Raw genomic sequence first — 56773 nt, forward strand, 5'->3', positions numbered from 1 at the left:
AAGCACTTGCCGATGCTGGAGTTGATGTACCTGTGCCTGTCCCTCGGTTTCGAGGGCAAGTACCGTGTGCAGGCACGCGGCATGCTCGAACTCGAAGGCATCCGCGACGCCCTGTACCGGCAGATCCGTCAGTTGCGTGGCGACGTGCCACGCGAGTTGTCGCCGCACTGGGAAGGCCTGGATGATCAGCGCCGTAACCTGGTGCGCATCGTGCCGGCATGGATGGTGGTGTTGTTCACTGTCGTTTGTCTGGTGGTGATGTATTCGGGCTTCGCCTGGGTCTTGGGCGAGCAGCGCGACACCGTTCTGCAACCTTATCAGCCGCTTGATCCAGCCGCGGTCCAACCGCAGTCGCAGCCGTAAACAGGGACGTGTGATGAAAAAGTTTTTCAAGAAAGTCGGCGCCTTCCTGCGCCAGACCTGGGTCTGGACCTTGCTGCTGGTGCTCTTTGTAGCGCTGCTGGTGTGGTTCGTCGGCCCGTTGTTGGCAGTCGATGATTACAAGTTCTGGGAAGGTTCGACCGCCCGCCTGCTGACCATCGCCGTGCTGTTCCTGATCTGGGGCCTGACCATGGTCTTCGTCAGCTGGCGCGCCGGTATCCGCAAGAAAGCCGTCGAGGAATCCGAAGACGGCCAGGATCGCATCCGCCGCGAAGAGCTGATCGACGACGAGCAGAAAGAGTTGAAAGCGCGCTTCAAGGACGCGCTGAAAACCCTCAAGACGTCGAGTCTGTATCGCGGCCGCAGCGAGCGCTGGCGCAGTGACTTGCCGTGGTATCTGCTGATCGGTCCGCAGGCCTCGGGCAAGACCAGCCTGCTGGACTTTTCCGGTCTGGAATTCCCGATCAACAAGATCGACCGCAAGCTGACCCGCGACACCCTCGGCACCCGTCATTGCGACTGGTACTTCGCCGACCACGGTGTGCTGATCGACACCGCCGGGCGTTACACCACGCAACCGGATGTGGAAGTCGACGGCAGCGCCTGGACGACCTTGCTGGAGCTGCTGCGCAAGCGTCGTCGCGGCCGTCCGCTGAACGGCGTGCTGGTGACCATTCCTGTGGAAACCCTGCTCGGCGGCAGCGAGCAGGACATTGATACCCTGGCGCGCCAAGTACGCGGTCGTCTGCAAGATGTGCATCAGAAACTGCACGTCGATGTGCCGGTGTATCTGGTCTTGAGCAAGGCTGACAAGCTGCTCGGCTTCGACGAGTTCTTCGATCAACTGACCCGCGAAGAAAGCGATCAGGTGCTCGGCACCAGTTTCCGCAAGGATCAGGTCGGCACCGACGTGGCTGTGCTGCGCAACGAGTTCGAAGAACTGCTGCGTCGCCTCAACAGCCAAGTGATCATGCGCATGCACTCCGAGCGCGATACTCAGCGCCGTGGCCGCATCCTCGACTTCCCGCATCAGCTGGGGCAGATCGGCGAGCGCCTGTGCCTGTTCGTCGACATGGCGTTCACCGGCAACCGTTATCAGCGTGCCACGCAACTGCGTGGTTTCTACCTGACCAGTGCACCGCACCTGACCCAGGAAATGGATTCGACCACCGCCGGCATCGGCGCCAGCCTCGGCATGAACGCCGGTGTGCTGCCGACCCTGCGCAGCGGTCGTTCGCGTTTCATCCATCACCTGCTCAGCCGGGTGATTTTCCCCGAGGCCGATCTGGCCGGTCTGGACAAGCGCGAGCGCAGCCGCATTCATTGGGGCCAGCGTGCGCTGTACGTCGGCGCACTGGCGGCACTGGCGCTGTTCGGCATGCTGTGGGCGGGCGGTTTCTCGGCCAACTACGAGCGTCTGGAAAACCTGCGCAATCTGGCGCAGAACTGGACGCAGCAGCGCAGCGCATTGACGACGCGCGATGATGCGATGGGCGTGCTGAAAACCCTCGACACCAGCTACGCCGCGACGCAGGCGTTCCCGAAAAAGGGCGACGTTTCCTATCACGAACGTGGCGGCCTGTATCAGGGCGAAGACGTCAATCCAGTGGTCAAAGAGGCTTACGAGCGCGAGCTTGAAAAGCAACTGCTGCCACGGGTTGCAACCATGCTCGAAGGGCAGATCCGCGCCAACATGAAGGACCGCGAAAAGCTGCTCAACAGCCTGCGCGCGTACCTGATGTTGAACATGAAAGACCGTCGCGATGCCGTCTGGCTCAAAGACTGGGTCGCCACTGACTGGTCGCAGCGCTACACCGGCAACACCGCAGTGCAGAACGGTCTGAACGCGCACCTCGAACGCCTGCTGAAGCAGCCATTTATCTACCCGCTGAACGACCAGTTGGTCACCCAGGCGCGTCAGGTATTGCGCAGCGAATCGCTGGCCACCGTGGTGTACCGCATGCTCCGCGAGCAGGCGCGCAACCTGCCGGAATACCGCTTCAGCCAACACCTCGGCCCGCAAGGTTCGCTGTTTATCGGCACCGAGTACGTGATTCCGGGCTTCTACACCCAATCCGGTTATCAGCAGTATTTCTCGGTACAGGGCGCAACGCTGGTCACCGACATCCTGCGTGACAACTGGGTGCTGGGCGAAGGTGCGGGCATCAGCGACATGGACTTGCGTCGCCTGATGGTCGAGCTGGAGCAACTGTACTTCCGCGACTACGCCAACTACTGGAGCGAAGCCGTTGGCCAGGTTGCACTGCCGCCGATCAGCGACGCCGGTGAAGGCGCCGAGCAACTGGCGGGCCTGACTTCGGCCAACTCGCCGGTGCTGGCGCTGTTGACCGAAGTACGCGAAAACACCCGCTTCCCGGCAGCCGCCGATCCGGTGGATGAAGCCGGCGATGCAGCCGATGCGTTGGCTGGGCAGAAAGGCAAACTGGGTAAAGTCGGCAAACTGGCGTCGGCCGTGGCGGACAAGGCTTCGGCCCTGAGCGTGGCGAAGAGCCTGCCGGACACCGCGAAGAAGTCGCTGCAGCGTCGCTTCGAACCGCTGCATCGTCTGCTCGATGACAACAACGGCCCGGGCGCTGACCTGACGCCAGCGTTCAACGCGCTCAACGACCTGCAACTGCAACTGTCCGGCCTGGCCCGTTCCAGCACGCCGGAACAAGCCGCGTTCGAAATGGCGAAAACCCGCATGAGCGGCCAGCGTGATGCGCTGACCAACCTGCGCGCGGCTTCGGGTCGCCTGCCGCGTCCACTGAGCGTTTGGTTCAACGTGCTGGCCGAAGACTCGTGGCGTCTGGTGCTCAACGATGCCTACCAATACCTGAACGGCCGTTATCAGAACGAGCTGTACAGCGTGTATGGCAAAACCATCAGCAAGCGTTATCCGTTCAGCGCCAGCAGCACCAGCGACGTGGCGATCAGCGACTTCCGCGAGTTCTTCAAGGCTCAAGGCATCGTCGACCGCTTCTTCGACAGCTACATGCGTCCGTTCGTCAGCGGCGATCCGGGCAACTACCGCATGCGCAGCGTCGACGGCCACAGCTTGCCGGTATCGAAGGTCTACCTCGATCAGATGGCAGCGGCGCTGACGATTCGTCAGAGCTTCTTCTCGATCAACCCGGCCGAACCGACCGTGCAGTTCAAGCTTGAGCCGTACACCCTCGATCCGGCGGTCAGCCGTTCCGAGTTCAAGTTCGGCGACAAGACCATGGAATACCGCCACGGTCCAATCCTGCCAATGACCTTCAAATGGCCGACCGATGCAGAAGACGGTCGCACCAGTCTGGTCATGGACAAAATGGCCGGGCGCCCGATCGGTATCGAGAAGAACTCCGGCCCATGGTCGCTGTTCCGTCTGTTCGACTTGATGCAGACCGAGTACCTGACCGGTCGCGACGTGCTGGTGCTGAAGGCTGACGTAGGTGGCCTGCGCGCCAACTACCTGCTGAGCAGCCAGCGCACGCCGAACCCGTTCGACATGGGCGTGCTGCGCACCTTCCGTATGCCGGTGCAGCTCTGATGCTGGTGGCCAGTGCCTGGCGCAGCGCGGCGCGTACCGACCCGGGCAAGGTGCGGGCGCGCAACGAAGATGCCTTCCTCGACAATCCGCAGCAGGGGCTGTGGGTGGTCGCGGACGGCATGGGCGGTCATCAGGGTGGCGACATCGCCAGCCAGTTGATCGTCGCCAGCCTGGCTGAACTGCCGCAACACGAGGACTTCGACGAACGCCTCAAAGCCATCCGCCAGTGCCTGCACTGGTTGAACCGGCGTTTGGGCCAAGAGTTGACGGTCACCGCCGGGCGTCACGACAGCATCATGGGCAGCACCGTCGTGGCGCTGCTGGTGGAAGGCAATCGCGCGGCCTGCATCTGGGCCGGCGACAGCCGCTGCTATATGTGGCGCGGGCAGCGTTTGTATCAGCTGTCCAAAGACCATTCGCTGCAACAGCAACTGATCGACGAGCAGCAAATGAGCGTCGAACAAGCGGCAGCACACCCGGCGGCTCAAGCCTTGACCCGAGCCGTCGGTGCTGCCGACACACTGACCCTGGATGTGCTGGAACTCGAAGTCTATCCGGGCGATGCGTTTTTGCTCTGCAGCGATGGTTTGTATCAGGGTCTGAGCAGCGATGCCCTCGGCAACGCCCTCAGCCTCAGCGCGCCGCATGTGGCGCTGGAACGTTTGTTCGACGGCGCCCTGCGTGGCGCCGCGCGCGACAACCTGACTGCCGTGGTGATCCGCCAATGACTGAAATCGAATCCTCAGTCGATGACTTGCTGATGAGCGAAGAGCAGGCCAACAACCTGACCTACTTCGCCTTCGCCAAGGCCAATAAAGCAGAACCGTTGCTGGCGCCAACCAAGGCCAGCATCGGTGTTTTGCCAGATGTACTCGCCGGTCGCTACCACCTCGAGCGTCTGCTCGGGGCCGGTGGCATGGGCGCCGTTTACCGGGCGCGGGATCTGCTGCACGAACAGTTCGGTGATCCCGATCCTTACATCGCGCTGAAAATCCTCAGCGAAGAATTTGCCGAATCGCCGGACGCCAGTGCCTTGCTCTACAGCGAGTTCGCCCTGACCCGACGCCTGCGCCACGACAACGTCGTGCGTGCGCACACCTTTGAAGTCGACACCGATTGCCAGCGGGCCTTCATCACCATGGAATACATGCGTGGCCTGACCCTGGACAAATTGCTCTGCGAGCGGCCCCTCGGCCTGCCGTGGCAAGAACTGCGCGACATCGTCCTGCCGCTGCTCGACACGCTGGCCTACGCCCACGGTCGCGGCGTGCTGCACGGTGACATGAAACCGAGCAACGTCATGCTCAGCGAAGATGGCCTGCGCCTGTTCGACTTCGGCCTCGGCCAGGCAGAGGAGGGCGTGATGCCCGGCCTGCCGCATCTGAGCCGCGAACGCTTCAACGCCTGGACCCCAGGCTACGCCGCCCCCGAACTGCTTGAGGGCCAACCGTTGTCGGCCAGCGCGGACGTGTACGGCGTGGCCTGCGTGATCTATGAATTGGCGGGCGGCAAACACCCGTTTCGCCGCTTGCCCTCGACCCAGGCTCGCGACGAGCACCTGGAGCGCGAGCTGCAAGCGCCGCAGAATCTACCGAAACACTGTTGGCCAGCGCTGCAAACGGCGCTGAGCTTCGACCCGGCAGCACGCACCATCACTGCCCAACAATTGCGTGACGCCTTGGGCGCCACTTCGTCCTGGCTGCAACGTCTGCGACTTCGGGCGTAACGGATGACATTCGAACAGGGAGCACTTTATGTTCAACCCAGCTAACGAAACCCACTTCAGCCTCAAGGTCGAAGACTACGTCGGCGACCTGCAAGTGCTGTCGTTCACCGGCACCGAAGGCATCAGCCAGCCGTTTCGTTTCGACCTGGAATTGGTCAGCGAAAACCCTGATCTGGACCTCGAACAACTGCTGCACAAGCAGGCGTTTCTCGCATTCGATCCGCAAGGCTCTGGCATCCACGGGCAGATCTACCGCGTCGCCCAAGGTGATGCCGGCAAGCGCCTGACCCGCTACAAAGTGTCGATGGTGCCGCAACTGCAATACCTGCATCACCGCACCAACCAGCGCATCTACCAGCAGATGTCGGCGCCGAAAATCATCGCGCTGATCCTCGACGAACACGGTATCAAAGGCAATGCGTATAGCTTCCAGCTCAGCCAACCGTGCCCGGATCGCGACTACTGCGTGCAGTACGACGAAACCGACCTGCACTTCGTCCAGCGCCTGTGCGAAGAGGAAGGCATTCACTACCACTTCCAGCACAGCGAAAAAGCCCACCTGCTGGTGTTCGGCGACGACCAGACCATATTCCCCGACCTCGGCCAGCCGACCGCGTACGTGCAAGGCAGCGGCATGGTCGCCGAAGAACCGGTGATCAAAGGCTTCAAACTGCGCCTGGAAACCCGTACCAGCCGCACCACGCGCCGCGACTACGACTTCGAAAAACCGCGCCTGCAAATGGAAGCGGCTTACAGACCCGACGGCGCTGCCGACAGCGAAAACAGCGAACCGGATCTCGAAGACTACGATTACCCGGGCCGCTTCATCGACCGCGCGCGCGGCAAATTCCTCAGCCAGCGCGCCCTCGAACGCCACCGTGCCGACTACCGCCAGGCCGAGGGTCGTGGCGACCAGACCAAACTGGTCAGCGGCCACTTCATGGAAATGTCCGACCACCCGCGCAGCGAGTGGAACGCCCTGTGGCTGCTCACCGAAATCTTCCACGAAGGCAAGCAGCCGCAAGTCCTCGAAGAAGGCGTGACCAGCGACACCACCGACAACAAGGACGATTTCCATCAGGGCTACCGCAACACCTTCCTCGCCACCCCGTGGGACGTGTTCTACCGCCCGGCCCTCGAACACCCGAAACCGCGCGTGCTCGGTAGCCAGACCGCCATGGTCACCGGCCCCAAAGGCGAAGAAATCCACTGCGACCAATACGGCCGCATCAAAGTCCAGTTCCACTGGGACCGCGAAGGCCTCGCCGACGACAAAACCAGCTGCTGGCTGCGCGTCTCCAGCTCCTGGGCCGGCGACCGCTACGGCGCCATCAGCATCCCCCGCATCGGCATGGAAGTCCTCGTCACCTTCCTCGAAGGCGACCCCGACCAACCCCTCGTCACCGGCTGCCTGTACCACAAAGAAAACCCGGTGCCGTATGCACTGCCGGCGAACAAGACGCGCAGCGTGTTCAAAACCCTCAGCTCCCCGGGTGGCGGCGGTTACAACGAACTGCGCATCGAAGACAAGAAAGGTGCAGAGCAGATCTACATCCACGCCCAGCGCGATTGGGATGAAAACGTTGAGCATGACCAGAAGATTCGGGTCGGCAATGAACGTCACGACACGGTGGTGAAAAACACCTACACCGAGCTGAAAGCTGAAGAACACCGCACCACGATTGCTGATCGCAAGGTTGAAGCGAAGCTGGATGACCACCTGACGATTGGGCAGAACCAGCATGTGAAGCTGGGGACTGCGCAACTGACCAGCGTGGGGAAAGAGATACACCTCAAGGCTGGGGACAAGATTGTTATTGAGGCGGGGACGGAGCTGACCATCTTGGGTGGTGGGAGCTTTATCAAGCTCGATGGCGGTGGGGTGACGGTGGTTGGGCCGGTGATCAAGATCAATGCTGGCGGTTCGGCCGGGTCGGGTACTGGCATTGGCATCAAGCCGCCGATATTGCCGGGCGCTGCCGACAAGGACATCGCCGGCGCCGTACCGCCGCAGGCGCTGCCGAACGCACCGCTGCCGCCACCACCGGTGTGCAAGGAATGTCTGGCCCGGGCCAAACGTAACGCTCAAGCCCTGGCCGCACGATAAAGGACGACTTCATGAACACAAGCAATGCGCGCTGGCTCGACGAGTTATGGGTCAACGCCCAACAACTCAAACAGCAGCACCTCGACGTGCTGGTCGACGCCACCAGCCTCGACTACCCGCTGCTGCAACAGCTCGCCGAACAACCCGAAGCGGCGAAACTGGCCAAGCTGTTTGAAAACACTCCCGAAGTCGCCATCGCCGACTTCGGCCCGTTGCTGCTGCGCGTCGACATTGGCCAACGCGACTGGCTGAAAACCTTCATCAACGCCGTCGACTGCAATAAACATGTCGTTGTTGTATTCAGCCCATGGCAATTCGAAGCGCTCGCCGATCACCTGCGCGGCTTCCTTCAAGCCCAATGGAACCAAGGCCGCTCCGAAGGCGTGCTGCGCTACTACGACCCGCGCATGCTGCTGCCGGTCACCGAAACCCTGACCCCGGTACAAAGCAACGCCTTCCACGCCGCCGTCATCTCCTGGCACTGGCTCGACCGCGACCAACAACCGCAAAGCCTGCCCGGCAACTACGTCCGCCACGCCCAAGTACCCGCCGCCGGCCCGGTGATGTTCGATCACCCCCAAGTGGCCAACCTGCTCGCGTGGACAGAAGCAGATGCCTACCGGGTCGATCGCTGCGCAGTGCCCCAGAACTATGGCTTGAGTCGTAACGAGAGTTTGATTCGGCACTTGTATCGCAGCCAATTGGCGGCGAATCAGAAGGGATTGAAAGAGCCGGAGGAGCGCGAGCCGTTTATTGAACAGTGGTTGGTGGAGAACTCGTCGTTTGTGATCGATGAGCCGCCGAAGGCGTTGATTTGATGAATGCGATTGCGCGTGGGTCGGTGCGGGGGGCGATGTCTTCCGGGCTGGTCTGTGTGTGGGTTTTACTGGGGGTGTTGGCGTTGAGTGGGTGTCGTGGTGGGCCTGAGATGGTGAGTGCTCCGGTTACTGGCTATAACCATACCTCTGCTGCTATTAATCGATTTGCTGTTAATGGTGCTAGCGGGCCGAATCTTGGCCCATATTTAGGTGGTGGAGCTGAAGTTTGTTGTGGGGTTCTTCCTCGAACGTGGTCGCCCCGCGTTAAGGTTGTAGTGGAGTGGCAGACAGATCCTGATCCTCACGCGTCTGCTACTTGGACTGAGCGCCAGTACTCTGACGCATGGCGTAAGCGAATGAGGGAAAAAAAACTAAACTACTTAAATCATAAAGCCGTAGTTGAAGTTCCGAAATATGGCAAGAAAGTTTGTGCGTTGCAAGTGCATTTTCTAAACTGCGACCAAGTCAAAGTTTCTACTACTTGTTTTATTCCTGAGCATCCGAATTACCCCGATAAAGCCTATTTCGAAGTCAAGGAGGCGGACGAATGCCCGGTTTCTTGAACATCTTAGAGAGCTACCTTGGAACTTTGCGAAGTATCAGATTTTTACTGTGTGTGAGCTTGGTAAGTTTATACGGTTGCCATACAGTTCCCGAGTTGGTGTCTGCGCCCGTTACCGGCTATAACCATACTTCCGCACAAATAACTCGCTTTAGTATTAATGGCGCGGGTGGCCCCAGCATTCCGCCAAATTCTGGCGGAGGCGCTGAAGTTTGCTGTGGTGTCCTGCCTGTTCAGTGGAATCCGAAAGTAAGAGCAATCATTGAGTGGGAAAAAGATCCGAACCCCGATGGTCCGATCGAGCGTGACCAGTATGGACAAATAAAAAAAGAGGCACTGGTTCGGCACAAGGCTGGTTACTCTCATCATACTGAAACGGTTGAAATTCCCAAGTATGCGGAGAAACTTTGTGCGTTGCAGATACACTTTTTACCGTGCGATCAGGTGAGAGTTTCCACGACTTGTTTTGTTCCGGGTCATTCCAAGTATCCAGATAAAGACTACTTCCAAGTCGAGGAGGCGGATAAATGCCCGGCCTCCTGAGCTTCTTTGAAAGCTGCGTTGCAGTTTTTCGAGTGATTAGATTCTTAGTGTTCGTGAGCTTGGTAAGTCTATACGGTTGCCATACCGCTCCGGAGATGGTGTCAACGCCTGTAACAGGTTTCAACCATACTTCAGCTGCTATCAATCGATTCAGTGTGAACGGAGCCGGGGGGCACCCTGTGTCAGCCTTTCAAGGTGGTGCAACTCAAGTTTGCTGCGGCATGCTTCCTGCTCAATGGAATCCAGACCTTCGAGCCACCATCGAGTGGGAGAAAGATCCTAATCCGCGAGAAATGATAAAGCGCGATAAATATGGGCAGTTTGATAAGGAAGACTATCAGCGGCATGTTGCCCATTACTCTCATCATGAGGCGACTGTTGAAATACCAAAATACGGTAGCGATTTCTGTGCAATACAGGTTCATTTTCTACCTTGCGATCAGGTGAAGGTTTCTACGACCTGTTTTATACCCAGGCACCCAAATTATCCAGATCGAAAGTATTTCGACATCAAGGAGACAATGAAGTGCTCTCATTTTTGAGTGAATATAGTTTATTTTTCTCTGCAAAACACCAGATGAAAATGGAGGCGACAAAGGTATGTCAATATTAAATTATTTGTTTGAGAAAATAGGCTTGTGTGCTGATATGTCTTTACCTGGATTTCTGCAGGCTCGATGTTCTCTGCTAAATAAAAATAGCTTAAAAATGACAGCGAAATCTTTAGTCATTATGTCGAGCGTGTTTGGATTCAGTGCCTGTAATGCTGGTCCCGAAATGGTCTCCACGTCAGTTACTGGCTATAATCATACATCTTCGGAAATCATACGATTTAGCATCAATGGCGCGGGTGGTCCTCGTATTCCGCCAAACTCCGGCGGAGGCGCAGAAGTATGCTGTAGTACACTGCCTTTAAAATGGAGTCCGAGCCTTAGTGCAGATATAGAGTGGGATAAGGATCCGAATCCCCGCGGACCGATTGAGCGTGACCAATACGGACAGATCAAGAAAGAAGCAGCTATTCGCCACGCTACTGGTTATTCTCACCACACTGCAACAGTTGATATCCCAAAATACGTTGATGAATTTTGCGCACTGCAGGTCCACTTTTTACCATGCGATCAAGTAAAAGTGTCGACGACCTGTTTTACTCCAGAAAATCCAAATTATCCTGATAAGGCGTATTTTAAAGCCAAGGAGTCGGCTACATGCTCGAATCATTAATAGGGCAGGATTCCTCTCCGCCAGATAGTGCTTTAGTTGCCCCGATGTTCCCTCCATCGCGTCGGTTGCCAAATGACCCAGGGCAATTATCGAAAAATATAAACCTGCAAAAACAAGACGAGCGTGCGTTTGGCATTAGACAGCGTAAGCTTCTTCAGGCCAAGGGAGAGGCGGACAGTGGAACAGCCTGCTGTAAAACGCTACATATAACATTGGCCTTTGATGGTACTAATAACAATGATCAGGCGGATGGTTCCTCAACGCCCAACTCCCGGAGTAATGTTGCGAGACTTTTTCATACTAGCTTAGGTGCCGAACCCGACATGGTATTGGGAGGGTTCATGAAATATTATTGTCCGGGTGTTGGTACGGTTTTTCCTGATGTTGAAGAATTTGTTCCTGACAGCAGTGGGTTGGTTGGTGCGAGCGGGGGTGAGAATCGTATTAATTGGGCGCTGACACGGTTGCTTGATGCATTACAGCAAGCTTTGGATGGTAAAAGGTTTCCTGCCGAAAAAACCAAACTAATGCTTAAAGACATGGCAACCAATGGTTACGCAAACACGTTTGGCTTGGGTTTGTTCGAGAGCGGAGAGAAAAAACGCGAAAAAATCATGAGAAAGGAGATACAGGATCTCCAGGATAAACTGAAAATACGTGATGATTCTGAAGAAAAACCGCATATTTTGGCAATGCGCCTATATGTTTATGGATTCTCTCGAGGAGCTGCAGAAGCTCGTACTTTTGTTAATTGGTTACAAGCGCTGACTCGTTGCGAAAGCACAAATGGTGGTGTTGACTACCGATTTGCGGGGCTGCCCATATCGATCAACTTTCTAGGTGTGTTCGACACCGTTGCTGCTGTGGGGCTTGCCGACAGTGTTCCATTTGCCGCAGGGCATATGGACTGGGCTGACGGCACCATGCGCCTTCCTGATGAAGCAACTTCTGCCTGTGAGAGTACAGCTCTTCCTGATGATTGCACTTATTTAAAACGTTGCGTTCATTTGGTTTCTGGCCATGAGCAGCGAGCGAGCTTTCCATTGGACTCAATACGTCGCCGTCCAAAGAGTGCGGATGGTACTCGTGATAAAACCAAAGGATCAAGCTATAGACAAGGCACAGTTGAGTATATTTATCCCGGAGTTCATTCGGATGTCGGTGGCGGATACGCGCCTAATGATCAAGGTAAGGCGACGGCTGGGTCAGACCATGTCCTATCCCAAATTGCTCTGCAACATATGTATGCGGAAGCGTTCATGGCGGGCGCTCCATTACTGGTTCCAGGGCCGGTGGTGCAAAAAGGGATCCACGATGATTGGAGGGGGATGACAACAGATCTTGAGACAGAGTTTTCAATTTCTGAAACGCTCATCAAACGTTTTAATGCATGGCAGGCACAAGGCCAGAGCGGTCCGCTAGAGGACATGATGAAACGTGAGCACGCCTTGATTACTGCTTGGCGGATTGATCGCTATGCAGGTGGAGTGGAAAAACAATCTTTCTTTAAAAATGCTGCTCCGGACATGCCGGAAGCCCAAATTTATGCTTGGAAGGCAATTGAAGATCGTAATACCGCTAAAACCAATGCGAAAACTAAAGGGCTTCCTCCTCCGGTTTACACTGAGGCTCAAGAGAAAGAGCATCAGCTGAATATACAAATTGTGGGCGGGCAGGAAAAAGCAGACAAGTTACGGGCTGAGAAGATCTTTGAACCGCCCCTGGATCATAGGCAACTGAGCGGCGCCGCAGCTGAGTTTCGACATGACTACCGGCAAGAATGGGGTATGGTCGACGACGGACTCACACTTGGTGGTGTTGCCGATATGTTGCTGGGTGGTACGGTTTACCTCATCAACGAAGAAGATGAGGCCGAGGAGTATTCGTACCTTTATACCGAAGGGACTAAGCGCTACAAAAAAATGTTCAGTGCACCGAATACGCCAAGCCGCGGCGAGGAGGATTTGGTGGCGTTATTTGATGACCAAGTCCACGATTCTCGTGCATGGTTTATGAACTTCTCGAAGGCCGGTCCTCGCGAGCCTTTCACCGATTATTTCCGCATTCGACTTGTCCATTTCGATAATGAATCGAACAAGCAATTGTCGCTTTTGGCGACTGCTGGGCGCGTCGTCGGCGTTGGTATTGCTTTGGCAAGCGTCGGCCTCAGTATCAAGAAAAAAGATCCTCGCATGCTGCTGGGTTTGTTCTTGCCGTCCTTGGCTCGTCCTGTCCTGAGCGGCAAAGTAGGCCTGCCAGAAATCAGCGCATTCGACCCGCTTACCGGTATCGCGATTCCGGTGGCAAGCAATCTGGATGCCCTGAGGTCGTTCACTAAAGCGCCGGGCGATATGGTCGCCAAGGTCGCAGCCTTGCCTCCGCTAAAACCGTTGAGCGAAGCCACTGCCAACACGCCTGCGCTACAGAAAATCCTGGTTGCCCATCAAGCGGTTGAAGCAGCCGAAGCTGCCCGTAAGAAGGACTTCGGTTCATTGGCCGGTATGGTGGCGAAAGCCTCTAATGATGAAGACAAGCCCGGTGGCTGGATGGACTTGGTGGCCGAACAGGCCAGCAATTTGAAGTCGTCTGAGAAGAAGGTGTAATTGCGAAGTGCAAAAAAACGGCTCTGTATGAGCCGTTTTTTGCGTTTGTGCTTTGAAGCCTTCCAAAAAGAAGCGGACTTATTTTTTACTGTTGGATAGCTATGCCTCAGATTTAGCGGCGTGGGTGTGGAGTGAGGAGATGTATTGGAATGGTGAGTTTGTTGGGTAAAGCGGACCGATTTGTCCAATGGTTTTATCGTTAATCTCAAATAAATCTGTCCCCTTTGTTTCTTGTTCTTAAAATTTTTCTGAGGTCATTTGAATGATTCGCCTAATGGTGTTTTTGTTGTCCATTTATAGTGGCGCTGCTTATTCGGCTTCAACTGAGCATAGCCTGATATGTAAAGAATCTGATCAGAATGCCGATCAAACTAGCTTGACTCTTTCTTTTGAAGGGGAAGTCTTCTCTCTTGATAATGCTGATCGCGGATGTCGGTCAGATTATGTTGCTAGAGAAGTGGCAGGGACCGAAAATATAGCAATTATATTTTCTTATCCAACCAGTGATGATATGGGTATAAACGCTCAGGTTATGATTTTTTCTGCTGTAGCTAAAGGTGGAAAGGCCACATATATCGGAGACATCCCTGCCAGTGCTTCGGAGTTGGAGGATGGTACCTATAAAAATATTCAACAGTCCGGTGATTCAATTTACGAGAACGTTTACCGTATTGAAGGCACAAAAGTTGTGACTTTCATTCCAGGTAAAGAGTTGATCATTTCTGGCGAGCAATGTGTTTATAAGGAAGCGGGTAGCACTGTCTGTCAAAAGATGAAAGGCACCTTAAAAAAACCTGTGTGCGTCCTCAATAATGGTGAGCGCAAAGTCCTCGCGGATGCGAGGGAGTGCATGGACATGAGAGAAAATCTTTGAGAAAAACGGGACGGATTCATTTGTTACGCTCGACCGCTTTGAATTTGGTTGAGAACTTAAATAGATCTGGGCCGTTTGTCGGTTCTGAATCTATTTCCTGTCGCAGGCCCGTTCAGAATTGAACGGATCACTGATTTTTTTTAAGGACGCCAAGGAATGCAGATTTTCAGATTCAGCCTCATTTTTTTACTTTCAATACTGTCGCCTGTGGTCATGGCTGAGGGCACGATGATTGCCACCATCCTTCAGGCCGACTTTTCCAAGGACCCGGAAGTCCGGTTGCTTGTCAGAGTCGTTGATGTGGGTGGCGGTTCGGATACCCCTTCAATGGTGGTTCGTAATCAATGCCTGGAGAGAAAGGCGTCCGCAGAACGTCCTGGGCCGGATCCGTGCTTTTCGATAGAGATCACTGAGAGCAATAAGCAACGGGCCATTGTTCGGCAAACGCTATTGAATGATCCTCAGCGCACAACCGACCCTATCTATTTGGAAATTGTTTATCGCTCGGAGGTCAGCGAAAGCGATCCGACGAATCACCATCAGCGATCCGCCACACTGAAGATCGAAGAAAACGGCCTCTACAATTGGAACAATGAGAGCGAACAGGCATTGGCGGACGTAGAGTGGTTTCCCTCGGGAAATGGTGTTCTTGATCTGATGGTTCCTGACGCGGATGCATTGTTGAATTCTGTATTTCGGGATCGTATGAGCCGGCTGGACGAAAGCGGCCAGAAAGCACTGAGGGAAACTCAAAGAGCCTGGATGAAATTTCGAGATGCGGAGTGCCAGGCCGACCCGAAATTGCATAAATCAGTTTTCGGTGAGTGGTCCGATGCCTGCCTGATTCGCGCGACGATAGAGCGTGCTCGCCAATTGGCTTTGGCACCGGACAAGAACAGACGTTGAAACGGACAAGTCAGAGCATTGGCGCGAAAGCGTCTACTTGGATGAGCATGAACAAACTTTTCTTTCTCTTTTTTGCGCTATTTCCTTTAGGCGCTCAAAGCGCAGTCACCACCGAATCACTTTGCTTCGAACTATCCCAATCGAGCCCGGTAAAGTTCGAACTCAGGACCTACTACGACGAAGCCAGCAAATGGTCCGGTGGCTTCGTCAAGTACGCCAAGTCCAGCGAACCCATTTCCATTGTGCTGACGGATTACGAGGACGAAATGCTCGGTCCCGATGCGCCTTGGCAGAGCACCACGACCTGGTCTGAAGTCATCAACGGCAACGTAACGGGAACCTATAAGTTCGTGTCTCAAGGGACGCACATCGTTTCGATGTCTTACACGAAGAAGTCCAACGGCAAGGTTTTTCATTTCGGAAATAACACCAGCATCGACTCCTCTCTCGAGTCCGGATGCAAGTGGGAGTAGGGCAGTACATGCAATTCAAAACTCTAGCGGTATCGCTGCTCGGCCTGATGTGGACGATCCCGGCGTTGGCCGAAACCACCACGTTCAGCCCAACCAAAGGCGTCGACGTGACGCTGATTCTCGAAGGCTCCAAACTGAACATCGCGGTTAAAAGCGAAGCGCACAGCGAGTCGCGAACAATCGATTTTGAAGCCGAAAACGAACTCCACATGCAGGTCGACGATTTCAATTTCGACGGCGCCAAGGATTTCGCGATCTGGCAGCTTGATGACGGCATGGGCACTTACCACTACTACCGAGTGTTCGTTTACCAAGCCAAAACCGGCATGTTCGAAGAGTTGCAGCCGGACTGCGGCGATGGCTTCGTTAACCTGCGCGTCGACAAAAAACGTAAAGCGTTGCTCAGCACTTACTGGGAAATGAACATACCCAAGCAATGCATCACCCGATTCACCAAACGCAAAGCCTGAATGACTCAAGGATGAACACCGTGAAACGTTTTGTTTTTACCCTGCTGGCCGTGCTACTGCCGGCTTCAGCTGCCTATGCGCAGGACGACTGCAGCCATGTCACCTCAAGCCTGGAAATGGTGCCCTGCTCGGAGGCGTCGAAGAAGGCTGCCGATGCGCAGTTGAATGTCAGCTACAAGCAGTTAATGACGCGGCTTGAATCTGACTATCGAGCAGATCCGGCGTTAGGCGCGTAGTACGCGGCGAAGGTCAAGGAGTCGCAACGTGCTTGGTTGAAATTGCGCGATGCGAACTGCCCCTTGGAGGCGTTCGAGATCGAGGCGGGGATGCCGGCGCATGTGTTCGCTGTCAACTCGTGCATCGCCAGAATGAGTCGTGAGCGCTCGGCGTATCTGGACAAGATTGTCCCTGCTCTTGCATCCGACAAGAGCACTTCGACGGCACCCACCAGCGACGCTTGCCCCTCGGAGGAGTTCGCGCCTTTCCTGACAGCATTTTCCGCCAACAGCGAATCACAGCGCCGTCTGACTGCGATGACGGTCAAGTCGCTGGTGTTGAAGCCGGTAGCGGGAAAGGAACGTAGCACCTTTGAGCCTTCGACCTCGGGTGTTAGTGGAGCTACTTTCACCTACCCGCTGATGGCCGCTATCACACCCGGCAAAACACCTGGCGTCGAGATCGAAGAGGTCGATGACAGTCACGTCAACGTTGTGGATAAGAGGGCAGGCAACAGCAATGTGAAAATCTTCAACTTCTCTCGTCAGGCATGCTGGGTGCTTGAGGGGATTGAGGATTGGTCGATCAGTGAGAAAGATCTTGTCGCAACAGACAACCCGGGAATGAGCCGCGCCGAGAACTTTTGTTATCAGCGTGCCGAAGCGTTAGGTGGGCTGGGTTTTCTTGAGCAATACCCTCTGACGGTGGAGTTGATTGAAGCGTCGCTGGAAAATTATTTATGTGCTGCTGAGTCGGGTGATGCACAGGCGAGCCTGTCGGCGGCAAGTCTTAGCCTTTCGCAAATGGCCTCTCAGTTGGAAACCCCGAGGGTTGAAGCTCTGTTCAAAGCGGCTTCGAAAATACCGAGTGGCGCGTTGGCCTATGCCACGTTTTTCTGTTTAGGAAATTCCACCGACTACGGCGGCCCTTGCCTTCATCCCAAGCAGGCTGAAGAGCAAGTCATTCGAGCGGTAAAGATGGATTCCACCGAAGCGATGAATTATCTGGCTTCTACGTTCGAGGGTGGAAAGTTGGGCACAAAAGACGTGTCTCGCGCATTGGCTTGCTACCAGATGGCTGCTGACAAAGGTGACCCCCGGGCGATGGAGCACTTGAAACGTTTGAGTTCGCAAGGCAAAGAGCCGATCAAGGCCAGTCACTGCATTTGAAGTTCGGGGACATGTTTGATGCGCTTTCGCACGCGTAGAGTCTCGCTAAAACGTTTAATGCTTGAGCATCTGACCACCACCATTTTCCTTTAAACTCCCCACCCCCAAGGAATGCGCTCAGGACACGGAATGCCAGCCCCCTCGATCTCCCTTCGCTCAGCGTTAGTGCTCTGGCTATACGCCGCCGCAATCGTGCACATTCTCGCCGGCCTCACCCTGACTTGGGCCGGGCATTCCGGTTTACTCGACGGCTACCTGCACACCCTCGAACTCGCATTCTGGGGCGCCGACGCAGTACCCGTCGCCGGCCACGAACAACAGGTCTGGTGGCTCGCGCTGTTCGGCGCGACGCTGCAAAGTTATTCGCTGTACATGCTCGCGCTGGTGCACTTGGGCAATCGCTTGAAAGCCCCGGCAGTGTGGGGCTGGTTGAGCGCCGGCATCCTGTTATGGGCGCCGCAGGACATGTGGCTCTCGGCGCAACAGCAGGTCTGGTCGCACCTGTGGCTCGACGGTTTTGCGTTGCTGGTGTTGTTGCCTCCGTTGTTCTGGCTGTATCGGCATGACCGCCGGAAGTCTCCTGCAGCAAAGACACCGAGCCAATCCAACCCGTTTGCCGATGGCGCCTACAAGCGAGTGCTAATCACCGGCGGCACCGGGTTTATCGGCGAAGCCTTGGTCAATCAATTACTCGATGCCGGCCATTCAGTTAGCGTACTGACGCGCGATCCGTTGAGCGCAGCCAATCTATTCAACGGTCGCATCCGCTGCGTACATTCGCACAGCGAACTCAGCCACGACGAAGCCTTCGACGTAGTGATCAATCTCGCCGGCGCTCCCGTCGCCGGCCCACGCTGGACTCCCAAGCGTCAGGCGCAACTGCTCGCCAGTCGAGTCGGCACCACCGAAGCGTTGATGACCTGGCTGAAAAACACCAAGCACGAACCAACGCTATGGATTCAAGCCTCGGCCATCGGCTTCTACGGCGTACGCGATGCCAGTGAAAACCTCGACGAACACGCCAGCAAGGGCGATGGCTTCACGGCCGAACTCTGCGCACGTTGGGAAGCCGCCGCGCAACCGGCCGCTGAGTTTGGCGTGCGTCAGGTAGTGCTTCGTCTCGGCGTGGTGTTCGGCCCCGGCGGTGCGTTGACGCCGTTGCTGCTGCCATTCCGCTTGGGTTTCGGCGGGCGCATGGGCGACGGTCGGCAGATCATGAGTTGGGTGCATCGCGACGATGTGCTTCAGGTGATCGCGCGGGCTTTCAACGACGACACTCTGCGTGGCACCTACAACATGGTCGCGCCCGAAACGGTCAGTCAGGCCGCGTTCGCCGAGCAGGCCGGCAAGGTCCTCAAGCGTCCGGTGTGGTTGCACATTCCCGCCGCGCCAGTGCGTGCAATGGCGGGGGAGATGGCGCAATTGTTCTTCGACGGTCAGCGCGTGGTGCCGCAGCGTTTGACCGAGGCCGGCTACACGTTCCGCTATCCAACCCTCGACGCCGCTCTGCGCGATCTGACCTGAGGATCGCTCATGAGCAAGCCGTTGATGTACCTGCTGGCCGGCAACGGCAGCGCCGCCGACTGGTGGGATGACGCACTGCCGCACTTCCAGCGCTACGACGTGGTGCCGCTGGAGTTGCCGGGCTTCGGCGCGAATCCGCAGCCGCCTTGCGAGGATCTGGCGGACTACGCGCAATCCTTGCTGGCGATGACACAGCAGGGCAGCGCGATCATGGCGGTCGGGGTCAATGCGTTGCTGGTGTTGCATGCGTTGCAACGTCGGCCCGGACACTTTTCCCGCAGCGTTTTGTTGGCGCCAGTGGGGGCGTTTCTCTGGCAGCGGCGGTTGCCGGCGCTGATGTCGCCACTGCCGATCCGCAAGACCATTCACTGGCTGCTGTCGAACAAACCCACGCTGTTCGCGCGCAAGTTTTCCAACCAGACTTGGACGCCCGAGCAGTACCAGCGCATGGGCGGCGGCTATGCGCGCTGCCGTGCGTTTGTGCCGCACTGGGATCTGATTCGCGCCGACACTGCGCTGCCGCTGCTGGAGTGGATCAGCGATCCGGTCGAGCTGGTGTGGGGCGATCAGGACGCCGTGCTCGGCATCGAGCAAGCGGCGGCATGGTCGGCGATTCTCGCCCGCGCCGATCTGACCATCAGCCTCAAATCTGGTTGGGGTCATTACCCGTGGATCGACTCGCCCGCCGAATTCGCACAGTGGCTGGAGTCGGGCGAGCGCGGGTTTGTCGCGCACACCAAGGGCGGGCGTTTGCGCCTGGCTGAACTGGCCCGGAAAGCGGTGCCGGCGGCACTGACGCTCAACGATTGCACCGATCCGCGTCTGCCGGCATTTCTCGCCGCCCAACCTGATGTGACATGGGCGGTGCGCTCCTCCAGTTATGGCGAGGATCAGGCTGATTCGGCGAATGCCGGTTTGAGCACAACCTATCTGCGCGAGCCGACCGCCAATGTGCCGAAACGCATCGCCGAACTGACGGCCGAAGGCGTCGAGGAAGTGGTGGTGCAGCGCTTCATCACTCCGGTGGTTTCCGGGATCGCGTTTGTGCGGCATCTGTCGGTAGAGCTCGAATGGGTTGAAGGCCATCTGGAGTTGCTGGCCGATGGTCACGTCAGTCCTGAGCGCGCGACGCTTTCGCGGGTTGGCGATGCCTGGCGAAGCGGCACGTTCACGCCATCTCACGGCTTGACCGAAGAGCGGCTCTGGCAGTTTCTGCAGGGTGTTTTACGAGTGTTCCACTACGTCCCCGGCGATGTCGAATGGGCCTGGGACGGCTCACAACTGTGGCTGCTGCAATACCGGCCGATCAGCGATTACGGCTGGCGCAGACACCTGACCGCCGCGAATATCGCCGAGATCCTGCCGCCGCAACCGAGCGTACTGGTGGAGTACGCCCAGCGCCGCGCCGCCGTAAGTATCCCGGCGATCATGGCGCGTTGGGATGCGCGGGTGCTGCAGGACAACGAGCCGTTCACCGCCGTGTTCGGCGGCGCGTCCTATATCAACAATGATCTGTTTCTCGCCCGGCTGGCCGACTGGGGCATCAGCGCCGATAACTACGCTGGTGAAGTCGGTGGTGCGACGCCGCATTTGCCGTGGCAGCCACTGAAGATGTTGCGTTCGTTGCCGCTGTTTTTGCGCATGCAACGCAAGGCTCGCAGCCATTTGCTGAGCCTTGAAAATGGCTTGCAGCGCTTCGATCAGGAACTCGCCGAACTCGTCGCCCAAGGTGCCGATGGCCAACAACTCGCGGACTGGTTCACTCGGTTTTACGTGTTCGTGGTGCAAGGCAATCTGTGCATCGCCACAGCGTTGGCAAGCAGTGGCGGCGATTGGCTGGGCCGCCCGCCGACCGCTTACGACAATCTGGAAAACAGTCCACATCGATTGCCGTGGGAGACCGATCCTGCTACGCCTCGGCCGGCGGCGACTGAACTGCTGCTTCAGCCATTCCCGCAATGGTTAGGGCTGATTCGCCTCGCGCATTCGACCGGCCTGCCGGGCCTGCGCGGTTACTACCTGCAAGTGCGCGAGTGGTATCGCGACAACCTCATGCGCATCTTCTTCCGCTTGCACCACGCCATGCCGCTGGCGGATCGCGAACACTGGTTTGCGCCGCATCCGGACGTGCGCACCCGCGACGGCAGCTTCTGGCAGGACGGTCGCGAAGGTACGGAGCAGGCCACCGGGTTCATGATTTATCCGGGGCAGGTGCAGGGCATCCTCGGCGCCGACATCCTGCTCGAAGACACCCTTGATCCGGGGCGTCACGCGCATTACCAGGCGGCGCGGGCGGTGATTGCGCGGATGGGCGGGAGGTTGTCGCATGGCTCGACGTTGTTGCGCGAATTGCGCAAACCGTCGGCGGTGATGCCGCAGGTGGATCCGGAGTGGGTGGGGTGTGAGGTGTGGTATCGCGATGGTGAGTTGGAATTGATCAATTCGAAGGATATGAAGTGAAACGATTGCTGGTGTTATGTGTGAGCTGGTTGCCGATAGCAGTTATGGCGGCAGATGTTTGCAATCAGGAAGCTGACTCAAAATATTTCTTATCGCAATGGTCGCAGAGCAGTGAACATCCGGAAGACATACTTTCCAGTCTCGATGGAAAAGAGTTTTCTATCGATCCGGGCCACGTGGTTTTTAGCGGCGATCTAAATGGCGATGGCATCCAAGACTTCATCTTCAATTCCCTCGTCGGCATTGGCTCATCAATGGATAGCACATTCGCCTTCCTGATCCAGTGCCGTGGTTATTTGAGGTATTCGGGCGGCGGTTATTTCGCCGGGGTCAAAGTTCTGGACGGCCCAGCCAAGGGGGGAGGTGAGTTCAAGGACATCGAGATCTACTCCTACATCAGGGACAAGCGCGGGCGGATTCGCTACAAGGGTGAAAAGGCCATGACCCGGCCACATCTGTGGCAATTCGACCCGCAGACACAGCGTTACGAAGGGCAGGCTGAGTAAGCCGACGGTCCCCACGGCATTTACGGAGTTACTACGTGAAAGGATTTTCGATTGTTCTCGGCAGCTTGATATTGGCTGCCGCGACCATGGCATTCGCTGCCGATCCAACCTTCAAGGATTACACCGTCACGCCAGTTTTCACCGGCCCCAACCATAAGCTGGTGCTGCAAGAAAACAGCAGCCCAATGATGGATCAGGCACGGGTGCAAGCCCTGAAAGGCAAGGTCAACTTCGCCGGCCATTACATCCTGCACAGGCTCGGCTGTGGCGGCAGCGCCATTTGCGGCGAAGTGCTGGACGCTCAGACTGGGGAAGTCGTTGGCGGTCTGCCGAATGCTTACGACGGCAGCACCTTCGGCATGGTTTACCAGCCCGACAGCCGCTTGATCATCGTGTCCGGCATCACGCTCGACGGCGAAGAAGATGCCCAAGGGAATGCTTTGGAAAGTGGTAACCGGGACCGTTACTACGAATTTGTGAACAATGAATTCCGGCTGCTGAGCATGACCGACGTGGAATCGTCGCCGATAGATGAGGAGTGAGTGGATGAATCGTCTTCTCGCGGGCAGCCTTTCGCTGCTGCTCTCTCTGCCAGCCTTCTCCGCGCCTTCGGACGCCTTTACCCAACGCGATGTCATGCAGTGCGGCGGTGTTGAAGTGGTGTTGGTGTCGTCCTGCCGATCGGTAACGGTGGATGGTGCGCAAACCCACGTCATCCCGGTCTGCTCCGACCAGACCATCAACATCGGCGGCAAAGTGCTTCGACGCGATATCAGCAAAGTTTCACAACTCACTTCCGACGGTGCGAAGACGAAGATGTTGAGCAATGTTGTTGTGGCGATGGATTGCGTGGACGGCACCAAGGGCAGTCTTGTTTCGATAGGCGGCTATGGCGGTTGCGGTGCCTGCGCGGAGTGGCACGGTTATTACTCGACAGCAGGGCGATTGGAGCAATACAGCTTCGATAATAACCAGCGCTCGTTTGGCTCGAAGGGATCTCGGGACGAGCTGATCAAGGCCTATGGTGTTACGAAGAGACAGCTAATGTCAGAAAGCCCGGCGGTGAAGAGGATCGTCTATGGCCAGCCTTAAGTGGGTGTTGATGATCGGCAGCTTGTTCAGCGCTACCAATGTCTTTGCCGTTGACCCGCCAATAGTGGGAGCCGCCGGAAACACAGTGACGTTCCAGGCAAAAAAATGGACATCACCCGTCGTGGAATCTACCACTGCCTAGTTCACCGCGAATGGAAAAACGTTCCCGTTGTTTCATGCCGGCATTGGTGCCCAGGCTTATCTTGAATGGCTCAGCCCTGACAAAAAATTTCTACTGGCGACTGCGGTGGAGTACGGTGTAGTCATAGGTGAGAACGGTGAGGAAATAGCGACATCACAAGGGCATTGCGATGTGATCTCGATGGAAACCGGTTGCGTGCTTGCTGAGAGTTACGAGCGGTTTTGTGAAGGTAAATGGGTAGGCAATCAATGGTTTCCGAGGAGGGCGGGGTGCTCAATCCTGTCTTGGAGACTAAGTCACCCAAGGACCTGCTGAAATATGCTTCGAGTATCGAGCCGGTACAGTCCCGCGCAGAGTCCATCGAATGGAGCCTGAGCTTTTTAAGCCCGGAATCCTACATGGCGGTCATCCCCCGGCGCAAAGTGTTCAGACTTACAACGACCTCGGTTTCTACTTGGCCGAGGGCGGCAATGATGAGTTGGCGCTGAAGTTTTATCGAGGCGTTGAAGCTGTCGGCAAACGCACAGTGCTGATGCTGAACATGGCTGATTCGCTATGGCGACTTGATCGCCAAGAGGAAGCGCAACGTTATTACCGCGAGTACCGCGACGCGATGAGTGCCGCCGGTAAAGCGCAGAAGATTCCGCAACGCGTCGTTGAGCGATCCGAAATTCAGGGACTGAAAGAGTGAATATGTTCTTCCGCTTTATCGTGTTGAGCCTTGGGCTTCTATCCACTTCCTACGCATTTTCTGCCCCGCAAGTCCTCAAGGAAATTCCGGCTAGCTTGCTGGGTGATGCATCACGGCAAAAGGTGTTTGTGCTGGCGAGCGATGCGGACGAAGTTTCTAACCGATTGTTGATTGCGCCGGAACAAGCGCGTGACGAGGACATATTGCTCGATACGTCGAAGGCGCTGCCTCTGATCAAGAGTCAGTACTCGTCCGCTCTTCAGGGAGTCTTCAGCGTCCATGTACTCAAAGGTCGCCATGGCGTCATGACCGTCATTGATCCACAGGCTGAGGAAGCTGTGGTCAAACAGCCGTTCGTTGAGGCTGGGGATTACATCGCGCTGGTAACTAGCGAAGAAGATAACGCGGTTTACAACTTCAACCTGTTGTTCGCCTTCAATAGAAGCTCAAAGCAGTTTGAGCTGAAAACTCTGCTGGAAGTGGCGAATAACGACTCCTGTGATCGGTCGCTTGTCAGCGTAGTGGAGTTGCCGGTGCAGACATTGGGCCCGATCACTCTCGCCTCTTTCGATGGGCGTGAGGCGCTGCAGAAGCTGCAGGTTGCTCATACTGGCAGTATTGAGGGCGTGAGAAAGAAATTGATGACAGTCGATTCGGCTGATTTGCTGAATATGGCGCTGGCAGCCTACCGAAAGGGTGATGACTTTTCCTTCAAGAATACGATGAGCTACGCGTTAATGGGCGGTGGCTCGCATGACACTTGTCCCCCGGATAGCTATATCGTCGCAAAGTACTACTACCCGCAGCATCCCGGCTGGTCCAACGACCTCGGTTTTCTGCTCGGCGAGGCGGGTTACTACGCTGAGTCCATTGAACTGTTGAATGCGGTAATTGCACACAATCCAGAGCGGACGGTGGCCTACCTGAATCTCGCAGATAGCTATTGGGCTATGAACGATAAAGAGCGAGCGGTGCCGGCGTACAAGCAATACGCATCGCGTATGTCGGAAGCGGGAAAGGCGTCGAAGATTCCTGCGCGGGTAGCTGAGCGCAGTGTTGGCGGATCCGGATCATGATCAAACTCAAGACGTTCTTTGAGCTGATCGCGGGTGTTTTTTTGGCTGCTTCGCTGGTTCCAGCGCATGCGCAGGAAGCCTGCAATCCTGACAGCTTTACCAATCGCGATTTGATCATCTGCGGTCAGCAGACTTTCGAGAAAGTCGATGCAATGCTGAATGAGCAATATAAGAAAGCGCTGGTCAGTTTGGCGCCCGCGGAAAAGATGCAACTCAAAGACGTGCAGAAGAAATGGGTGCGCTTCAAAGAAGGGTTTTGCGAGGAGATCTATCAAGGCACGTTCCCGGGTGCTGAAGCGCCGATTGATAGGCTTGGGTGTCTGGTGCAAACAACCAACGCACGTTTGGGAGAGTTGATTGCTCTGCAAACCGGGTTACCGCTGGACGGTTTTTACAAAGCCGCCACGGCCATGGCTGGGCAGGACCGGGAAAAAGGACTGGCGACTTCGATGGAGCGATTGGGGGGAGCAGCCTTCGACGATCCGTTTTGGAAACAATACGCTGATGGGCACTGCGAAATGGCTGGTCGGCTGTTTCGTGAAGACTTTGCTTATTGCATTGTTCGTATGCGTTTTCAGTTGCCTATGAATCGTTGATGCAATGATTGGTTTAAAAGCGTTTCCTGCGTTTTGTTTACCTGTCCGCTGACAGAAGAGGACTCAATATTCCATTGTAGTTGACTTGTTATTGGGGGAGCCGCGCCTCTAATATCCGCTCAAATCGCGATACCCGCAGGGTCTCTATGAAAAAGTCCAAACATGAACCAAAGCCTATGATGGCTGCCCGGTTCCAGGCTGAAGCTCGTGAAGTTTTGGCTAAGCGTTCCGGTAAGCGCAGCCGTTTTCTGGATGTTGCGTTGGCCAAAGGTTCTGATTTTGAGCCCGTCGGTCGACTGGCCGGCTGACGGTTTCGGATTCTCAAAAAAAGCTGCCGTGATTGGCAGCTTTTTTTCGTCTGGATTTCTACAGACAGTTGCAGAAAGGGGACTTAACGTCCCCTTTTTTCATCCGCAAATCTCGCTACGGCTTGGCCGCCACGCTTCGCACTTCAATCTGGTCGAGCGTCCCTTCCACCATCAATCTCACCCCGTCCGCCATTCTGCTCAGGGCCAGTGCCACCGAGCGGCGGGAGCCGTGGAGGTCGTCGGCGAGGTCGCAGGCGATGACGCTGATGGACAGAAGGTCTTCGGAGGCGTTGGCCATGAGGGCTTCGGCGTCGGTGCCGGGGGAGAGGCTGAAGAGGCCGGTTTCGCGTTTGGGGTGCGGTTCGATGGGCGGTTTGAAGTGGTGGTCGAGGGCGCGTTCGGCGGCTTCGTGGAATTTCTTTGATTCCAGGGATTCGTAGGGCGATATGTCTGGGGTTTCGGGGGGATTGGGTGTTGGTTTGATCATAGGTATTTTCCGAGTTATGGAGCCAACACCGTTTCGCTTGCTTCGAAAGGGTGGCAGCTGTGTATAGGTGTGCAAGACCGGACTCGGAAACCGGCAGACCCGAAGGCCTCCCATACACAGCCGCCATAACAGTTCGCGAGCATAGGAAAACACTCGGCGAATAGCCATAACTGAATGCATGACGAGTCTGGACTTGCACGTCCGTATCACCGATTTTGCGGCGACCCACAAAGCCTATCCCCACCGTACCAACCCGCCTAGTTCATGGACAGCACCGCACTTTGCAGGAAATTTCCCATAGATTCGCGGGGCGGAAGATCAAAAGATCGCAGGCTTCGCCAGCTCCTACAGGGATGTGTTTCAACAGGTGTAGGACGTTGCCTGCGGAATCGTGACTTGGCGGTCATCGTGCGGGAAATGGTCTGCATCCTCTTCCAACAGTGTCAGATACTGGCGTTATCGTCCGAATCCCTTACACTGCCTCGGCCGTTCATTTTCCTTTTGAGGCTGTGCGCATGAAATTTCGTTTTCTTCTGTGGATGATGGGTTTGTTGATGGGTAAGGCCAGCCGGACAAATCCTGCGTTCCAACAGCAGTTGGGTGACAAGGATCTGGTGTTTCAGCTGCAGACGCTGGATGGGAAAGTGGCGCGGCATTTCGTGGTCAAGGATCAGCGCATCACCAGCAAGTCTGGCGTGGTGGCGGAGCCGGCGTTTGCGATTGCGTTTAAAGATGCCGGTTATGGCTTTGCCACGATGCAGGCGAAGAACAAGCAGTTGGCGTTTATGCAGGGGATTCAGGACAAGTCGATCCAGCTCAAGGGCAATCCGGCGCTGGTGATGTGGTTTCAAGGGTTGATGAAGTATTTGGTGCCGAGGAAGGCTAAGCCTAAGGTTTGAGCCTTTGGTGACGCGGAGCGTCACGGGATGCATTCCCACGCGGAGCGTGGGAACGATCAGGGGCGGTCTGGTAGACCGAGCTGGATTCTTCGCGAGCAAGCTCGCTCCCACAGGAGGTCACCTAAACCTTGTAGGAGTGAGCCTGTTCGCGATTGCGTTTAGGCCTGGCTGAATTGCGAGGCCAGTTCGCGTAGCAGGACTTCGGCTTCGAGGACTTTGCTGACGACGTCGTTGGCTTTGTCGCGGCTCAGGCCGACGCGGTCGAGCAGGGCGTCGGGGATGTCTTCGTCGGGGCCGGAGCCGATGCCGCGGCTGCGCAGCAGGCGTACGGCCAGGCAGACGAGGTTCGGGTATTCGGCGTAGGCGCCGTCGTAGCTTGGGTCGTGCTGGAAGCGCAGGGCGGTGGCCAGCTCGTCCGGCATGTCCCAGTAGCGCATCAGCCACGAGCCGATCTGTTCGCGGCTGATACCCAGCAGGTGTTGCTCGATGTAGCTGTGGCACAGGTGCGGGTTGACCTCCAGGTGGCGGCAGATCAGCGAGAAGTGCGGCGGGAACACGTGGGCCAGCAGCAGATAACCAAAGTTGTGCAGCAGACCGGCCAAGTAAGTCAGGCCGGCTTCCGGGCGCTGAGCGCGTGGCATGGCGCGGGTCAGGCCTTCGATGACGGCGGCAGTGTAGATCGACTGCTGCCAGTACGGCGTGGTGTGTTGCGGGTGGTCTTTCGGCAGGCTCAGGGTCTTGCCGAGGGCCAGGCCGAGCGCGAGGTTGATCACCAGATCGAAACCGAGCACACGGACGATCGCGTCTTCCACCGAACGAATCTTGCCCGGCGAAGCGTAGTACGGCGATGCCGCCCAGCTCACTACTTGGGCAGCCAGCGCCGGGTCGGTTTCGACCACGCCGGTGATGTCGTCGATGGTGGCGTTGGGGTCTACGCGCAGCTTGATGATTTTTTGCGCGGTTTCAGCCAGCGGCGGAATCTCGATAGTCGCTTCCAGACGCTGCTGAATGCGCCGCGCGGTGAACGCTTGCACGGCCTGGGTGATTTCCTCGCGGTCATCGTCCGGGCGGTCGAGGTTCGGGCGGATGCTGTTCAGGGCTTCGCCGAAGTTGGCGGCGCTGGCCTTGGTCAGCATGGTCTTGAAGTCTTCGCTGGCGATTTCCAGCAGCAGGCCCGGCTCGCCGGAGTTGATCAGCAACTTCGGTTCGCGCAGCAGGCTTTCTTCATACAGGCACGGCGAACTGGTCAGCGCCGGCAGGCCCGGCAGCAGGCTCAGGCTGTGTTTGCCGAGCATCTTTTCCAGGCGTTCGGTCGACACGGCGGTCAGGCGCCGGCCAGTCAGTTCGGCGAGGCGATTGAGGTCGAGCAATTGGCTCTGCGGAAACAGCACCATCAGCGCGCCGACGGCGTCGTCCAGCAACACGGCTTGTACCTTGCGCGAAGCATTGAGGCCGTGGTGGTCGAGCACTTCTTCGTAGGCGATCCCGAGTTTGCCTAGCAGCAGCCGAATGACAGACGGCGCGTGCGGGGATTCGGGGGCGAGAGCGGCTTCGGTCATGATCTGTATCCGTTTTTGAAACAATGGCAGGAGTATAACCAGCTTGGTCGGAACGATCTGTCAGAAACTGCGACGGTGCTCACACTTGGCCGTATTGCTGCCCGTGGCGCAACCAGCGATCGAGTAACGGGCTGACGTGGGTTGGCCAGCGTTCCAGCAAGGCTTGTGCGGCGTCGCGTACGGCGGTTAACAAGTCGGCGTCGCGCATCAGGTCGGCGACTTTGAATTGCAGCAGACCGGTCTGGCGGGTGCCGAGCATTTCGCCGGGGCCGCGCAATTCGAGGTCTTTTTCGGCGATGACGAAACCGTCGTTGGTCTCACGCATGATGCCAAGACGCTGACGACCGATCTGCGACAGCGGCGGATGGTAAAGCAGCACGCAATGGCTGGCGGCGCTGCCCCGGCCGACCCGACCACGCAACTGGTGCAGTTGCGCGAGGCCCAGACGCTCGGGGTTTTCGATGATCATCAGGCTGGCGTTGGGCACGTCGACGCCGACTTCGATCACTGTGGTGGCGACCAGCAGTTGCAGGTTGCCAGCCTTGAATTCGGCCATGACGGCGGCCTTCTCGACGGGCTTCATGCGCCCGTGGATCAGGCCGACTTTCAATTCGCCGAGGGCGAGGGTGAGGTCTTCGAAGGTGGTTTCGGCTGCCTGACAGGTCAGCTCTTCCGACTCTTCAATCAGCGTGCACACCCAATAGGCCTGACGGCCCTCGGCGCAGGCACCGCGCACCCGTTCGATGACTTCGACGCGGCGGGTGTCGGTGACCAGCACGGTATTGACCGGGGTTCGACCGGGCGGCAGTTCGTCGAGGATCGAGGTGTCGAGGTCGGCGTAGGCGCTCATCGCCAGGGTGCGGGGAATCGGCGTGGCGGTCATGATCAGTTGATGCGGGCACATGCGCCCGCCGACGCCTTTCTGTCGCAGCGCCAGACGCTGTTGCACGCCGAAGCGGTGCTGTTCGTCGATGATCACCAGCGCCAGATTCTTGAACTGTACTTCGTCTTGGAACAGCGCGTGGGTGCCGACCACCATCGGCGTACCGCTGGCGATCTGCTCCAGCGCGGCGACGCGGTTCTTGCCTTTGAGCTTGCCGGCCAGCCACGCCACTTCAATGCCCAGCGGTTCGAGCCAGCGCTTGAAAGTGATGAAATGTTGTTCGGCGAGGATCTCGGTCGGCGCCATCAGCGCGACTTGATAACCGGCCTCCAGCGCTTGCAACGCGGCGAGGGCAGCAACCACAGTTTTACCCGCGCCCACGTCGCCCTGAATCAGCCGCAGCATCGGCTCGTGCTGGCTGAGGTCGTAGGCGATTTCGTTGCCAACGCGTTGCTGGGCGCCGGTCGGGTTGAAGCCGAGGTTGGCCAGGTATTTTGGCGGCAGCTTCTTGGCTTTCGGCATCGCTGGCGCGCGCAACGAACGCATGCTTTCCCGCAGACGTTGTTGCGACAACTGATGGGTCAGCAGTTCTTCGAAGGCGAGGCGATGCTGCGCCCAGTGATGGCCGAGGGCGAGTTCGTCGACATCGGCATCGGCGGGCGGGTTATGCAGGTAGCGGATCGCGTCGGCCAGTGGCGCCAGTTGATAGTCGCGCGCCAGTTCAGTCGGCAGCCAGTCGGGCAGGGTATCGGGCTTGAGCAGGGTCAGCGTCTGCATACACAACTGGCGCAGGCGCTGTTGCGTCAGGCCTTCGGTGAGCGGATAGACCGGGGTCAGGGTTTCATCCACTGGCGGCGGTTCGTCACCGGTAATGGCGCGGTATTCCGGGTGGTAGATTTCCAGGCCTGACGCGCCGGGCCGGGCTTCGCCGTAGCAGCGCACCCGCGTGCCGCGCTTGAGGCCTTCTTTCTGCGCGTTGCTGAAATGATAGAAGCGCAGGCTCAGACCACCGGTGCCGTCCTGCAAGCGCACGACGAGGCTGCGGCGGCGGCCCATGACCACGTCGGCGCCGCTGACGGTGCCTTCGACCACGGCGTCCTGTCCCGGCCGCAACGCACCGATCGGCACCACGCGGGTGCGATCCTGATAGCGCAGCGGCAGGTGGAACAGCACGTCCTGAAGATTCTCCAGACCGACCTTGGCCAATTTCTCGGCCATGGCTTCGCCGACACCCTTGAGTGCCGTCACCGACACTTGCGACAGCTCAGTCATGACGCTCGCTTAACCGGCTGTAACCGGTGCCGCTGGCTTGGCCACCGAGCACAGGCGAATGGAGTCGGCGAGGATCTCGATGGCTTTCGGCCGTGGGAAGCTTGCGCGCCAGGCGATGGCCACGGTGCGGAATGGCACCGGCGGCGACAGCGGGCGCACTTCGATCACGCCGGGAGCGTAGTGATGGCTGTCGACGGCCGACAACGGCAGGATCGAGATGCCCAGACCGGAGGCGACCATGTGGCGGATGGTTTCCAGCGAGCTGGATTCGACCGTGGTGTGCTTGGCGGCGTCGTGGCCCTTGGTCAGGGTCGGGCAGGCTTCGAGAACCTGGTCGCGGAAGCAGTGGCCTTCGCCGAGCAGCAGCAGGCTCTTGTCGTTGAGCAGGCCGGCGTCGATGGTGTCTTTTTGCGTCCACGGGTGCTGGGCCGGCATCAAGACGTAGAACGGCTCGTCGTAGAGCGGCAGGGTCAGCACGTCAGCTTCGTTGAACGGCAGGGCGATGATGATCGCGTCGAGTTCGCCGTTGCGCAGTTTGTCGCGCAGCACGTGGGTGAAGTTTTCTTCGATGTACAACGGCATCTGCGGGGCGACCCGGTGCAGTTGTGGAATCAGGTGCGGGAACAGGTACGGGCCGACGGTGTAGATCGCGCCGACTTTCAGCGGCGCGGTCAGCTGGTTTTTGCCGGCCTGGGCCAGTTCGCGGATGCCTTGAGCCTGCTCGAGGACTTTCTGCGCCTGGGCGACGATGCCTTCGCCGACCGGGGTCAGGCGCACGGCGCTTTTGCTGCGCTCGAAAATCAGCACACCGAGTTCGTCTTCAAGCTTTTTCACGCCCACCGACAGGGTCGGCTGGCTGACGTGGCAACGTTCGGCGGCGTGGCCGAAATGCTGCTCTTGGGCGAGGGTAACGATGTAGCGTAATTCTGTGAGGGTCATAGCAAGCGTCCATGAAGATGCGGGCCAAGCATACCGGCTGCAATCGATAGACGCACGTTATCAGAGTGAGTGTGGAATGCGACCGAGGCAAAAAGCAAAAGATCGCAGCCTTCGGCAGCTCCTACAGGGAAATGCATTCCAATGTAGGAGCTGCCGAAGGCTGCGATCTTTTGATCTTGCTATTTAACGGCGGCGTTTCTCGAGGGAGTAAACAAACGGCGCAACAATTTCGATCGAGCCATTGGTCAACATGTCGGCCGGTGGCTTGGGCAGCGGTTGGGCGCGGCGGATCATTTCCAGGGTGGCCCGGTCCAGATCGGCGTTGCCAGAACGGCCCACCAGTTCGAACGACAACACGTTACCTTCGGCATCCACCACGAAGCGCAAGCGGTTCAAGCCTTCTTTGCCACGCATCTGTGCACTTTGCGGGTACTTTTTGTACTTCGCCAAATGCGCGAGCAGAGTGCCTTGCCAACTGGCTTTGGCCGCTACCTGTGCCGGTGACGGGCCCGGTGCAGGTTGCGCGGATTTCTCCGACGGGGCCTGAGCCTGTTGGGTTTCAGCCGGTTTTTCCTCGGAAGGTTTCTCCTTCACCGGTTGCGGCTTCTCGACCGGTTTTGGCGGTTGAGGTTTTGGCTTCGGCTTCGGTTTGGGCTTCGGCACGGCAATTTCGGCCTTGGGTGCTTCGGCCAGTTTCGGAATCGGCAGCTCTTCGACCGGAGCCGGCGGCTGCGGCGGGGTGACGACTTTCGGCGGTGCCGGCGGTGGCGGTGCCGGAACCGGTGCCAGCTCGACCATCATTGCCTGCGGTGGCAATTCGATGGGCGGGCGGGCGGTCCAGTTCAGCGCCAGCGCGATGGCCAGCGCGTGAACGCCCAGCACCACGGCCAGGCTCCCGCCGTAACGCGTCAGCTTATGGCGCGTCTTGATCATTTCTTGGCTGCCGTCTCAAGTCCGACCAGGCCGACCTTCAGGTAACCGGCGCCGCGCAGTTTGTCCATCACGCTCATCAGGTCGCCGTAATCCACGCCTTTATCGGCCTGGAAGAAGATCGTGGTGTCTTTCTTGCCGTGAGTCTTGGCGTCGAGGAAGGCGCCGAGGGTTTCTGGCGTCACTTCGTCTTCGCCGATGAACAGGCGCTGATCAGCTTTTACGCTGAGGAACACCGGTTTCTCCGGCCGCGGCGCCGGTTTGGCGGTCGAGGCAGGCAGGTCGACTTTGATATCCACAGTGGCCAACGGAGCAGCCACCATGAAGATGATCAACAGCACCAGCATCACGTCGATGAACGGCGTGACGTTGATTTCGTGGTTCTCGGCCAGATCGTCGTCTGCGCCTTCTTTCAAATGCAGGCCCATGGCCGATTACCCCACTTTGACCATGTGCGGCTGCGAGCTGCGCTCAGGCTGGTGGTCGAGGTCGCGGCTGACCAGCAGCAGAACTTCTGCCGATGCGTCGGAAACCTGCGCCTTGTAACCGGCGATGGAGCGGGCGAACACGTTGTAGATCACCACGGCTGGAATCGCTGCAACCAGACCCAGTGCGGTGGCCAGCAGTGCTTCAGCAATACCTGGCGCGACAACGGCAAGGTTGGTGGTCTGGGTTTTGGCGATGCCGATGAAGGAGTTCATGATGCCCCAGACGGTACCGAACAGACCGACGAACGGCGCGGTCGAACCGATGGTCGCGAGCACGCCGGTGCCGCTGCTCATGTTGCGGCCACAGGCTGCAACCAGGCGCTCGAGACGGAAGCTGACGCGTTCCTTGATGCCTTCTTTCTCACGGCTGTTGACCGACAGGCGCATCTCTTCGAGCGCGTCGTGCACCAGCAGGTTGGCGAGGGTGCCTTCCTTGCCTGCGGTGGCGCTGGCTTCTTTAAGGGTGGTAGCTTTTTTCAGCGCAGCGATTTCACCACGCAGACGACGCTTGGCGCCGATCAGCTCGAAGCCTTTGGCGATCCAGATGGTCCAGGTGATGATCGACGCGATGGCCAGACCGATCATCACGATTTTCACGATGATGTCGGCGTTCTGGTACATGCCCCATGGCGACAGGTCGTGGGCCATGCCCAGGCTGTTGTCGGCTTCGAGGACTTCAGGCACATCGGCAGCGTCGACGGCTTGCACCGGATCGGTGGCGGCCGGGGTAGCAGGAGCGGCGGCTGGTGCGCTTTGCTCGGTGGCGGCTGGCGTTGCAGGTGCCTGAGCGTCGGCAAAAGCGGCAGTCGGTGCCAGCATCAGGCTGAGCAACAGAGCCGCCACCGCGCTCCAGGCGCGAGGTCGTTTGGTTGGCGAAGCGGGGAATTGATTACGTGTCATGCTGGCCGGACCTGAGATAGAAAAACGTTTAGTGCTCTTCCAGGCCTCGTGAGGCCGAGAGCAAAAGTGGCCTGCATTATTGCAAGTAATTCTTGTTAACAAAAGTAATAGAGTATCTTTTTTTCCTGCATTGCTAGCCGCTCGTCCTTTGTCGGCGCTAGTCTGTGCCTTTCCGATAGGAGTTTTTTGATGTCCGCGCCTTCTGTTTTGATTGCCGGTTGTGGTGATGTCGGCAGTCGTCTGGCCGCGCAATTGCTGGCGGCCGGCTGGGAAGTTCATGGCCTGCGCCGGGACATTTCCAAGCTGCCTGACGGTGTCATCGGCGTTGCCGGCGACCTGTTCAACGAAGACTGCCCGGCGACCTGGCCGGTGGGGGCGGTGGATTACCTGGTGTATTGCGCAGCAGCGACTGATCACGATGAAGCCGGTTACCGCGCAGCTTATGTGCAGGGTCTGCAGAATGTGCTGAGCTGGCTGGATGACTACGGGCAAACACCTGAACGGCTGATCTTCGTTTCCAGCAGCAGTGTGTACGGGCAGCAGGGGGGGGAGTGGGTTGACGAGACATCGGCAACGGTCGCCGCCGGTTATTCCGGACGGCTGATGCTCGAAGCGGAGCAAGTTGCCCTCAATAGCGGGATCCCGGCGAGCATCCTGCGCCTGACCGGTATTTACGGCCCGGGCCGCGAATGGCTGCTGACTCAGGTGCGTCGCGGTTATCGCGTGGCGGTTGAGCCGCCGCTGTATGGCAACCGGATCCATGCTGACGACGCCGCCGGGTTGCTGGCATTTCTGCTGGAGAAAGATCGGCAGGGCGTGAAGCTGGAGGATTTCTATATTGGCGTTGACGATGCGCCGGCACCGTTGGCGGAAGTAGTCGGATGGCTGCGTGAATACCTGGGCGTAACCGAATGGGCCGACGATGCCAGTGTGCGGCGCACGGGCAGCAAGCGTTGCAGCAATGAGCGGGCGAAAGCCTTGGGCTGGACGCCGAAGTACCCAACCTATCGCGAAGGTTACGCCGCGATCCTCGAAGGTAAATGCTGACCTTGAGACACCCCAAAACAACTGTAGGAGTGAGCCTGCTCCCGATGAGGCCATAACATTCAACACTTGTGCTGACTGTTACACCGCTATCGCGAGCAGGCTCACTCCTACAGGGAAGGTCTGCGTTTTCAGAGGTGGATTACTGCTTTTCGAGCAACCACTTGCGCTCACCAGCGGTGAACTGCGGTTGTTCGTCCGCTTGAGCGGAGTTCACCGCTTGCAGGATTTCCAGCTCTTTGCCTTTGCGCACAAAGATCCAGTTATTGCCCTGGCCGTTCTGTTGCAGCCACATGCTGTCGTTGCCGTTGCTCATCGACGCGCAATCGCCCGCCAGGCACAGGGCATAACGATCCGCCCCCGGCAAACCGCTGACCTGGCCATCAGCCTGGAACTGCACGGTGCTGCCTTCGCCCTGGCCACTGGCGATTGTCCAGTTACCGCCCAGGTAGGCCGAATACAGCGCACGTTCGAAACTGGCACCGATCGGCGCGCCTCCCGGTACCGGGATTTGCGCACGGTCAAACAACTGTTCCGGTTCGTTCTCGCTGGCGGCCTGTTGCAGTTGCCCGCCGTCGCGTTTCAGCTCACTGGCGGAGCTGCCATAGAAGTCGACTTTCCAGGTGCCGGATTTTTCACCCAGCAGCCGTCCTTCGACGTTCTCAAAACCGTTGGTGTAGCGAGCCTGACTGGCTTTGGTGTTGACGTCCCATTCCAGATTCGGGCCGTAGGCCTGAAGCGCTTCGCGCAGGGGGCCGCCCTTGGCTGCGGCATCGATCGCCACCTGATTGATCCAGGTGCCGCTGATGTCACGGTCGGCAGGGTTGCTGGCGCAGCCGCCGAGGAAAATGGCGAGCAGCGAGAGAGCTAGCGCTTTGCGCATGGTGGAATCCTTTCAAAACCTTTTCTTGCAGAGCAGTCGGCGCGGCGTTGAGGGCCGCGCCGTGCGCATCACTCGATGACCAGGATGGCATCCATTTCAACTTGCGAACCCTTTGGCAGGGCAGCAACGCCGATGGCGGCGCGAGCCGGGTACGGCTGGTCGAAGTATTTGCCCATGATCTCGTTGACCTTGGCGAAGTGGCTCAGGTCGGTGAGGAAGATGTTCAGTTTGACGATGTCCTTGAACGAACCACCGGCCGCTTCGGCCACGGCTTTGAGGTTCTCGAACACCTGGACGGTCTGGGCTTCGAAGCCTTCAACCAGTTCCATGGTTTTTGGGTCCAGAGGAATCTGACCCGACATGTAAACGGTATTGCCAGCCTTGATCGCCTGGGAGTAAGTACCGATGGCGGCCGGGGCCTTGTCGCTGGTGATAACAGTCTTGGTCATGTATGACTCCTTGTAATGGTTGAGTTATGCACGCATGCGGGTGATGCGGATCACCCCGGTCAAAGCGCGCAGTTTCTTGATCACGCGGGCCAGGTGCACACGGTCGTGGACGCTGACCACCAACTGGACCACGCTGATGCGACCATCGCGTTCGTCCATGCTGATTTTCTCGATATTGCCGTCGGCCGCGTTGACGCTGCTGGCCAGCAACGCGATCAGGCCGCGTTGGTGTTCCAGCTCGACACGCAGTTCGACGTTGAATTCGCCGGTGACATCCTTGGCCCACGAGAGCTGGATGCATTTTTCCGGGTTGTGCCGGATTTCGCTGATGTTGCGGCAGTTGTCGAGGTGCACGACCATGCCTTTGCCCGCCGACAGGTGCCCGACAATCGGGTCGCCCGGGATCGGCGTGCAGCACTTGGCGTAGCTGAGGACCAGGCCTTCGGTACCACGAATCGCCAGCGGGCCTTCCGGGCTTGGCAACTGTTCGCCTTCGCCGAGCAGGCGGCGGGCGACCACGTAGGCCATGCGGTTGCCGAGGCCGATGTCTTCGAGCAGGTCTTCGATCAGTTCGAGGCGGTACTCGGTAAGCATCGCCTTGACGCGTTCGGCCGGGATCTTCTCCAGCGAGCTGTCGAAACCGTTGAGCACCTTGTTCAGCAGACGTTCGCCGAGGCTGATGGATTCGGAGCGGCGTTGCAGTTTCAGCGCATGGCGGATGTGCGTGCGTGCCTTGCCGGTCACCACGAAATTCAGCCACGCCGGATTCGGTCGGGCGCCGGGGGCACTGACGATCTCGACCGTGGAGCCGCTTTGCAGCGGTTCGGACAGCGGCGCGAGACGACGGTTGATCCGGCAGGCGATGCAGCTGTTGCCGACGTCGGTGTGCACCGCGTAGGCGAAGTCGACCGCCGTGGAGCCTTTCGGCAGCTCCATGATCCGGCCTTTTGGCGTGAACACGTAGACCTCGTCCGGGAACAGGTCGATCTTCACGCTCTCGATGAATTCCAGCGAGTTGCCGGCACGTTGCTGCATTTCCAGCACGCCTTTGACCCACTGACGGGCGCGGGCGTGAGTGCCTTTCGGCTGCTCGTCACCGCTGGACTTGTACAGCCAATGGGCGGCGATGCCGTTGTTGGCCATCTCTTCCATTTCGCGGGTACGGATCTGGATCTCGATCGGTACACCGTGCATGCCGAACAGCGTGGTGTGCAGCGACTGATAGCCGTTGGCCTTGGGGATCGCGATGTAATCCTTGAAACGCCCCGGCAACGGTTTGTACAAATTGTGTACAGCGCCTAGCACGCGGTAGCAGGTATCGACCTTGTCGACGATGATCCGGAACGCATAGACGTCCATGATCTCGTTGAAGGCCCGACGCTTGCCGCGCATTTTCTTGTAGATGCCGTAGAGGTGTTTCTGGCGACCGCTGACTTCACCCTGGATGCCGTCGATGGCGAGACAATGGCCGAGGGATTCTTCGATCTTGTTGACGATTTCCTTGCGGTTGCCCCGGGCGCGTTTGACCGCCTGGTAGATCCGCGCGGAACGCATGGGGTGCATGGCCTTGAAGCCGAGGTCTTCGAATTCGATGCGGATCGCATGCATGCCCAGCCGGTTGGCGATGGGCGCGTAGATTTCGAGGGTTTCCTTGGCGATGCGCCGGCGTTTTTCGCCGGACAGCACTTCCAGCGTGCGCATGTTGTGCAGGCGGTCGGCGAGCTTGACCAGGATCACGCGAATGTCGCGCGCCATGGCCATGGCCATTTTCTGGAAGTTTTCCGCCTGGGCTTCGGCCTTGGTCTCGAAGTTCATCTGGGTCAGTTTGCTGACCCCGTCGACCAGTTCGGCCACGGTTTCACCGAACTGCGCTTGCAGCGCTTCTTTGGCGATACCGGTGTCTTCGATCACGTCATGCAGCATCGCAGCCATCAAACTCTGATGGTCCATGTGCATGTCGGCAAGAATATTCGCCACGGCAAGGGGGTGCGTGACGTACGCCTCGCCACTGCGACGGCGTTGACCGTCATGGGCTTGTTCGGCGTAGAAATACGCTCGGCGGACCAGGTTGACCTGGTCGTTGCCGAGGTAGGTCGATAAGCGATCGGCGAGGGCGTCTATGCTCGGCATGATGATTCCTGCCGTAGGTTGTGACCCCGCGCCGTGCTACGTCGACCAGGCATAGGCTTAGACGGCCTCGTTGGACTCGTCCTCGAACGCTGCGAACAGCGGTTCATCCTGGACGATTTCCTGCTCGGCGATGAACTCGTAGCTCATCAGGCCTTCAGCGATTTCACGCAGCGCTACAACGGTAGGCTTGTCGTTTTCCCACTGAACCAGTGGCTCTTTGCCGCCGGTGGCCAGTTGACGGGCACGTTTGGTAGAGAGCATGACCAGCTCAAAACGGTTTTCCACGTGGTTCAGGCAGTCTTCAACGGTTACGCGGGCCATGGTATTCCTCGGAGCGAATGCAATATGCGCGCTGCCCGGTTGGGCGAGCGGACTCAACAGTTTAAAAAATCACCAGCGATTAGGGAAGCGCTGATTTTTTAACCAAGCTCTTCAACGCGCTGCAAGTGCCAATGTAAAGCGCTTGCAGGCGTTTTGGGAAGTGCTGATTAACCGAGCAATTCGGCCAGCAATTTGCCGTGAAGCTGTTGCTGACGCTTCTGAATGAGCTGATTAGCACGGAAAATCGCCTTCAGATCGTCCAGCGCGTGGGCGAAATCGTCGTTGATGATCAGGTAGTCATAGTCGACGTAGTGGCTCATTTCGCTGACCGCTTCACGCATGCGACCGTCGATGATCTCGTCGCTGTCCTGGCCTCGGTTGGTCAGGCGCGAGTGCAACGCTTGCAGCGACGGCGGCAGAATGAAGATCGAACGCGCCTGTGGCATCAGCTTGCGCACTTGCTCGGCGCCTTGCCAGTCGATTTCCAGAATAAGGTCGTGGCCGGCGTCGAGGGTTTGCTGCAGGTGGCTTTGCGAGGTGCCATAGAGGTTGCCGAAGACTTCGGCGCGCTCAAGGAAATCGCCGTGTTCGCCCATCTTCACAAACGCTTCGCGGGAAACGAAGTGATAGTTCACGCCGTCCACTTCGCCCGGACGCATGGCGCGGGTGGTGTGCGAAACCGAAACGCGGATTTCCGCGTTGGCGTCGGTCAAAGCCTTGACCAGGCTGCTCTTGCCCGCGCCCGAGGGGGCGGAAATGATGTACAGGGTGCCGGTGCTGTGGGTCATGTCGGGATTGCCTTACTCAATATTCTGCACTTGTTCGCGCATCTGCTCGATCAACACCTTGAGGTTGACGGCGGCTTGGGTGCTGCGCGGATCGAAGGCCTTGGAGCCCAGTGTGTTGGCTTCGCGGTTGAGCTCCTGCATCAGGAAGTCCAGGCGACGCCCGGCCGCTCCGCCGGACTTGAGCACCCGGCGAACTTCGATGATGTGGGTGCTCAACCGATCCAGTTCTTCGGCCACGTCGCTCTTTTGCGCGAGCATGACCATTTCCTGTTCCAGGCGCTGCGGATCCATCTCCGCCTTCATGTCGGCAAAGCGGTCGAGGACTTTCTGGCGTTGGGTGGCGAGCATCTGTGGCACTAGCTCGCGCAGGGTCACGACGTCTTCTTCAATCGAAGTCAGACGCTCGTTGATCAACCGCGCCAGCTCCGCGCCTTCGCGCTCGCGGCCGGCTTTCAGCTCTTTCAGGCCTTGATTGAACAGCGCCAGCGCATCGGCGTTCAGCGCCTGTGGATCGCTCGCATCGGCGACCAGTACGCCGGGCCAGGCCAACACTTCCAGCGGGTTCAAGGCGGCCGGGTTCTTGATCAGGCCGGCGACGGTCTCGGCGGCGGCCACCAGTTGCGCGGCGCGCTCGCGATCGACTTGCAACGGCTTGCCGGTGCTTTCTTCAGTGAAACGCAACGTGCATTCCAGTTTGCCGCGCGACAGGCCTTGGCGCAGTGCTTCACGCACGGCGCCTTCGAGATCGCGAAACGACTCCGGCAGGCGCAGGTGCGGTTCCAGATAGCGGCTGTTGACCGAGCGCAATTCCCAGCTCAGGGTGCCCTGGGCGCCGGCTTTCTCGACGCGGGCGAAGGCGGTCATGCTGTGCACCATGGCGGTAACCTCGCAATGCAGATCGGCGCGAAACGAGGGTTCCGCGAGCGCGATATCAATGAATTCATGCCGACAGGCAGCAAAGGCGCAGGATTGTAGCGCAGTGCGGCGAATGCGCCCAAACACACGGTGTGACAAAGGGCTGCAGCCCGTCGGCAATGCGCGTTTCACCGGCCTCGGTGAGCCGCCGAAATTTTTAACAAGTGCCCAGTTGCGGTGCGCCGCTCTATAATGCTCGGCAGTTTTCCGTCCCCAGTACAGGTATTCCCTATGAAACGTCCAAGTGGTCGCGCTGCCGATCAGCTCCGCTCGATCCGCATTACCCGCAACTACACCAAACACGCCGAGGGATCTGTACTGGTCGAATTCGGTGATACCAAGGTCATCTGCACCGTCAGCGTCGAAAACGGCGTGCCGCGTTTCCTTAAAGGCCAGGGCCAGGGTTGGTTGACCGCCGAGTACGGCATGCTGCCGCGCGCCACCGGCGAGCGAAACCAGCGTGAAGCCAGCCGTGGCAAGCAGGGTGGTCGTACCCTGGAAATCCAGCGTTTGATCGGCCGTTCCCTGCGCGCTGCGCTGGACATGTCGAAACTGGGCGACGTCACTCTGTACGTCGACTGCGACGTGATCCAGGCTGACGGCGGCACCCGCACCGCATCCATCACCGGCGCCATGGTTGCTCTGGTTGACGCATTGAAAGTGATCAAGAAGCGCGGTGGCCTGAAAGGTGGCGACCCGCTCAAGCAAATGATCGCTGCGGTGTCGGTCGGCATGTATCAGGGCGAACCCGTGCTGGATCTGGACTATCTTGAAGATTCCGCTGCCGAGACTGACCTCAACGTCGTCATGACCAGCACCGGTGGTTTCATCGAAGTGCAGGGCACCGCCGAAGGTGCACCGTTCCAGCCTGAAGACCTCAACGCCATGCTGGAACTGGCCAAGAAAGGCATGAACGAAATCTTCGAACTGCAAAAATCCGCACTGGCTGACTGAACCGATTCATAACCGCAAGGAGTCCGCGATGAGTGATGAGCAAGAGCTGCTGCCCAAGCCGAGCCAGGAGGTTCGCCAGTGGGCGATGTTTTGTCACTTGTCCGCCTTGCTGGGGATCTGGATTCCGTTCGGCACGTTGATCGGGCCGCTGATCCTCTGGCAGATGAAACGCGAGACGGACCCGTTCATCGATGCGCAGGGTAAAGAAGCTTTGAATTTTCAGATCACCGTGGCGATTGCTTCGGCGATTTGTTTCCTGCTGATGGTGCTGATTATTGGCTTCTTCCTGTTTGGCCTGTTGGCCATCGGCGCGCTGATTTTGACCATTATTGCTGGTGTGAAGGCTAACGAAGGGTTTCCGTATCGTTATCCGTTTACCTGGCGGCTGATCAAATAAATAATTTTATCGCAGTTTGCAATGATTTAAAAAATGCCCTGACATGTCAGGGCATTTTTATTTTTGCAACTAACTTGGCCGACTTTCGTGTGTAGGAAATTTCTGATGGCGATGGTTATTTTGAATTCCGTATAAATTCCGCAGTTACATATCTAGTCACAACTGCAGGCGCCGGTGCTAGCCAAGGGCCTTGGCAATGGGCTTTGGCGGTTGTTAAAGTTGCCCGGCGTAATATTGCTCCTGAAATATTTCGATATGTTCAAGCCATCGAAGGCTCTTGAATTTCTTAGTAATCAGTGTTGAGACAATCAGCCGGTTCATGAGGCGTGCCCAGGTAAAAAGTTCGCCTCTGAATAAATAGCCAAGAATTATCCAAATGATTCAGCTCGATTTTTACGGAACGCTAGTGGCCGCCTCCTTGGTACTTCTGCTGGGGCGCGGACTAGTTACACGTGTTGGTTTCATGCGTAGTTACAATATTCCTGAACCTGTAGCGGGTGGCCTGCTGGTTGCCTTGATCCTATTGCTGCTACGAGCATTCGATATTGAAGTGCGCTTCGATACCTCCCTGCAAACGCCGTTGATGCTGGCCTTTTTCGCCACCATCGGTCTGAGTGCGGATTTCGCCAGCCTGAAGAAAGGCGGGCGCATCGTCGGAATATTCCTGCTGGCAGTCACCGGGTTGCTGGTGGTGCAGAACGCGATGGGTATCGGCTTGGCCACCCTGCTCGGACTCGACCCATTGATGGGCCTGCTGACAGGCTCGATCACCCTGGCGGGCGGTCACGGCACCGGTGCGGCATGGGGGACGGTGTTCAGTGAGAAGTACGGTTTGGCTTCCGCCTCCGAGCTGGCGATGGCCTCTGCGACGTTCGGTCTGGTGCTGGGCGGGTTGATCGGTGGGCCGGTTGCTCGTTTACTGATCAAGCGCGTGACAGTGCCCGGCTGCAATCACCAGGAAGCGCCGCGCCTGCCAAAGGGTTTCGAGCAGCCGAACAAAGAGCGCTCGATCACGCCATTTTCGTTTATCGAAACGTTGGCACTGATCGCTGTCAGCCTGTTGGCTGGCAATCTGTTGAATGGTCTGCTGCACGGCACCGCGTTCGAGCTGCCGACGTTCGTCTGTGTGCTGTTCGTCGGCGTGGTGCTGCGCAACGGTCTGTCGGCGCTTGGCCTGTATCAGGTGTTCGAGCGTGAAGTTTCGGTGCTGGGCAATGTCAGTCTGTCGCTGTTTCTGGCGATTGCCCTGATGTCGCTGAAGTTGTGGGATCTGGCGGCACTGGCCTTGCCGATCTTCATCATTCTGGCGGTGCAGGCGCTGGTCATGGCGCTCTTCGCGATCTTCGTGACGTTCAGGGTGATGGGTCGCAACTACGATGCCGCTGTTCTGGCTGCCGGGCATTGCGGGTTCGGTCTCGGCGCCACACCGACCGCTATTGCCAACATGCAGGCAGTGACGCAGCGCTACGGCCCTTCGCAGATTGCCTTTCTGGTGGTGCCAATGGTGGGCGCGTTCTTCATCGACATTATCAATGTCATTGTGATCAAGCTGTATCTGGCCCTGCCATTCTTCGCGGCAGTCTGAGTTCGGATCCGGCTCGAACTGACGCGCAAAAAAATGCCCGCATCTTGCGATACGGGCATTTTTTCATCTGCGAATCGACGCTTAGATGGTCAGCGTCCAGTCGTAGTCGACGATCAGCGGCGCATGCTGCGAAAACCGTGGCTGACGCGGCAGGCGTGCGCTGCGCACGGAGCGCCGCAAGCCCGGGGTCAGGATCTGGTAGTCGAAGCGCCAGCCCAGATTGAGCATCTCGGCCTGCTCGTTGTCCGGCCACCAGCTGTACTGGTCGCCTTCACGGCTGACTTCGCGCAAGGCATCGACGTAGCCCATGTTGCCGACAATCTCGTCCATCCAGGCGCGTTCTGGCGCCAGGAAGCCCGGTGATTGCTGGCTGTCGCGCCAGTTTTTGATGTCGAGCTTCTGCTGCGCAACATACAGCGAGCCACAATAAATGTACTCGCGACGTTTGCGTCGCTGTTTGTCCAGGTATTTGCCGAAGTCGTCCATGAGCTTGAACTTCTGGTTCAAGTCCTCATCGCCGTTCATCCCCGAAGGAAACAGCAAGGTGGCAATACTGACTTTGTCGAAATCTGCTTGCAGGTAGCGCCCGTAGCGGTCGGCCGTCTCGAAACCGAGACCGCTGATGACAGCCTTCGGTTGCAACCGCGAATACAAAGCCACGCCACCTTGGGCAGGGACTTCAGCATCGCAGGCATAAAGGAAGTAGCCATCCAGTTGGAAGGCTGGGTCATCCAGTTCAAAGGCGGAGGCACGGGTGTCCTGCAGGCAGATGACGTCGGCATTCTGTGCTTGCAGCCAACTGAGCAAACCACGCTCGACTGCAGCCTGAATACCATTGACGTTCACACTGATGATCCGCATAAATGGCCCCAAAAATCGCGTGCGTGTATGATACACGGCGTCAAGCTAATTAGCTAAATCCGTGGTATTTGGGGTTTTTTTCATGCAAGCGTATCAGCGCGATTTCATTCGTTTTGCCATCGATCGCGGCGTTTTGCGCTTCGGTGAGTTCACCCTGAAGTCCGGGCGCACCAGTCCTTACTTCTTCAACGCCGGCCTGTTCAACTCGGGTTCGGCCCTGGCGCAGCTGGGGCGTTTCTACGCGGCAGCCATCGTCGAAAGCGGTATTCCCTTCGACGTACTGTTCGGCCCGGCCTACAAAGGCATCCCGCTGGCGGCAACCACTGCCGTCGCGCTGGCCGAGCATCACGACCGTGACCTGCCATGGTGCTTCAACCGCAAGGAAGCCAAGGCCCACGGCGAAGGCGGCAGCCTGGTTGGCGCGCCGCTGACCGGCGACGTACTGATCATCGATGACGTGATTACGGCTGGCACGGCAATCCGCGAAGTGATGCAGATCATCGCTTCCCAGGACGGCGCCAAGGCTGCCGGCGTGCTGATCGCCCTGAATCGTCAGGAGCGTGGCAACGGAGAGTTGTCGGCGATCCAGGAAGTCGAGCGTGACTTTGGTATCCCGGTGATCAGCATTGTTTCGCTGAATCAGGTGCTGGAGTTCCTCGCCGACGATCCGCAGCTCAAGCAACACTTGCCAGCCGTCGAAGCATACCGCGCCCAGTTCGGCGTGTAATAACGCTGGTCTGTCGCACTTCCCCTGTAGGAGCTGCCGAAGGCTGCGATCTTTTGATCCGGTTTTTAAAAGCCAACGTCAAAAGATCGCAGCCTGCGGCAGCTCCTACAGAGAGTTGGCGGCAGAATTCGGAATTGCAGGCAAAAAAAGACCCCGCTCAGTCAGGCTGAGCGGGGTCTTTTTGTTTGCGTCAGCGTTTACGGACGCTTGCGATTGCTGATCAGCGTGCCCACACCGGTGTCGGTGAAGATTTCCAGCAGGATCGCGTTCGGCACGCGCCCGTCGATGATCAGCGAGCTACCCACGCCGCCCTGAACCGCTTCCAGCGCGCAACGGATCTTCGGCAGCATGCCGCCGTAGATGGTGCCGTCGGCGATCAGATCGTCGACCTGCTGCGTGCTCAGGCCGGTCAACACGGTACCCGACTTGTCCATCAGGCCGGCGATGTTGGTCAGCAGCATCAGCTTCTCGGCTTTCAGTGCCTCGGCGACTTTACCGGCGACCAGATCGGCGTTGATGTTGTACGACTCGCCGTTTTCACCGACACCGATCGGCGCAATCACCGGAATGAAATTGCCTTTGACCAGCAGGTTCAGCAGTTCGGTGTTGATCCCGACCACTTCGCCCACCTGACCGATGTCGATGATTTCCGGTTGAGTCATCTCCGGCGTCTGGCGGGTCACAGTGAGCTTCTTCGCACGAATCAGCCCGGCATCTTTACCGGTCAGGCCGATGGCGCTGCCGCCGTGGCGGTTGATCAGGTTGACGATGCTTTTGTTGACCTGACCGCCCAAGACCATTTCGACCACGTCCATGGTCGCCGCGTCGGTGACGCGCATGCCATCGACGAAGTGGCTTTCGATCGACAGGCGTTTGAGCAGATCACCGATCTGCGGACCGCCACCGTGCACGACCACCGGGTTGATGCCCACGGCTTTCATCAAGACGATGTCGCGGGCGAAGCCGGTTTTCAGCTCCTCGCTTTCCATCGCGTTGCCGCCGTATTTGATCACCAGGGTCTTGCCGACATAACGTCGGATGTAAGGCAACGCTTCGGACAAGACCTGGGCGGTATGGGCGGCGGCTTCGCGTTCGAGGGTCATTCAGGGCTCCGGGTGGATCAGAACGGTAATTGGAGATCAGGTGCAACGCGTTTCAGTTGGGCGTGGAACACATCCTTGATGCGCTGCAATTCAGCCTCGTCATCGGCCTCGAAGCGCAGCACCAGCACCGGTGTGGTGTTGGACGCGCGCACCAGGCCCCAGCCTTTGGCGTAATCGACTCGCACGCCGTCGATGGTGGTCAGGTCAGCGCCTGCGCCCCACTGTGCGTCGTGCAGTGCATCAATGATGCTGAATTTGCTCTCTTCGGTCACATGGATATTGATTTCCGGCGTAGAAATATCGTTCGGGAAGGTCGCAAACAGCTCTTCCGCGGTGGATTTTTCCTTGCTGAGGATCTCCAGCAGCCGTGCGGCGCTGTAGATACCGTCGTCGAAACCGAACCAACGCTCCTTGAAGAAAATGTGCCCGCTCATTTCGCCGGCCAATAGCGCGCCGGATTGTTTCATTTTCTTTTTGATCAACGAATGACCGGTCTTCCACATTAGCGGGCGACCACCGTATTCCTTGATCAACGGCACCAGACGACGGGTGCATTTGACGTCGAAAATGATCTCGGCGTCCGGGTTGCGCGCGACCACGTCACGGGCGAAGAGCATCAGCAGGCGATCCGGGTAGACGATGCTGCCGGTGTTGGTCACCACGCCGACACGGTCGCCGTCGCCGTCGAAAGCCAAACCGATGTCGGCGTTGGTTTCCTTGACCTTGGCGATCAGGTCGACGAGGTTTTCAGGCTTGCCCGGATCCGGGTGATGGTTGGGGAAGTTGCCGTCGACTTCGCAGAACAGCGGGATGACTTCGCAGTTCAGCGCTTCGATCAGTTGCGGGGCGATCACGCCGGCCGCGCCGTTGCCGCAGTCGACCACGACCTTCATGCGCCGAGCCAGTTTGATGTCCTGGACGATTTCGGTGTTGTAGCGGTCGAGGATCTCGACCTGGGTGACGCTGCCCGCGCCGCTGCTCAAGTTGTTGGTCTTGAGGCGCTCGTGCAGGGCCTGGATCTGTTCGTTGGCGAGGGTGTCGCCGGCGATGACGATCTTGAAGCCGTTGTAGTTCGACGGGTTGTGGCTGCCGGTGAGCATCACCCCGGACTTGCCGGCCAGTACATTGGCGGCGTAGTACAGCGCCGGCGTTGGCACCAGGCCAACATCGCTGACATGGCAGCCGCTTTCGGCGATACCGCGAATCAGCTCGGCAACCAGCTCCGGGCCGGACAGGCGACCGTCGCGACCGACGGAAACATTGGGTTCACCTTGGGCCAGGCTCTGCGAACCGATGGCGCGGCCAATCCAGTAAGCGGTTTCGGCATTGAGGAATTCCGGCACGGTGCCGCGAATGTCATAGGCGCGGAAAATGCTGTCGGGCAGCTTCGGGGCGATCTTGGCTGGGGTGCTCATCTGCACAAATGCTCCATCTCGAAAGTGGCGGGACAGACCGACGAATCATTCGACGGCAGGCTCAAACTGAAGGGTATGACGGCGTTTTCCACAGAGAGTTCGTGGTGTGAAAGGGCCATGACGCCTCGCCTGGCGCGGCTTTCGACCGGCAAAACCTTGATTTACGGCGGTAAATCTTTCAACTGATCTGCCTGAAATTTTCACCTGTAGGAGCTGCCGCAGGCTGCGATCTTTTGATTTTGTTTTTTCAGAATCAAGATCAAAAGATCGCAGCCTGCGGCAGCTCCTACATGGATTATTTGGTGCCGGTGTGACCGAAGCCGCCAGTGCCGCGTTCGGTTTCGACGAACTCTTCAACCATTTCAAAGTGTGCCTGTACCACCGGTACCAGCACCAGTTGCGCCAGGCGTTCGCCGACGGTCATGGTGAAGTCGGTCTGGCCACGGTTCCAGCACGACACCATCAGCGGGCCCTGGTAATCGGAGTCGATCAAACCGACGAGGTTACCCAGCACGATGCCGTGTTTATGGCCCATGCCCGAGCGCGGCAGGATCAGCGCGGCGAGGTTCGGGTCGCCGATGTAAACCGACAGGCCGGTGGGAATCAGCACGGTTTCACCCGGCTTGATCACGATGTCCTGATCCAGCATCGCGCGCAGGTCGAGGCCGGCGGAGCCTGGCGTGGCGTATTGCGGCAGCGGGAAATCGGTGCCGATGCGTGGGTCGAGGATCTTGGCTTGCAAAGCGTGCATGTAAATTAAACCTGGTTCAGACGTTCGGCGATAAAAGTGACCAGTTGGCGAGCGATCTTGCTCTTGCTGGTCTGGGCGAAAACCGTGGCATGCAGCGCACGGTCAATCACGCTGCAGGCGTTTTCTTCGCTGTTGAAACCGATGCTCGGGTTGGCGACGTCATTGGCGACGATCAAATCGAGATTCTTGTCCTTCAGCTTGCGTGCAGCGTAGTCGAGCAGATGTTCGGTCTCGGCGGCAAAGCCGACACTGAACGGACGGTCGGGACGGGTCGCGATGGTGGCCAGGATGTCTGGATTGCGCACCATTTGCAGGACGAAGCCGTCACCGCTCGTAGGATCTTTCTTGAGTTTTTGCGGGGCAACCACTTCCGGGCGGTAGTCCGCCACGGCTGCCGAGGCGATGAACACGTCGCACGGGATCGCCGATTCACAGGCCGCGAGCATGTCGCGGGCACTGACCACATCAATGCGCGTGACGCGATCCGGCGTTGGCAGGTGCACCGGGCCGCTGATCAGCGTGACGCGGGCGCCGGCTTCCACCGCGGCTTCGGCAAGGGCAAAGCCCATTTTGCCGGAGCTGTGGTTAGTGATGTAGCGCACCGGATCGATGTTTTCCTGGGTGGGGCCGGCAGTAATCACCACGTGTTTGCCGGTCAGTGCCTGACGCTGAAAGCAGTCTGCCGCGCATTGTGCGAGGTCGGTGGCTTCCATCATCCGGCCCATGCCGACGTCGCCACAGGCCTGGCTGCCCGAGGCCGGGCCGAAGGTCTTCAGTCCACGGCTTTCGAGGAGTTGCAGGTTGGCCTGGGTGGCCGGATCGCGCCACATCGCCTGATTCATTGCCGGCGCGACCGCCACGACGGCATCGGTGGCCAGCACCAGCGTGGTCAGCAAATCGTTGGCAATGCCTTGGGCCAGACGCGCGATCAGGTCGGCGGTGGCCGGGGCGATCAGCACCAGATCGGCCCATTTCGCCAGCTCGATGTGGCCCATCGCGGCTTCCGCGGCCGGGTCGAGCAAGTCGAGGTGCACCGGGTGGCCGGACAGCGCCTGCATGGTCAGCGGGGTGATGAACTCAGCGCCGCCGTGGGTCATGACCACGCGCACTTCAGCGCCCTGATCGATCAGGCGACGAACCAGATCAGCGCTCTTGTAGGCCGCGATGCCGCCGCCGACGCCCAGAACGATGCGTTTCCGATACAGCCGCTGCATAGGTCTGCCTTTCATTTCGTGGGTGACATACGTGGCGAAACCCCCTCCCCAGGGTGAATTCGCCCGCAAAAAAGATGGGCTAAGATATCACAGCGACCGCTACGGAACAGCGGCGCCCACAGACAGGGAAGTGCTATGAGTATTCGCGATTGGCCGGCGGCGGAACGCCCGCGGGAAAGGTTGTTGGAACAAGGTGCGGCGAGTCTTTCGGATGCGGAACTGCTGGCGATTTTCCTTCGTACCGGCGTGCCGGGGAAAAGTGCGGTGGATCTGGCGCGGCATTTGTTGAGTCAGTTCGGCAGCCTGCGTTTGCTGCTTGAGGCCGATCAGGACGCCTTCAGCAAACAATTGGGTTTGGGTCCGGCAAAGTTTGCGCAGCTGCAAGCTGCGCAAGAAATGGGCAAGCGGCATCTGGCCGAACGCTCGCGCCAGAAACCTGCACTGGAAAACCCGCAAGTAGTCCGTGATTACCTTAAAGCCATGCTGAGGCATGAGCCACATGAAGTGTTCGGCTGTCTTTTTCTCGATTCAAAGCATCAGGTGCTGAATTTCGAGGCGCTGTTTCGCGGCTCGATCGACAACACCAGCGTGCACCCTCGGGAAGTGGTGAAACGTGCGTTGGCTAACAATGCGGCGGCGGTGATTCTCTGCCACAACCATCCGTCGGGGAACACGGATCCCAGTCAGGCGGATCGATTGCTGACCAAGCGCCTGCAAAAGGCTTTGGATCTGATTGATGTGCGGGTGCTCGATCACTTCATTGTTGGCGATGGAGAACCGCTGTCGATGGCGGAATGTGGCTGGATGTAACCCTTCCCCTGTAGGAGCTGCCGCAGGCTGCGATCTTTTGATCTGCAAAAACAACCTCAAAAGATCGCAGCCTGCGGCAGCTCCTACAGGGGGATCGGTTATTTCAGGTTGACCTTGGAGTAGTCCTGGCGGCCAAACGGGCTGACGGCGTAACCCTGCACGTCTTTACGCGTCAGTGCGTAGGCGGTTGGGTGCGCCAGCGGCAACCACAGCGCCTGCTGTTGAATCTGCGCCTGCGCCTGCTCGTACAGCTTGGTGCGCACACCTTGCTCGCTGGTGGTCTTGCCGGCGCTGATCAGCTTGTCCAGATCGGCGTTGCAGTAGCGGGCGAAGTTGGTGCCTGACTTGACCGCCGCGCAGGAAAACTGCGGCGTGAGGAAGTTATCCGGGTCGCCGTTATCGCCGGCCCAGCCCATGAACAGCAGATCATGCTCGCCGGCCTTGGCGCGGCGAATCAGCTCGCCCCACTCGATCACGCGGATTTCCGCCTGAATGCCGATTTCTGCCAGATCCGACTGCAACAATTGCGCGCCGAGGCTTGGGTTCGGGTTGAGCAGGCTGCCGGACGGACGCGTCCAGATGGTGGTCTGGAAACCATCCTTCAAACCGGCCTTGGCCAGCAGCGCCTTGGCTTTGGCGACATCGTGTGGATACCCCGGCAGGCTCTTTGCGTAGCTCCAGGTGTTTGGCGGATAAGGGCCGTTGGCCGCTTCGGCGGTGTCTTCGAACACCGCCTTGATGTAGTTGGCCTTGTCGAATGCGAGGTTGATCGCTTGGCGCACTTCCGGCTTGTCCAGCGGTGGATGCTGGCTGTTGATGCCGACGAATGCGGTCATGAACGCGTCAGTCTTTTCGACTTTCAGTGTGGGCTCTTTCAGCGCGGCCTGTACGTCGAGAGGCTTCGGCGACAGGGCGATCTGGCATTCGTTACGTCGCAGCTTTTGCAGGCGCACGTTGGCGTCCGGGGTAATGGCGAAGATCAGCGGATCCACCGCAGGCTTGCCACCGAAGTAATCCGGGTTGGCCTTGTAACGGATCGCCGCGTCTTTCTGGAAACGGTTGAGCACGAACGGGCCAGTGCCGATCGGCTGGCTGTTGAGCTTGTCCGTCGCGCCGGCCTTCATCAGCTTGTCGGCGTATTCGGCGGAGTAGATCGAAGCGAAGCCCATGCTCAGGGTCGCGAGGAATGTCGAATCCGGATGATCAAGGGTGAAGCGCACGGTCAGCGGATCGAGTGCGTCGATCTTCTTGATCAGCGCCGGCAACTGCATCGACTGCGCATGCGGGAAGCCGCTCTGGGCGACTTTGTGCCACGGGTTGGCCGGGTCGAGCATGCGGTCGAAACTGAATTTGACGTCTTCGGCGGTCAGCTCGCGGCTCGGCTTGAAATAATCGGTCGTATGAAACTTCACCTGCGGATGCAGCTTGAACACATAGCTCAGGCCGTCTGTGCTGACTTCCCAGCTGTCGGCCAGGCTCGGCACGACTTTGCCGCTGGCCGTGTCGAAGTCCACCAGACGGTTCATCAGTACGTCGGCCGAGGCGTTGGTGGTGGTGAGCGAGTTGTATTGCACCACGTCGAACCCTTCCGGGCTGGCCTCGGTGCAGACGCTCAGTGCGGCAGCCTGGGCCAGAGGGCTCAGCAGGAGCGGGGCGAGCAGCAGGGGTAGGGCAGCGAGGCGCATGGTCGGTTTCCTTTTACAGATCGAAGGCCCATCTGCAAGTGCAGTCTGGAAAAGGCCTACCCTAGAGGGCTGGATTACAAATGACTATCCCCTTTTTGCATTTTAAGGGCACAGTGATGGCCGTTTTTCAGACCGCGGTGCTTCGCAAAAAGTCTGAAACGCCTGCTTGGGCGACTTTCTGCGACGAGTGGTAAAAATCGATGCCGGCCTTTATCCAAAGCGTTCGCAGACCGAAAAAGCGCCTTTTTACCGATTGATTGCACACCGAATGTTGTTGCATCCCGGTCTTTCTGGTATAAAGCAGCGCTCTTTTCTAGGGGCCCGGTTCCTTCACTGTAGGTGTAGCCGGTAAGACCTCTAAAGAAACGCGGCGCCTGGCGCCAAATGACTGAGAGATTAAGCGGCCAACCCATGCCGGGTTGGGCATGTGGTTTTAGAGGGCTGAGGCATGTCGAGAGTATGTCAAGTTACCGGTAAGGGTCCGGTGACTGGGAATAACATTTCCCACGCAAACAACAAAACCCGTCGTCGTTTCCTGCCGAACCTGCAGCATCACCGCTTCTGGGTTGAAGAAGAGAAACGTTTTGTGCGTCTGCGCGTATCTGCCAAAGGCATGCGTATCATCGACAAGCGTGGCATCACTGTCGTGCTCGCCGAACTTCGCCGCGATGGCAAGATTTAAGGGAGCTAATCATGCGTGAATTGATTCGTTTGATCTCGAGCGCCGGTACTGGTCACTTCTACACTACCGACAAGAACAAGCGTACTACCCCGGACAAAATCGAGATCAAGAAATATGATCCGGTTGTTCGCAAGCACGTGATCTACAAGGAAGGCAAAATCAAGTAATTGATTTTTCCCGACTTACGAAAAAGGCCCGTATCTCACGATACGGGCCTTTTTTGTTGCCTCGGTTTTCTGTGGTGCCTGTGCGGGCCTCATCGCGAGCAGGCTCACTCCTACATTGGAATGCGGTCACCTGTAGGAGTGAGCCTGCTCGCGATAGGGCCGGGTCAGCCAGCAAAAATCATCAGGCTTTCTGTTCGAAAATCACATAGACCTTGCGGCAAGCCTCCAGCACTTCCCAGGTGCCACGAAACCCCGCCGGAATCACAAACCGGTCGCCAACACGCAAGGTCTTGGCATTGCCATCGCTGTCCCGCAGTACCGAAACGCCCTGCAAAATCTCGCAGTATTCGTGCTCGGTGTAATTCACCGTCCACTGCCCAACCGCACCTTCCCACACGCCAACGCCCATCTGCCCACAAGGGCTATCGTATTGATGAAACACGGCCTGTTCAGGATCACCCTTGAGCACTTTGGCCGGGTCCGGGCGATAGCGTTCGGCTTCGCTGCTGGTAAGGCTGATGTCGACGACGTTCTGGATGTTCATTGTTGTTATCCCCTGTGAATACGGCGCGATGGGCTGGAAAGGGCCAAAGTCTATGTTGATTAAAATCAACACCGCAAGGCCGTATGGCCACATTATGTCAAATATATTGAAACAAACCCGGTGCCTGGTTTAGGGTGGCGGGTGCCTCTGGCCGAAAAAACCGGCTGGCCGGGCAGAATTCTTGAGGACGCTGGCGAAGATCGCGCGGCGCTCGTATTCAACAAGCGGAGGACACTCGAAATGACCACCCTGACTCGTGCCGACTGGGAGCAACGCGCCCGCGACCTGAAAATCGAAGGCCGCGCCTACCTCAATGGCGAATACACCGACGCCGTCTCCGGCGAAACCTTCGAGTGCATCAGCCCGGTCGATGGCCGTCTGCTCGGCAAGATTGCCAGCTGTGACGCCGCCGACGCTCAACGCGCTGTGGAAAACGCCCGCGCTACTTTCAATTCCGGCGTCTGGTCGCGCCTGGCGCCGACCAAGCGCAAAGCCACCATGATCCGTTTTGCCAGCCTGCTGAAACAGCACGCTGAAGAGCTGGCCCTGCTCGAAACCCTCGACATGGGCAAACCGATCAGCGACTCGCTGTACATCGACGTCCCGGGCGCGGCGCAAGCGCTGAGCTGGAGCGGTGAAGCGATCGACAAGATTTACGACGAAGTGGCGGCGACTCCGCACGATCAACTGGGTCTGGTGACCCGCGAGCCAGTGGGCGTGGTCGGTGCCATCGTGCCGTGGAACTTCCCGTTGATGATGGCCTGCTGGAAGCTCGGCCCGGCGCTGTCGACCGGTAACTCGGTGATTCTCAAACCGTCGGAAAAATCCCCGCTGACCGCCATCCGCATTGCCGCGCTGGCCGTTGAAGCCGGTATTCCGAAAGGCGTGCTCAACGTGCTGCCGGGCTACGGCCACACCGTCGGCAAGGCGCTGGCCCTGCACAACGATGTCGACACCTTGGTGTTCACCGGTTCGACCAAGATCGCCAAGCAACTGATGATCTACTCCGGCGAATCGAACATGAAACGCGTCTGGCTGGAAGCCGGTGGCAAGAGCCCGAACATCGTCTTTGCCGACGCGCCGGATCTGCAAGCCGCCGCCGAATCTGCCGCCAGCGCCATCGCCTTCAACCAGGGCGAAGTCTGCACTGCCGGTTCGCGTCTGCTGGTCGAGCGTTCGATCAAGGACAAATTCCTGCCGATGGTGATCGAGGCGCTGAAAGCCTGGAAACCGGGCAACCCGCTGGATCCGGCGACCAACGTCGGCGCGCTGGTGGATACGCAGCAGATGAATACCGTGCTGTCGTACATCGAATCCGGCCATACCGATGGCGCCAAACTGGTGGCTGGCGGCAAGCGCATCCTGCAGGAGACCGGTGGCACCTACGTTGAGCCAACGATTTTCGATGGCGTGAGCAACGCGATGAAGATTGCCCAGGAAGAGATTTTCGGCCCAGTGCTGTCGGTGATCGCTTTCGATACGGCTGAAGAGGCGATCCAGATCGCCAACGACACGCCGTACGGTCTGGCCGCTGCGGTCTGGACTCAGGACATCTCCAAGGCCCACTTGACCGCCAAAGCGCTGCGCGCCGGTAGCGTCTGGGTCAACCAATATGATGGCGGCGACATGACCGCGCCGTTCGGTGGCTTCAAGCAGTCGGGCAACGGTCGCGACAAGTCGCTGCACGCTTTCGACAAGTACACCGAGCTGAAAGCGACGTGGATCAAGCTGTAAGCCGTTAACGGGAGCGCGGTCACGCCGGGCTACCTGACGAAACAGAGATCCCCTGTGGGAGCGGGCTTGCTCGCGAATGCGGTGCATCAGTCAGCACATTTGCTGAATGTGAAACCGTATTCGCGAGCAAGCCCGCTCCCACAGTGGTTTTGCGGTGCACATAATAATTACCCACAGGAGCGTGGAACATGCGTTGGGCGACGTATTTCGCCGTGTTGGCGTCTGTCCTGAGTGTCGGCCTGGCCCTGGGGGTCAGTATGCCGCTGGTGTCGTTGCGCCTGGAGGGTTGGGGTTACGGCTCTTTCGCCATCGGTGTGATGGCGGCGATGCCGGCGATTGGCGTGTTGTTGGGCGCAAAGATTTCCAGCCATCTGGCAGCGCGCTTCGGCACAGCCAACCTGATGCGCCTGTGCCTGTGGGCCGGGGCGCTGTCGATTGGCTTGTTGGCGTTGTTGCCGAGCTACCCGATCTGGCTGCTGTTGCGCCTGATGATCGGCGTGATCTTGACCATCGTGTTCATCCTCGGTGAAAGCTGGATCAATCAACTGGTGGTCGAAAACTGGCGCGGGCGATTAGTGGCGCTGTATGGCAGCAGCTATGCCTTGAGCCAGTTGTCTGGCCCGCTGCTGCTGGGCGCGCTAGGCACCGAAGACGATTACGGATTCTGGGTTGGCGTCGGCTTGCTGTTGGTTTCGCCGTTGCTGTTGCTGGGCCGTAGCGGTGCACCAAGCAGCGAAGCGAGCAGCGTGACGTTCCGCGACCTGTGGGTATTCGCGCGCGACCTGCCGGCGATTGCCTGGGCGGTATCGTTGTTCGCCGCGTTCGAGGCAATGATTTTGACGCTGTTGCCGGTGTATTGCCTGCAACAGGGCTTCACTGCCGAAATCGCGCTGGCGATGGTCAGTACTGTGGTGGTCGGCGATGCATTGCTGCAATTGCCGATTGGCGCGTTGGCCGATTACCTGTCGCGGCGCACGTTGTTTGCCGGCTGCGCGGTGGTGCTGATGCTGTCGAGTCTGGCGATTCCGCTGTTGCTCGATACGCTGCTGATCTGGCCGTTGTGGGTGTTGTTTGGCGCCAGTGCCGGTGGTTTGTTCACCTTGTCGCTGATTTTGATTGGTGAGCGTTATCGCGACGATGCGCTAGTGCGCGCCAATGCGCATATCGCGCAGCTGTGGGGCGTCGGTTGTCTGATCGGGCCGCTGGCGGCGGGGGCGGGGAGCCAATGGATCAGCGGGCATGCGTTGCCGCTGTT

Annotated in this window: 54 protein-coding genes and 2 pseudogenes (2 of these 56 running past the window's edge); 36 read left to right on the forward strand and 20 right to left on the reverse strand. The window is 58.2% G+C overall.

Features of this window, described 5'->3' with window-relative positions; genetic code table 11:
- The 25 genes and pseudogenes from icmH to QOL84_RS20180 form a co-directional block, all read left to right on the forward strand.
- A protein-coding gene (gene icmH, locus QOL84_RS20060; protein ID WP_129386608.1) for a type IVB secretion system protein IcmH/DotU crosses the window boundary here: on the forward strand, positions 1-363 show its end. Its footprint begins 513 nt before the window's first position; only the last 363 of its 876 coding nucleotides appear in the window; the start codon falls outside the window, past its left edge; it ends in the stop codon at positions 361-363.
- Positions 364-376: 13 nt separating this feature from the next.
- Complete coding sequence (tssM, locus tag QOL84_RS20065; protein ID WP_283438315.1) at positions 377-3916, forward strand: type VI secretion system membrane subunit TssM; 3540 nt, start codon at positions 377-379, stop codon at positions 3914-3916.
- Entirely contained in the window at positions 3916-4644 is a 729-nt protein-coding gene (locus QOL84_RS20070) for a PP2C family protein-serine/threonine phosphatase (RefSeq protein ID WP_283438316.1), read from the forward strand. The genes tssM and QOL84_RS20070 overlap by 1 nt, the downstream gene beginning before the upstream one ends.
- Positions 4641-5642: a serine/threonine-protein kinase gene (locus tag QOL84_RS20075; RefSeq protein ID WP_283438317.1), complete on the forward strand. Its 1002-nt coding sequence runs from the start codon at positions 4641-4643 to the stop codon at positions 5640-5642. Before QOL84_RS20070 ends, QOL84_RS20075 begins: the two co-directional genes overlap by 4 nt.
- 28 nt (positions 5643-5670) lie before the next feature.
- Positions 5671-7749 carry a type VI secretion system Vgr family protein gene (locus QOL84_RS20080; protein ID WP_283438318.1) on the forward strand — a complete coding sequence of 693 codons (2079 nt, stop codon included), beginning with the start codon at positions 5671-5673 and terminating at the stop codon, positions 7747-7749.
- 11 nt (positions 7750-7760) lie between these two features.
- Positions 7761-8567 (forward strand): toxin Tle1 chaperone Tla1, encoded by an 807-nt coding sequence (tla1, locus tag QOL84_RS20085; RefSeq protein WP_283438319.1) that lies wholly within the window; start codon positions 7761-7763, stop codon positions 8565-8567.
- 35 nt (positions 8568-8602) lie between these two features.
- Positions 8603-9130, forward strand: coding sequence for a Tli1a family immunity protein (tli1a, locus tag QOL84_RS20090; RefSeq protein ID WP_430458737.1), 528 nt, complete (start codon positions 8603-8605; stop codon positions 9128-9130).
- A complete protein-coding gene (tli1a, locus tag QOL84_RS20095) occupies positions 9115-9672 on the forward strand; it encodes a Tli1a family immunity protein (RefSeq protein WP_283438321.1) in 558 nt (185 codons plus the stop codon). The genes tli1a (QOL84_RS20090) and tli1a (QOL84_RS20095) overlap by 16 nt, the downstream gene beginning before the upstream one ends.
- Complete coding sequence (tli1a, locus tag QOL84_RS20100) at positions 9657-10214, forward strand: Tli1a family immunity protein (RefSeq protein ID WP_283438322.1); 558 nt, start codon at positions 9657-9659, stop codon at positions 10212-10214. Before tli1a (QOL84_RS20095) ends, tli1a (QOL84_RS20100) begins: the two co-directional genes overlap by 16 nt.
- A gap of 58 nt (positions 10215-10272) precedes the next feature.
- The gene (gene tli1a / locus QOL84_RS20105) at positions 10273-10896 is read left to right on the forward strand and encodes a Tli1a family immunity protein (protein ID WP_283438323.1); all 624 of its coding nucleotides are present in this window, start codon (positions 10273-10275) and stop codon (positions 10894-10896) included.
- Complete coding sequence (locus tag QOL84_RS20110) at positions 10881-13499, forward strand: T6SS phospholipase effector Tle1-like catalytic domain-containing protein (RefSeq protein WP_283438324.1); 2619 nt, start codon at positions 10881-10883, stop codon at positions 13497-13499. The genes tli1a (QOL84_RS20105) and QOL84_RS20110 overlap by 16 nt, the downstream gene beginning before the upstream one ends.
- A 262-nt stretch (positions 13500-13761) precedes the next feature.
- On the forward strand, positions 13762-14373 hold the full coding sequence (locus QOL84_RS20115; RefSeq protein ID WP_283438325.1) for a hypothetical protein: 612 nt from the start codon (positions 13762-13764) through the stop codon (positions 14371-14373).
- A gap of 156 nt (positions 14374-14529) precedes the next feature.
- Entirely contained in the window at positions 14530-15279 is a 750-nt protein-coding gene (locus QOL84_RS20120) for a lysozyme inhibitor LprI family protein (protein WP_283438326.1), read from the forward strand.
- Positions 15280-15326: 47 nt separating this feature from the next.
- Entirely contained in the window at positions 15327-15752 is a 426-nt protein-coding gene (locus QOL84_RS20125; RefSeq protein ID WP_283438327.1) for a hypothetical protein, read from the forward strand.
- 8 nt (positions 15753-15760) lie between these two features.
- On the forward strand, positions 15761-16222 hold the full coding sequence (locus QOL84_RS20130) for an XAC2610-related protein (protein WP_283438328.1): 462 nt from the start codon (positions 15761-15763) through the stop codon (positions 16220-16222).
- 20 nt (positions 16223-16242) lie between these two features.
- A pseudogene (locus QOL84_RS20135) lies at positions 16243-17607 on the forward strand (lysozyme inhibitor LprI family protein).
- A gap of 129 nt (positions 17608-17736) precedes the next feature.
- Complete coding sequence (locus tag QOL84_RS20140; RefSeq protein WP_283438329.1) at positions 17737-19131, forward strand: TIGR01777 family oxidoreductase; 1395 nt, start codon at positions 17737-17739, stop codon at positions 19129-19131.
- A gap of 9 nt (positions 19132-19140) precedes the next feature.
- Positions 19141-21591 (forward strand): alpha/beta fold hydrolase, encoded by a 2451-nt coding sequence (locus QOL84_RS20145; RefSeq protein WP_283438330.1) that lies wholly within the window; start codon positions 19141-19143, stop codon positions 21589-21591.
- The gene (locus QOL84_RS20150) at positions 21588-22097 is read left to right on the forward strand and encodes a hypothetical protein (RefSeq protein WP_283438331.1); all 510 of its coding nucleotides are present in this window, start codon (positions 21588-21590) and stop codon (positions 22095-22097) included. The genes QOL84_RS20145 and QOL84_RS20150 overlap by 4 nt, the downstream gene beginning before the upstream one ends.
- An 86-nt stretch (positions 22098-22183) precedes the next feature.
- Positions 22184-22639, forward strand: coding sequence for a hypothetical protein (locus tag QOL84_RS20155; protein ID WP_100848470.1), 456 nt, complete (start codon positions 22184-22186; stop codon positions 22637-22639).
- A gap of 4 nt (positions 22640-22643) precedes the next feature.
- Positions 22644-23189 (forward strand): hypothetical protein, encoded by a 546-nt coding sequence (locus QOL84_RS20160; protein WP_283438332.1) that lies wholly within the window; start codon positions 22644-22646, stop codon positions 23187-23189.
- Between the two features lie 506 nt (positions 23190-23695).
- The gene (locus QOL84_RS20165) at positions 23696-24022 is read left to right on the forward strand and encodes a tetratricopeptide repeat protein (RefSeq protein ID WP_283438333.1); all 327 of its coding nucleotides are present in this window, start codon (positions 23696-23698) and stop codon (positions 24020-24022) included.
- Between the two features lie 2 nt (positions 24023-24024).
- Complete coding sequence (locus tag QOL84_RS20170) at positions 24025-25098, forward strand: tetratricopeptide repeat protein (RefSeq protein WP_283438671.1); 1074 nt, start codon at positions 24025-24027, stop codon at positions 25096-25098.
- Positions 25095-25694 carry a lysozyme inhibitor LprI family protein gene (locus QOL84_RS20175; RefSeq protein WP_283438334.1) on the forward strand — a complete coding sequence of 200 codons (600 nt, stop codon included), beginning with the start codon at positions 25095-25097 and terminating at the stop codon, positions 25692-25694. Before QOL84_RS20170 ends, QOL84_RS20175 begins: the two co-directional genes overlap by 4 nt.
- 146 nt (positions 25695-25840) lie before the next feature.
- A complete protein-coding gene (locus QOL84_RS20180; protein WP_163012154.1) occupies positions 25841-26002 on the forward strand; it encodes a hypothetical protein in 162 nt (53 codons plus the stop codon).
- Positions 26003-26117: 115 nt separating this feature from the next.
- Here the strand turns inward: QOL84_RS20180 and QOL84_RS20185 are convergent, their stop codons facing one another.
- A complete protein-coding gene (locus QOL84_RS20185) occupies positions 26118-26489 on the reverse strand; it encodes a DUF6124 family protein (protein ID WP_283438335.1) in 372 nt (123 codons plus the stop codon).
- 515 nt (positions 26490-27004) lie between these two features.
- Between QOL84_RS20185 and QOL84_RS20190 the strand changes: the two genes are divergently transcribed.
- Positions 27005-27388: a helicase gene (locus QOL84_RS20190; RefSeq protein ID WP_129386565.1), complete on the forward strand. Its 384-nt coding sequence runs from the start codon at positions 27005-27007 to the stop codon at positions 27386-27388.
- A gap of 158 nt (positions 27389-27546) precedes the next feature.
- Here the strand turns inward: QOL84_RS20190 and QOL84_RS20195 are convergent, their stop codons facing one another.
- The 6 genes from QOL84_RS20195 to exbB form a co-directional block, all read right to left on the reverse strand.
- Complete coding sequence (locus tag QOL84_RS20195; protein WP_283438336.1) at positions 27547-28947, reverse strand: aminoacyl-tRNA deacylase and HDOD domain-containing protein; 1401 nt, start codon at positions 28945-28947, stop codon at positions 27547-27549.
- A 79-nt stretch (positions 28948-29026) separates the two neighbouring features.
- Positions 29027-31102 (reverse strand): ATP-dependent DNA helicase RecG, encoded by a 2076-nt coding sequence (recG, locus tag QOL84_RS20200; protein WP_283438337.1) that lies wholly within the window; start codon positions 31100-31102, stop codon positions 29027-29029.
- Positions 31103-31111: 9 nt separating this feature from the next.
- Complete coding sequence (locus QOL84_RS20205; protein WP_283438338.1) at positions 31112-32041, reverse strand: hydrogen peroxide-inducible genes activator; 930 nt, start codon at positions 32039-32041, stop codon at positions 31112-31114.
- Between the two features lie 183 nt (positions 32042-32224).
- Complete coding sequence (locus QOL84_RS20210) at positions 32225-32974, reverse strand: energy transducer TonB family protein (protein WP_129386553.1); 750 nt, start codon at positions 32972-32974, stop codon at positions 32225-32227.
- The gene (exbD, locus tag QOL84_RS20215) at positions 32971-33399 is read right to left on the reverse strand and encodes a TonB system transport protein ExbD (protein ID WP_129386550.1); all 429 of its coding nucleotides are present in this window, start codon (positions 33397-33399) and stop codon (positions 32971-32973) included. Before exbD ends, QOL84_RS20210 begins: the two co-directional genes overlap by 4 nt.
- Positions 33400-33405: 6 nt before the next feature.
- The gene (gene exbB / locus QOL84_RS20220) at positions 33406-34359 is read right to left on the reverse strand and encodes a tonB-system energizer ExbB (RefSeq protein ID WP_283438339.1); all 954 of its coding nucleotides are present in this window, start codon (positions 34357-34359) and stop codon (positions 33406-33408) included.
- Positions 34360-34548: 189 nt separating this feature from the next.
- Between exbB and QOL84_RS20225 the strand changes: the two genes are divergently transcribed.
- Positions 34549-35406 carry an SDR family oxidoreductase gene (locus QOL84_RS20225; RefSeq protein WP_283438340.1) on the forward strand — a complete coding sequence of 286 codons (858 nt, stop codon included), beginning with the start codon at positions 34549-34551 and terminating at the stop codon, positions 35404-35406.
- Positions 35407-35545: 139 nt separating this feature from the next.
- Here QOL84_RS20225 and QOL84_RS20230 read toward each other — a convergent pair whose 3' ends face one another.
- The 6 genes from QOL84_RS20230 to QOL84_RS20255 form a co-directional block, all read right to left on the reverse strand.
- Positions 35546-36286, reverse strand: a complete 741-nt coding sequence (locus tag QOL84_RS20230; RefSeq protein ID WP_283438341.1) for a putative periplasmic lipoprotein — start codon at positions 36284-36286, stop codon at positions 35546-35548.
- A 68-nt stretch (positions 36287-36354) separates the two neighbouring features.
- Complete coding sequence (locus tag QOL84_RS20235; RefSeq protein ID WP_003229509.1) at positions 36355-36735, reverse strand: RidA family protein; 381 nt, start codon at positions 36733-36735, stop codon at positions 36355-36357.
- Positions 36736-36759: 24 nt separating this feature from the next.
- The gene (gene spoT / locus QOL84_RS20240; protein ID WP_007920338.1) at positions 36760-38865 is read right to left on the reverse strand and encodes a bifunctional GTP diphosphokinase/guanosine-3',5'-bis pyrophosphate 3'-pyrophosphohydrolase; all 2106 of its coding nucleotides are present in this window, start codon (positions 38863-38865) and stop codon (positions 36760-36762) included.
- Between the two features lie 57 nt (positions 38866-38922).
- A complete protein-coding gene (rpoZ, locus tag QOL84_RS20245) occupies positions 38923-39186 on the reverse strand; it encodes a DNA-directed RNA polymerase subunit omega (RefSeq protein ID WP_016985812.1) in 264 nt (87 codons plus the stop codon).
- 167 nt (positions 39187-39353) lie between these two features.
- A complete protein-coding gene (gene gmk / locus QOL84_RS20250) occupies positions 39354-39974 on the reverse strand; it encodes a guanylate kinase (protein WP_129386538.1) in 621 nt (206 codons plus the stop codon).
- Between the two features lie 12 nt (positions 39975-39986).
- On the reverse strand, positions 39987-40850 hold the full coding sequence (locus QOL84_RS20255) for a YicC/YloC family endoribonuclease (RefSeq protein ID WP_283438342.1): 864 nt from the start codon (positions 40848-40850) through the stop codon (positions 39987-39989).
- 270 nt (positions 40851-41120) lie between these two features.
- Between QOL84_RS20255 and rph the strand changes: the two genes are divergently transcribed.
- The 3 genes from rph (at position 41121) to gltS (ending at position 43825) form a co-directional block, all read left to right on the forward strand.
- Positions 41121-41843: a ribonuclease PH gene (gene rph, locus QOL84_RS20260; protein WP_129386531.1), complete on the forward strand. Its 723-nt coding sequence runs from the start codon at positions 41121-41123 to the stop codon at positions 41841-41843.
- 28 nt (positions 41844-41871) lie between these two features.
- Positions 41872-42240 carry a DUF4870 domain-containing protein gene (locus QOL84_RS20265; protein WP_129386528.1) on the forward strand — a complete coding sequence of 123 codons (369 nt, stop codon included), beginning with the start codon at positions 41872-41874 and terminating at the stop codon, positions 42238-42240.
- Between the two features lie 376 nt (positions 42241-42616).
- Positions 42617-43825: a sodium/glutamate symporter gene (gene gltS / locus QOL84_RS20270; protein ID WP_283438343.1), complete on the forward strand. Its 1209-nt coding sequence runs from the start codon at positions 42617-42619 to the stop codon at positions 43823-43825.
- Positions 43826-43906: 81 nt separating this feature from the next.
- On the opposite strand, the gene QOL84_RS20275 is transcribed toward gltS, so the two are convergent.
- Positions 43907-44686, reverse strand: coding sequence for a catabolite repression control protein Crc (locus QOL84_RS20275; RefSeq protein WP_016772543.1), 780 nt, complete (start codon positions 44684-44686; stop codon positions 43907-43909).
- Between the two features lie 82 nt (positions 44687-44768).
- Here QOL84_RS20275 and pyrE point away from each other — a divergent pair, with 82 nt between their 5' ends.
- Positions 44769-45413, forward strand: coding sequence for an orotate phosphoribosyltransferase (gene pyrE / locus QOL84_RS20280; protein ID WP_008038033.1), 645 nt, complete (start codon positions 44769-44771; stop codon positions 45411-45413).
- A gap of 197 nt (positions 45414-45610) precedes the next feature.
- Here the strand turns inward: pyrE and argB are convergent, their stop codons facing one another.
- The 4 genes and pseudogenes from argB to coaBC form a co-directional block, all read right to left on the reverse strand.
- A complete protein-coding gene (gene argB, locus QOL84_RS20285; protein ID WP_003229488.1) occupies positions 45611-46516 on the reverse strand; it encodes an acetylglutamate kinase in 906 nt (301 codons plus the stop codon).
- A 17-nt stretch (positions 46517-46533) separates the two neighbouring features.
- A pseudogene (locus QOL84_RS20290) lies at positions 46534-47910 on the reverse strand (phosphomannomutase/phosphoglucomutase); the annotation flags it as partial.
- A 316-nt stretch (positions 47911-48226) separates the two neighbouring features.
- On the reverse strand, positions 48227-48682 hold the full coding sequence (dut, locus tag QOL84_RS20295; protein ID WP_038359240.1) for a dUTP diphosphatase: 456 nt from the start codon (positions 48680-48682) through the stop codon (positions 48227-48229).
- A gap of 5 nt (positions 48683-48687) precedes the next feature.
- The gene (coaBC, locus tag QOL84_RS20300; protein WP_007920365.1) at positions 48688-49896 is read right to left on the reverse strand and encodes a bifunctional phosphopantothenoylcysteine decarboxylase/phosphopantothenate--cysteine ligase CoaBC; all 1209 of its coding nucleotides are present in this window, start codon (positions 49894-49896) and stop codon (positions 48688-48690) included.
- 135 nt (positions 49897-50031) lie between these two features.
- Here coaBC and radC point away from each other — a divergent pair, with 135 nt between their 5' ends.
- Complete coding sequence (radC, locus tag QOL84_RS20305; RefSeq protein ID WP_129386516.1) at positions 50032-50706, forward strand: RadC family protein; 675 nt, start codon at positions 50032-50034, stop codon at positions 50704-50706.
- A 98-nt stretch (positions 50707-50804) separates the two neighbouring features.
- Here radC and QOL84_RS20310 read toward each other — a convergent pair whose 3' ends face one another.
- Positions 50805-52391 carry an ABC transporter substrate-binding protein gene (locus QOL84_RS20310; RefSeq protein WP_283438344.1) on the reverse strand — a complete coding sequence of 529 codons (1587 nt, stop codon included), beginning with the start codon at positions 52389-52391 and terminating at the stop codon, positions 50805-50807.
- A 448-nt stretch (positions 52392-52839) separates the two neighbouring features.
- On the opposite strand from QOL84_RS20310, the gene rpmB reads away from it, so the two are divergent.
- Positions 52840-53073, forward strand: coding sequence for a 50S ribosomal protein L28 (gene rpmB, locus QOL84_RS20315; protein ID WP_007920377.1), 234 nt, complete (start codon positions 52840-52842; stop codon positions 53071-53073).
- An 11-nt stretch (positions 53074-53084) separates the two neighbouring features.
- A complete protein-coding gene (rpmG, locus tag QOL84_RS20320; RefSeq protein ID WP_003177274.1) occupies positions 53085-53240 on the forward strand; it encodes a 50S ribosomal protein L33 in 156 nt (51 codons plus the stop codon).
- Positions 53241-53421: 181 nt separating this feature from the next.
- Here the strand turns inward: rpmG and QOL84_RS20325 are convergent, their stop codons facing one another.
- A complete protein-coding gene (locus QOL84_RS20325; protein ID WP_008086800.1) occupies positions 53422-53784 on the reverse strand; it encodes a cupin domain-containing protein in 363 nt (120 codons plus the stop codon).
- Positions 53785-54024: 240 nt separating this feature from the next.
- Between QOL84_RS20325 and QOL84_RS20330 the strand changes: the two genes are divergently transcribed.
- Together QOL84_RS20330 and QOL84_RS20335 are read left to right on the forward strand one after the other, a co-directional pair.
- On the forward strand, positions 54025-55518 hold the full coding sequence (locus QOL84_RS20330) for an aldehyde dehydrogenase (RefSeq protein WP_047596781.1): 1494 nt from the start codon (positions 54025-54027) through the stop codon (positions 55516-55518).
- A gap of 188 nt (positions 55519-55706) precedes the next feature.
- Positions 55707-56773: the 5' portion of an MFS transporter gene (locus QOL84_RS20335; RefSeq protein WP_283438345.1), read on the forward strand. 76 nt of this gene lie beyond the right edge of the window; the window shows 1067 of its 1143 coding nt (coding positions 1-1067); it begins with the start codon at positions 55707-55709; the stop codon falls past the right edge of the window.

Source organism: Pseudomonas helmanticensis, from assembly GCF_900182985.1.
Taxonomy (GTDB): Bacteria; Pseudomonadota; Gammaproteobacteria; order Pseudomonadales; family Pseudomonadaceae; genus Aquipseudomonas; species Aquipseudomonas helmanticensis.

Bases quoted from the DNA above. Each gene is read 5' to 3' on its own strand.
- tssM (WP_283438315.1), top strand. From the start codon at position 377: ATGAAAAAGTTTTTCAAGAAAGTCGGCGCCTTCCTGCGCCAGACCTGG.
- QOL84_RS20070 (WP_283438316.1), top strand. From the start codon at position 3,916: ATGCTGGTGGCCAGTGCCTGGCGCAGCGCGGCGCGTACCGACCCGGGC.
- QOL84_RS20075 (WP_283438317.1), top strand. From the start codon at position 4,641: ATGACTGAAATCGAATCCTCAGTCGATGACTTGCTGATGAGCGAAGAG.
- QOL84_RS20080 (WP_283438318.1), top strand. From the start codon at position 5,671: ATGTTCAACCCAGCTAACGAAACCCACTTCAGCCTCAAGGTCGAAGAC.
- tla1 (WP_283438319.1), top strand. From the start codon at position 7,761: ATGAACACAAGCAATGCGCGCTGGCTCGACGAGTTATGGGTCAACGCC.
- tli1a (WP_430458737.1), top strand. From the start codon at position 8,603: ATGTCTTCCGGGCTGGTCTGTGTGTGGGTTTTACTGGGGGTGTTGGCG.
- tli1a (WP_283438321.1), top strand. From the start codon at position 9,115: ATGCCCGGTTTCTTGAACATCTTAGAGAGCTACCTTGGAACTTTGCGA.
- tli1a (WP_283438322.1), top strand. From the start codon at position 9,657: ATGCCCGGCCTCCTGAGCTTCTTTGAAAGCTGCGTTGCAGTTTTTCGA.
- tli1a (WP_283438323.1), top strand. From the start codon at position 10,273: ATGTCAATATTAAATTATTTGTTTGAGAAAATAGGCTTGTGTGCTGAT.
- QOL84_RS20110 (WP_283438324.1), top strand. From the start codon at position 10,881: ATGCTCGAATCATTAATAGGGCAGGATTCCTCTCCGCCAGATAGTGCT.
- QOL84_RS20115 (WP_283438325.1), top strand. From the start codon at position 13,762: ATGATTCGCCTAATGGTGTTTTTGTTGTCCATTTATAGTGGCGCTGCT.
- QOL84_RS20120 (WP_283438326.1), top strand. From the start codon at position 14,530: ATGCAGATTTTCAGATTCAGCCTCATTTTTTTACTTTCAATACTGTCG.
- QOL84_RS20125 (WP_283438327.1), top strand. From the start codon at position 15,327: ATGAACAAACTTTTCTTTCTCTTTTTTGCGCTATTTCCTTTAGGCGCT.
- QOL84_RS20130 (WP_283438328.1), top strand. From the start codon at position 15,761: ATGCAATTCAAAACTCTAGCGGTATCGCTGCTCGGCCTGATGTGGACG.
- QOL84_RS20140 (WP_283438329.1), top strand. From the start codon at position 17,737: ATGCCAGCCCCCTCGATCTCCCTTCGCTCAGCGTTAGTGCTCTGGCTA.
- QOL84_RS20145 (WP_283438330.1), top strand. From the start codon at position 19,141: ATGAGCAAGCCGTTGATGTACCTGCTGGCCGGCAACGGCAGCGCCGCC.
- QOL84_RS20155 (WP_100848470.1), top strand. From the start codon at position 22,184: ATGGCATTCGCTGCCGATCCAACCTTCAAGGATTACACCGTCACGCCA.
- QOL84_RS20160 (WP_283438332.1), top strand. From the start codon at position 22,644: ATGAATCGTCTTCTCGCGGGCAGCCTTTCGCTGCTGCTCTCTCTGCCA.
- QOL84_RS20165 (WP_283438333.1), top strand. From the start codon at position 23,696: ATGGAGCCTGAGCTTTTTAAGCCCGGAATCCTACATGGCGGTCATCCC.
- QOL84_RS20170 (WP_283438671.1), top strand. From the start codon at position 24,025: ATGTTCTTCCGCTTTATCGTGTTGAGCCTTGGGCTTCTATCCACTTCC.
- QOL84_RS20175 (WP_283438334.1), top strand. From the start codon at position 25,095: ATGATCAAACTCAAGACGTTCTTTGAGCTGATCGCGGGTGTTTTTTTG.
- QOL84_RS20180 (WP_163012154.1), top strand. From the start codon at position 25,841: ATGAAAAAGTCCAAACATGAACCAAAGCCTATGATGGCTGCCCGGTTC.
- QOL84_RS20185 (WP_283438335.1), bottom strand. From the start codon at position 26,489: ATGATCAAACCAACACCCAATCCCCCCGAAACCCCAGACATATCGCCC.
- QOL84_RS20190 (WP_129386565.1), top strand. From the start codon at position 27,005: ATGAAATTTCGTTTTCTTCTGTGGATGATGGGTTTGTTGATGGGTAAG.
- QOL84_RS20195 (WP_283438336.1), bottom strand. From the start codon at position 28,947: ATGACCGAAGCCGCTCTCGCCCCCGAATCCCCGCACGCGCCGTCTGTC.
- recG (WP_283438337.1), bottom strand. From the start codon at position 31,102: ATGACTGAGCTGTCGCAAGTGTCGGTGACGGCACTCAAGGGTGTCGGC.
- QOL84_RS20205 (WP_283438338.1), bottom strand. From the start codon at position 32,041: ATGACCCTCACAGAATTACGCTACATCGTTACCCTCGCCCAAGAGCAG.
- QOL84_RS20210 (WP_129386553.1), bottom strand. From the start codon at position 32,974: ATGATCAAGACGCGCCATAAGCTGACGCGTTACGGCGGGAGCCTGGCC.
- exbD (WP_129386550.1), bottom strand. From the start codon at position 33,399: ATGGGCCTGCATTTGAAAGAAGGCGCAGACGACGATCTGGCCGAGAAC.
- exbB (WP_283438339.1), bottom strand. From the start codon at position 34,359: ATGACACGTAATCAATTCCCCGCTTCGCCAACCAAACGACCTCGCGCC.
- QOL84_RS20225 (WP_283438340.1), top strand. From the start codon at position 34,549: ATGTCCGCGCCTTCTGTTTTGATTGCCGGTTGTGGTGATGTCGGCAGT.
- QOL84_RS20230 (WP_283438341.1), bottom strand. From the start codon at position 36,286: ATGCGCAAAGCGCTAGCTCTCTCGCTGCTCGCCATTTTCCTCGGCGGC.
- QOL84_RS20235 (WP_003229509.1), bottom strand. From the start codon at position 36,735: ATGACCAAGACTGTTATCACCAGCGACAAGGCCCCGGCCGCCATCGGT.
- spoT (WP_007920338.1), bottom strand. From the start codon at position 38,865: ATGCCGAGCATAGACGCCCTCGCCGATCGCTTATCGACCTACCTCGGC.
- rpoZ (WP_016985812.1), bottom strand. From the start codon at position 39,186: ATGGCCCGCGTAACCGTTGAAGACTGCCTGAACCACGTGGAAAACCGT.
- gmk (WP_129386538.1), bottom strand. From the start codon at position 39,974: ATGACCCACAGCACCGGCACCCTGTACATCATTTCCGCCCCCTCGGGC.
- QOL84_RS20255 (WP_283438342.1), bottom strand. From the start codon at position 40,850: ATGGTGCACAGCATGACCGCCTTCGCCCGCGTCGAGAAAGCCGGCGCC.
- rph (WP_129386531.1), top strand. From the start codon at position 41,121: ATGAAACGTCCAAGTGGTCGCGCTGCCGATCAGCTCCGCTCGATCCGC.
- QOL84_RS20265 (WP_129386528.1), top strand. From the start codon at position 41,872: ATGAGTGATGAGCAAGAGCTGCTGCCCAAGCCGAGCCAGGAGGTTCGC.
- gltS (WP_283438343.1), top strand. From the start codon at position 42,617: ATGATTCAGCTCGATTTTTACGGAACGCTAGTGGCCGCCTCCTTGGTA.
- QOL84_RS20275 (WP_016772543.1), bottom strand. From the start codon at position 44,686: ATGCGGATCATCAGTGTGAACGTCAATGGTATTCAGGCTGCAGTCGAG.
- pyrE (WP_008038033.1), top strand. From the start codon at position 44,769: ATGCAAGCGTATCAGCGCGATTTCATTCGTTTTGCCATCGATCGCGGC.
- argB (WP_003229488.1), bottom strand. From the start codon at position 46,516: ATGACCCTCGAACGCGAAGCCGCCGCCCATACCGCCCAGGTCTTGTCC.
- dut (WP_038359240.1), bottom strand. From the start codon at position 48,682: ATGCACGCTTTGCAAGCCAAGATCCTCGACCCACGCATCGGCACCGAT.
- coaBC (WP_007920365.1), bottom strand. From the start codon at position 49,896: ATGCAGCGGCTGTATCGGAAACGCATCGTTCTGGGCGTCGGCGGCGGC.
- radC (WP_129386516.1), top strand. From the start codon at position 50,032: ATGAGTATTCGCGATTGGCCGGCGGCGGAACGCCCGCGGGAAAGGTTG.
- QOL84_RS20310 (WP_283438344.1), bottom strand. From the start codon at position 52,391: ATGCGCCTCGCTGCCCTACCCCTGCTGCTCGCCCCGCTCCTGCTGAGC.
- rpmB (WP_007920377.1), top strand. From the start codon at position 52,840: ATGTCGAGAGTATGTCAAGTTACCGGTAAGGGTCCGGTGACTGGGAAT.
- rpmG (WP_003177274.1), top strand. From the start codon at position 53,085: ATGCGTGAATTGATTCGTTTGATCTCGAGCGCCGGTACTGGTCACTTC.
- QOL84_RS20325 (WP_008086800.1), bottom strand. From the start codon at position 53,784: ATGAACATCCAGAACGTCGTCGACATCAGCCTTACCAGCAGCGAAGCC.
- QOL84_RS20330 (WP_047596781.1), top strand. From the start codon at position 54,025: ATGACCACCCTGACTCGTGCCGACTGGGAGCAACGCGCCCGCGACCTG.